Genomic DNA, 57,671 nt, shown 5'->3' on the forward strand with positions numbered 1-57,671 from the left:
CAATCCTCTTTTTGGGGGGTGGGGGGGGGGCGGTTTTTTTTTTTTCCCCCCCCCCCCCCCCCCCCGCGTGTTTTTTTGTGGGGGGGCCCCCCGGGGGGGGCCCCCCCGGGCGCAGGGAGATACGCCCTATTTCTTGATCACGGCGTTGGCCTTGGCAGCCGCTTCCTTCAAGCCTGCCTCGGGGTCGCCGCCGAGATAGATCTTCTGCATCGCATCCGATGTGATCTGGGCGACTTCTTCCCAGCCCGGGATGACCGGCGCAAAGCGGGCGTCAGGCAGCAGCGCGGTGAACGCTGCCAGATCGGCATTGTTGACGTAATAGTCCATCTTGGCCTCCTCCTTGTTCACCGGCAGGAAGCCTTCCCCTTGCGTGAACTTGGCGCGCTGTTCGGTTGTGAACAGGAAGTCGAGCAGCTTCCAGGCCTCATCCTTGTTCTTGGAATTCTTGAACATGATGATGGAATCGGTGACGCCGTACGTGCCGCGCGCGCCGGTCGGTCCGGCGGGGATAGCGGCCACGCCGTATTTCAGGTTCGGCGCCTCGTCCTTGATCTGGTTGGACAGGAAGGGCGCGGTGATCATCATGCCGACCTTGCCCTGCTTGAACAGGTTCTGGACGTCCTCGCGGTTGTTGGAGGTGACGCCGGGTTCCGTCAGGCCTTCGTCGATCATCGACTTGTAAAGCTTGGCGGCTTCGAGCGCGCCCGGCGTGCCGAGGCCCGACGTGCCGTCCTTGTTGAGGATCTCGGTGCCTTGCGACCACATCGCATAATAGTAATAGACGTCGGTCTCGATCTCCTTGCCCTGCAGGCCGAAGCCGAACGTGCCGGTGCCCAGTGCCTTGATCTTGCGCGCATCCTCCTGCAGCTCGGTCCAGGTTGCCGGCGGGTTGGCGATTCCGGCCTTCTCGAACAATTCCTTGTTGTAGTACATGGCGCGCGCCGAGGCCGCGATCGGCAGGCCGTAGGTCTTGCCCTCCATGATCGAGGGCGACAGGAAGGTGTCGATGAAGCGGTCCTTGAACTCCGGCTTGATATAGCCGTCGAGCGGCTCGGCGACATCCTGCTGGACGAAATCGATCAGCCAGCGGGTGCCGATGATCGACAGGTCGGCATTGGTGCCGGCCGTGATGTCGGTGGTCAGCTTCTGCAGCAGCACGTCCCACGGCACAACTTCGAACTTGACGGTGATACCCGGGTTGGCTGCCTCGAATTCCTTTTTCACCGCTTCGAAATACGGGCCGGTCTTGGCGCTGTATTCGGCGACGGTGACGCGCACCTCGCCGGCGTCTGCCTGCGCCGTCAGCGCCAGCAGGCTCATTCCGGCCATCAGGCCGACAGTCCATTTTGCAAGCTTCATTCGATCTCTCCCATTTGATTGGCGCCTGCGCTCTTGCGGCTTTCAGGCGGCCAAGGCTTTATGTGACTTTCCTACATTATCCTTCATTTCACGCCGTGCAAGCGGATTATCCTGTTGCTTAATTACATTTCTTAAAATAGCGTTTTCCGACTATGTAGATCCCAAGGAGGCGCGCAGCGTGGTTTCAAAGGCCGAATTCGCAGGCAAGACCGTGCTGGTGACCGGCGCCGGCGGCGGCCTAGGCTCCGCCATCGTGGCGCTGCTGGCCGAACGTGGCGCGCGCGTCGTCGGCTGCGACCAGTCGCAAGACCAGCTCGGCAGTCCGCATCTGGCGTCGCGCCACGTCTTCGACCTTCTCGACCGGATCTCCACCGATGCCGCGATCACGGCGATCCTCGAGAAAGACGGCGTGCCCGACATCTTGATCAACAATGCCGGCTGGACGCGCGCCGAGACTCTTGCAGCGCTGACCCCCGACAAGATCACGCATGAGCTCGACCTCAATCTGACCGGGGTGATGCTGTTCGCCGATCCGCTGATCAAGGCGATGGCCGCGCACGGTTCGGGCAGCGTCGTCTTCATCTCTTCCGTCAACGCCATCGCCCATTTCGGCAACCCGGCCTATGCCGCGGCCAAGGCCGGCATCAATGCCTATGCCAAATCGGTCGCTGTGGAACTCGGCCGCAACGGGCTGCGCGCCAATGTCGTCTGCCCCGGCTCGATCCGCACCGCCGCATGGGACCATCGGCTGGCCAAGAACCCGGATGTTCTCGGCAAGCTCAAGCGGCTCTATCCGCTCGGCCGCATCGTCGACGCCACGGAAGTGGCCGAAGCGGTGGCCTTCCTTGTTTCGGATCGCGCATCGGGGATAACCGGCGCGGTGGTGCCGGTCGACGCCGGACTGACCGCCGGCTTCCTGCCCTTCATCGACGACATATTGGGAGCCTGACCATGACCGATGTCGAGTTCCGCGACCTGTCGAAATCCTTCGGACGCCATAAGATCCTCGAAAACATCAGCCTCGACATCAAGAGCGGCGAGTTCGTCGTGCTGGTCGGCCCTTCCGGCTGCGGCAAGTCGACCTTGCTGCGCATGCTGGCCGGGCTGGAGCCGATCACCTCAGGCGACCTCTTGATCGGCGGCGTGCGCGCCAACGATTTGCCGCCACAGCAGCGTAACATCGCGATGGTCTTCCAGTCCTACGCGCTGTTTCCGCACCTGAAAGCGGCCGACAACATCGGCTTTGGCCCAAAGATCCGCGGCGAAAGCCGCACGGCAATCGACGCCAAGGTGAAAAAGGCCTCTGGCGTCCTCAACCTGTTCTCCTATCTCGACCGCTATCCCCGGGAACTGTCGGGCGGCCAGCGCCAGCGCGTCGCAATGGGCCGCGCCATCGTGCGCGAACCCTCGGTGTTCCTGTTCGACGAGCCGCTCAGCAATCTCGACGCGCAACTGCGCGTGCAGATGCGCACCGAGATCAAGGCGCTGCACCAGCGGCTGAAATCGACCATCGTCTATGTCACCCACGACCAGATCGAGGCCATGACCATGGCCGACCGCATCGTGGTGATGGACCACGGCAAGATCCAGCAGGTCGGCGCACCGCTGGAACTCTACGACCGTCCCGCCAACAAATTCGTCGCCTCATTCATCGGCTCGCCGTCGATGAGTTTTGTCTCCGGCGCCCTGAAGACGACGCCCGAGAAAAGCTGGTTCGAATCGGCCGGCGGAGGGCGACTGGCGCTCGGCAGCAAGACGGTGCCGGCTGGCAGCACGGTCGAGGCCGGCATACGGCCCGAACACTTCGTCATCGGCGAGGCTGTCGACGCGATGGCGATCAAGGTCGATGTCGTCGAGCCGACCGGCTCGGAAACCCATGTCTATGGCGCCATCGGTGCCGACACGGTGCGCGCCGTATTCCGCGACCGGGTTCAGGTCAAGCCCGGCGAAATGCTGCCGGTCTCCGTCGCGCCGGGCAACATTCATCTGTTCGACACGGCAACAGGCCTGCCGCTATGAAGGCAGCGCTATGAAGACGAAACCTCTGAAATGAAAACGCCGGCCGACATCATCACGCGGCTGCAACTGATGTCGCAGGACGGCACCAAATCGGACCGCCGCCTGGCCGGCCTCGTGCTGACCGATCTCGACTTCGCCTCCAAGGCGGCAATCTCCGAGATTGCCGCGCGCGTCGGCGTCAGCGAGCCGACAGTCACCCGCTTCTGCCGCAATCTCGGCTGCGAGGGTCTGCGCGACTTCAAATTCTACCTGGCGCAGGCGATCGCCATTGGCGGCCAGTATTTATCGCCCGAACCGCTGAACCGGGACGCGCGCGAGCAGCGCATTGCGTCGGCCATCACCGAAGCGGCAATCGCCGCCATCCAGCGCGCCAGCGAAAACCTCGACATGAAGACGCTGGTGGGCGTGGCCGCGCGCATCGTCAGTTCGGGCAATGTGCTGTGCATCGGCTCCGGCGGCATTTCCTCGATGATGGCGACCGAGATGCAGAACCGGCTGTTTAGGCTGGGCGTGCCGGTGCTGGCGCAGGTCGACGGGCAGTTGCAGCGCATGTATGCCGCGGTCGCCACATCGGAGACGACGTTGATCGCGTTCTCGGTGTCCGGCTATGCGCGATCGGTCATCGACGCCGTGCAGGTCGCCCAGCAATATGGCGCCACCACCATCGCCGTAACCCCGCCGGAATCAGCGCTCGCCAAGGCCGCCGATACCGTCATCCAGTTCCAGTCGCTGGAGGACGGCAACATCTACAAGCCGACCTCGTCGCGCTATGCTCTGCTGTCGATCGTCGACATGATCGTCACCTCCGTGGCCGAGACGCGCGGACCCAGGGTTCTCGAAAACCTGCGCCGCATCAAGCAGAGCGTGAACACGCTGAAGGTCGACGATCCGAAGCTGCCGCTGGGGGACTGAGGATTATTCGGCGGCCAGTGCCTCGATGCTCTTCACCAGCGTCGATGGTTCGCCAACCACACGCACCGTCTTCAGCCGCGCCGTGCCGCCTGCAATGACCGACACGACCGATGCCGGAACGCCCAGCGCCTTGGCCACCAGCCGTTCCAGCGCCGCATTGGCCGCGCCATTCTCCGGCACGGCGCGCACGCGCGCCTTCAAATGGCTGCGCCCGTCGGCCGATACCTCGGCGCCTTCGAGCCTGTCCACCGAAGACTTCGGCGTCAGCCGGATAAACAGGTCGATGCCGTCAGCGCGCAAGCGGAATGGCGCGTTCATGCCATCGTCGGGTTCACAGGACCAGCGGCGCTATCGTGGTGAGAATGAGCTGCCTGAGGAAGAACAGGAGCAGAAGCAGGATGATCGGCGAGATGTCGACGCCGCCAAGGTCGGGCATGAACCGACGGATTGGACGCAGCGCCGGCTCGGTCAGCCGGTAGAGCATGTTGCCGATGCTGCCGACGAACTGATTGCGCGAGTTGACGACGTTGAACGCATAGAGCCAGGAAAAGATCGCCGAGGCGATGATGACCCACCAGTACAGGTCCAGCGCCATGACGATTGTTTGAATGAGGGCTAGCATGCCGGTCTCCGATTGTTGCCGACATGTAGCCATTGAGCGCGAAACCGGCAAGGGCCGGTCGCCTACAAGCATCGGGCACAAGGGATTTCGGCAAAACCCCGCCTTGACAGGAAACCGCAGCCTTCGATAAATGCGCCATCCGCTGGACGGGGCTGTAGCTCAGCTGGGAGAGCGCGTCGTTCGCAATGACGAGGTCAGGAGTTCGATCCTCCTCAGCTCCACCAGCGGAATTTTCCTGCCTGTCGACACATCTAAGTTCCGAGACGTCTCGTCAAAGCCCCGCCTTCGCTGCGAGATAGGGCGCCAGGGCAAGCGAGTAGCTGGCGGTCAGATGATGACTGTCCCGCCAGACGATGATGTTGCCGACAACTGCCGCGCATAGTTGCGGCCCGCAAATGGCATCGAGCATATCGATGGCGCGCACATTTTTCTGTCCTTCCGCGGCCAGCGCCAACACGTTGCTCCGCTCAATATCGCTCAGTTTGGTGACGCATTTCGTTGGGGTCGAACTCAGGCATTCGCCCGGGTCGAATTTCATATAGGGCGTGTTGCGGATGGCAACGATTTGCGAGCCGGCGTCCGTCAGCCCGCCCCAGAGACTTCGCAGCCCCTCGATCATCACGTCTTGCTGAACCGCTCCGTAATTGGACTGGCTGGTGAAGATCAGATCCGGTTTCAGCTTTAGGATCTCGGCCAGCACCTTTTCGTGCCACTGCGCGCATAAGACGTTGGGTTTGCCATCCGCCGTGATGGCCACGCGGGTGAATGGGCAGGCGGATTTTGTAAAGGTAACCAGTTTGAAGTTGCGGTCCTTTGCGATCTTGTCCAGTGCCGGCACCCACTGGGCTGCATGAGAATCTCCCACCAGAACCATTGTTTTCGCACCCGTGGGATCGCCTAGAGAGCATCGTTTGGGCTCCGAGCTTTCCTCCTGGTGGCACTTCCTTGCATACACGACCGGCACGTCCCGCCTCAGCCGGGCCAGCGGCGGCAGAAGGTTCACACCGTCCGGGACCACGGCGCCGGAGAGAAGAGCGGCGGGCCCAGGGTAGGAAGGCGTGCCGATCAGCGCGGTGTCGATGCGTTCGGTCTTCAGAAAGAGCAGCAGGCTGCCGGATGCGGCCACGCATGTGAGAACCGCCGCGGTGCCGTATCCCAGCGGCTTCCACCAGGCGCCGCCCCGGGCTTGCCGGTAGCGCTGCTCAACATATCGATAGGACAGATCCGATAGAAGCAGGGTCGCCGCAATCAGGCCGAAACCGCCGGCAAGGGTCAGCGAATGACCCTGCGCCTGGAAGATGGTGATCAGCGGCCAATGCCATAGATAGACCGAGTAGGAGCGATCGCCGACGAAACGAAGTGGCAAGGAATCGAGCCCACGAAACCGGCCGACATCAACCTCGCCAGCCAGGATGACAAGCACGGTGGCCAAGGTCGGCAACAACGCACTGACGCCGGGAAATGGAGTTGCAGCGGAAAACAGCAAGGCGGACGCAACGATGCCCAGGATGCCGGCGATCGCCAGCCACTGTCTAGTGAGTGCCGCCAGTCGAAACTGGTGTTCGGTCAGCACCAGCAGACCACCCAGCGCCAATTCCCACAGGCGGGTATGGCTGACGAAATAGGCCTGGGCCGGATCCGTCGCCGTCAAAACGACAGAGGCAACAAGTGATGCCGCGAAAATGACCGACAACGCCCCGATCAAGCAGGCCCTCAGCGGAAGGTCACGGCGGCGCGCCAGCCAGATCACGCCGATCATCACCAACGGCCAGGCGATGTAGAACTGCTCTTCGATGGAAAGCGACCAGTAGTGTTGCACCGGGCTCGGCAAGGTGTCGGCCTCGAGATAGCTGACCGCAATCGAGGCCAGCCGCCAGTTCTCGACATAAAGAGCGCTCGCCACGATCTGGTTGCCTATTTCCTCCCAGCGCGCCTTTGAGATGAAAAGCAGCGTGCCCAGCAATGCGACCAGCAGCACCAGGGTTGCTGCCGGCAACAACCGTCGCACCCGTCGCGAGTAGAATTCGATCAGTGAAATCCGGCCGCCGCGCAGCGCCATCTGCGCCAGCAGGCCCGTGATCAGATAGCCAGAGATGACGAAAAAGACGTCGACGCCGACATATCCGCCAGGCAGCACATCCGGCCATATGTGATAGACCACGACAAGCGCGACCGCCAAGCCGCGCAGCCCCTGTATTTCGGGTCGAAACCGACGGTTCTGATCGATTGTCACCGGATATCCCCAACAGTCTCAGCCGGCCTGGATCAACCGGCGAGTCCCCGCCACGATCTTCATAAGGGCAGAGTGCCGTGAAGCAAGAGCCGATCGCAGCAGCTCATTCTCTTTCCGCCTTCAGCCCGCTCACCAGCGTGTCGACGAAACCCAGCAGCTCACTTTCGAGATCGGTGGACGCCAGGCCAATGAAACGGTCTTCGAGCGAGATGGCGACGATCCCATGCACGGCGGAGAACAGCGTGCGCGCGCGGGCCAAAAGCTCCGGCGTTGCCGCCGCCGGGAGCAGCTGGGCCAGCGGCTCAACCAGATGCTGGACCAGCACCGCATGTTCGGCCAGATGCCATTCGGGCACCGCCACGCCTGGCGCCATACGGTGCTCGAACAGCGCCTTCCACGCCATGCGGTTGTCGCGGGCGAAGCCGAGATAGGCCTTGGCCAGCGCCTTCAGCCTTGCCCTAGGCTCGGCGACGCCGGTCGCCTCCTGATCCAACGCCGCCCCAAGTCTTGCCAGCGTGATCGAATTGACGTGCAGGATGAGCTCGTCGAGGTCTGCGAAGGCGGTGTAGAGCGCACCGAGCGCGCAGCCGGCATCGGCCGTGATGTCGCGCGCACGCAGACCGGCGAGCCCCGAGGACTGGATGCGCGCTTGCGCGGCCTCAATCAGCCTGCCTTTGAGGTCCTCGCGTTTGGCGTCCCGTTTTGCGGCCATTAACCTTCTCTTATGCGCAATCATGAACACCGTTCATTTTCTCCTTGAACGCCGTTCACAATGTGCTACTTTGCCTCGTGAACAACGTTCATAGAGGAGAAACGGAAATGTTGAAACAGTTTTTTGCTCTCGTTCGCGGCCGAAGCTACGAAGCCGCCGAGGCGGTCGTCGACCGCAACGCGCTGATAATCCTGCGCCAGCAGATCCGCGATTGCGCCGACGCTATCGCGGCCGCCCGCCGCGCGGTTGCAATTGCCATCGCCCAGAACGAACAGGAAGTCGCGCAGTTCAAGAAGCTTGTCCTCCGCATCGACGATTTGGAGAAGCGCACGACCGCCGCGATCGAGCAGGGACAGAATGAACTGGCCCGCGAAGCCGCCGAAACCATCGCCATGCTGGAAGCCGAACGCGACGCCTCCGCCGAGGCGCAGAAAAGCTTCGGCACCGAGATCGAGCGTCTCAAGCGGATTATCCGCGTCTCCGAAATGCGCCTGCGCGAATTGCAGCGCGGCCAGCGCATCGTTGCCGCGGTCGACTCGACCCAGCGCCTGCGAGAAAGCGCGCCCGGCTCCAGCCTGTCGGCGCTCAGGGACGCCGAGGAGACGCTGCTGCGCCTGCGCACCAGGCAAAAGCAGATCGACGCCACCGCGGCCGCCATGGCCGAGATGGAACAGTCGGGCGATCCTGCCGCGGTCTCAGAGAAGCTTGCGGCCGCCGGCTGCGGCGGGCCGCTGAGAAGCAGCGCCGACGCCGTGCTCGAACGGCTCACGAAGACCATGACCAAGCCGGCCTGATCGTACCCGGCCTGATTGTTATCCAGTCTGATTGTATCCGGCCTGATTGTATCCAGCCTGAAACAGACCCACGCCCAACCAACCTAACCTTGAAACGAAAGGACCATATCGATGACCCCGAACACCTATTCCCCCAAGGACTCAAGCGCCTGGAAGACCTTCACCATGGCCAGTTTCGCCGTTGCCACCACAATGATGGCCGGCGGCATCTACTTCATGGAGGCGAGCTTCGCCGCCAAGGGGTTTTACGCCATGGCCGCCATCATGCTCGTGCACACCTCGATCACCATCACCAAGACGCTGCGCGACTCGGAAGAGGCAAGCCGCTTCATCAACCGGCTGGAAGACGCCAAGACCGAGAAGTTGCTGATGGAAGTCAGCCGCAGTAACGAAGTGTAACCGGGTTCCCGCTAAACAAGGCTCAACGCGCAAGACCGCTGATCAATCCAGCCAGGATTTTAATCGGTCTTGCCCAATGGAAGTCGCCGCTATGGAAATCGCCCCGATCAACCGACCGACAGCTCATCTGATGACGTCCAGGCGCTTTGCGCCCTTGTTCTGGACGCAGTTCCTGTCCGCCTTCAACGATAATTTCCTCAAGAACACGCTGGTGTTCCTTATTCTGTTCACGCTGGCGGCGGACCAGGCGGCATCACTGGTCACCTTGGCGGGCGCCGTCTTCATGGCCCCCTTCCTGCTCCTGTCGGCGCTCGGCGGCGAGCTCGCCGACCGCTTCGACAAGGCTCTCATAGCCAAGCGTCTGAAATTCGCCGAGATCGCGGCGGCGGGTGTCTCCGTCGTCGGCATCGCCCTGTCGTCCATTCCCGTGCTGATGACGGCGCTGTTGATGTTCGGCGTTGTCTCGGCGCTGTTCGGACCGATCAAATACGGCATCCTGCCCGATCACCTCGAACGCAAGGAACTGCCCAAGGCCAACGCCTGGATCGAGTCAGCTACGTTTGCCGCGATTCTCGGCGGCACCATAGCCGGCGGCGTCGTTTCCGCCGATGGCATCGGTGTCGCGGTGTTCGGACCGATCATGATGGCGCTCGCCGTCGGTTGCTGGCTCGTCAGCCGCTACATCCCGTCGACCGGTTCGGCGGCGCCCGACCTTGTCATCGACAAGAACATCTTCCGCTCGACCTGGCGCCAGGTCGCCGAATTGCGCACCGACACGCGCATCTGGCGCGCCGGCCTGATGACGTCGTGGTTCTGGCTGATCGGCGCCATCGTGCTCTCGCTCCTGCCGGTGCTGATCAAGGATTCGCTCGGCGGCAACGAAATGGCCGTCACCGTCTACCTCGCCGTGTTCGCCGTCTCGATCGCCATCGGTTCGGCCATCGCCGCCTGGATGTCGCAGGGCCGCATCGTGCTGTTGCCGGCACCGGTCGGCACGGCGCTGCTCGCCCTGTTCGGCCTGCATCTCGCCTGGACCATCTCCGGCATGACGCCGTCGCCCCAGGCGGAAACCCTTCGCGCGTTCTTCGCCGGCCCAAACACGGTCCGCGTCGCCATCGACCTCGCCGGCATGGCCATTGCAGCCGCTTTCCTGGTGGTGCCGACCTTCGCCGCCGTGCAGGCCTGGTCGCCCGAAGCGCGGCGCGCCCGGGTTGTCGCCGCCGTCAGTATCGTCAATGCCGGCTTCATGACTGGCGGCGGCATCATCATGGCCCTGATCCAGACAAAGGTCTCGACCGGCGGCATCCTGTTCGGCCTCGCCGCGGCCAATGCGATTGCCGCCTGGCTGATGCTGAAATATTTGCCGACGAACCCCTTCCGTGACTTCGTCTCCATCCTGTTCCGCGCTTTCCTGCGCCTCGAAGTCGAGGGCATGGAAAACCTGAAAGCCGCCGGCAAGGCGCCGATCCTGGCGCTCAACCATGTCAGCTTCCTCGACGGTCCGCTCGCCTTGACGCTGACCGATGAGGAGCCGGTCTTCGCCATCGACTACACCATTGCCCAGGCCTGGTGGATGAAGCCGTTCATGAAACTTGCCCGCGCTTTGCCGCTCAACCCGGCCAAGCCGATGTCGACCCGCACGCTGATCAAGATCGTGCAGGGCGGTGACCCGCTGGTGATCTTCCCGGAGGGACGCATCACCGTGACCGGCGGCCTGATGAAGGTCTATGACGGCGCCGCCATGGTTGCCGACAAGACCGGCTCGATGGTTGTGCCGGTGCGCATCGACGGGCTGGAGAAGACCTACTTCTCGCGGCTGAGCTCGCAGCATGTGCGCCGCCGCCTGTTCCCGAAGGTCAAGGTGACCATTCTGGAACCGGTCAAGCTCGAGGTGCCGCAAGAGCTGAAGGGCCGCAAGCGCCGCGCCGCAGCGGGTTCCGCGCTCTACCAGGTGATGTCGGATCTCGTTTTCCGCACCCAGGACATCGACAAGACCGTACTGGAAAAGATCATCGAGACGGCGAACGAACGCGGCATGAAACAGCTCGCAGTTCAGGATCCGGTCACCGGTTCTCTCAGCTACAGCAAGCTGCTCACGGCTGCCGCCGTGCTTGGTGAGAAGTTCCAGAACCTTTATGCCGACCAGCAGACGCTGGGCATCATGCTGCCCAACGCCAACGGCTCTTGCGCGACGCTGCTCGGCGTCATGTCCGCCGGCAAGGTTCCGGCGATGATGAACTTCACCGCAGGTGCTGCCAATATTCTGTCCGCCTGCAAGGCCGCCGAAGTCCGCACCGTGCTGACGTCCCGCGCGTTCGTCGAACAGGCAAAGCTCGGCGCCGTGGTCGAGGAACTCGGTCGCTCGGTCGACATCGTGTGGCTCGACGATCTCAGAAAGACCATCAGTCTCAAGGATAAGCTGCTCGGCTTGCTGCGCAAGTCGACGCCGCGCGCGAAACGCAAGCCCGGCGATGCGGCGGTGATCTTGTTCACCTCGGGTTCGGAAGGCACGCCGAAGGGCGTCGTTCTGAGCCACCGCAACATCCTGGCCAACGCCGCCCAGGCGGCGTCGCGTATCGACTTCCATTCGGGCGACAAGGTGTTCAACGTGCTGCCGATCTTCCACTCCTTCGGCATGACCGCGGGCACGGTGCTGCCGTTGATCTCCGGCGTGCCGGTCTATTTCTACCCCTCGCCGCTGCACTACCGCCTCGTGCCGGAACTGATCTACGGCTCGAACGCGACGATCATCTTCGGCACCGACACCTTCCTCTCCGGCTATGCGCGCACCGCTCACCCCTACGACTTCCGCTCGATACGCTATTGCTTTGCCGGCGCGGAACCGGTCAAGACAGCGACGCGCATGACCTATATGGAGAAGTTCGGCCTACGCATCCTCGAGGGCTACGGCGTCACCGAGACGGCGCCGGTGATCTCCATCAACACGCCGATGTACAATCGCTCCGGAACCGTCGGCAAGATCATGCCCGGCATGGAATACCGCCTCGATCCGGTCCCCGGCGTCGACGAAGGCGGCCGGCTGTTCGTGCGCGGCCCCAATGTCATGGCCGGTTATCTCCGGGCCGAGAAGCCCGGCGTGCTCGAACCGCTGGAGGACGGCTGGCATGATACGGGCGACGTCGTCGCTATCGACGAAGGCGGCTTCATCACCATTCGCGGCCGCGCCAAGCGCTTCGCCAAGATCGGCGGCGAGATGATCTCGCTGGCCGCTGTCGAAGCGCTGGCCGGCGAATTGTGGAAGGGCTCGCTGTCGGCGGTCGCCACGGTGCCCGACGCGCGCAAGGGCGAAAAGCTGATCCTCATCACCGAGGCACCCGGCGCCACACGAGCGGAATTCCTCGCCTACGCCAAGGCCAACGGCGCCATGGACCTGATGGTCCCGGCCGAAGTGCGGGTGGTCTCAAAGGTACCGGTCCTTGGCTCCGGCAAGCTCGACTTCGCCGCCGTGACAAAAATGGTGCGCGACGAAGAAGCCTTGAAGACCAAGGCCGCCTGACCCGGCTACGGCAACGGGCCGACGCAAGAGCCGGCCCGTTCAGTAGATCAACCCTTCGCATGCCGCTGCGAGATCAGCATCGCCATGCGCTGGACTGCCCGCAGCTCCATTTCCACGCCTGGCGACGATGCCAGCGCCGGCATGTTGAGCGCCACCACGGTCAACGGCTCGAGCGTCGCCAGCAGCACATGGGTCGCCTCATATTTCTCGAACAGCCATGCCAGCTGCTCGCGTATATCCTGGTCGACTGGCGCCCCCGGCTGCGCATCGGCGAGCGAGCGCACGGGCTCCTGCTCCAGTGCACGGGCCAGCACCTTCAGGTCGAAATCGCCGAGGTCCCCTGCCGGCAGGATCAGCGCGCCGTCGACAAGGATATGGCTCTGCAGGCCGCGCAGGAAGCGCGCCGAATCGGTGAGGTCGCCCTCGGCCATATGCTTCAGCAACGAGTCGCGGCGCTTCTCGGCGGTGAGGCTGACGCTGTCATTGTAGATGACTGCCAGCAGCGTCGCCGAAAGCACGATCACCACGCCCTGCACGCTGCCGCGCCAGCCGAGATCGTCGATGCCGCCCAGCGCCAGCCCGGCGAAAACCGAGCTCAGCGTAATCACGGTAAAGGCGCCGATCGTGTCGCGATGGCCGAGGCTGGCGCGCCCGAGGCCGATCGTAAGCCAGCACAGGAACAGGATGGCGATGCCGCCAAGCCGAACCGGCACTTCGAACAGGCCGGGCCGGTAGTCGGTGACCATGAACGGAATGATCAACAGCAGCGACAGCGCCATGCGCTCGACCGTGCGGTTTTCGGCCGCCGACAGGCTGTCGCGATCGCGCGTCATCACCAGCCAGCCGATGGCGAGAAAACCTCCGAACTGGAAGGCAAGTAGTACCGCCATCCGCCATGGCTCGGCAAAGCGTTCCGAGATCGGCGCCAGCAGTAGCAACAGCAGCGCGCCGCCGGCGGCAAAGAACTTTAGCGCAAACGGCGCATGCCGGCGCAACAGCCCCTCGGTCAGCAGCAGTGCGGCCAGCGGCAGCAGGCCCGCCGCCGCGATGGTGACGAAGCGGAAGAGTGCGAGGCCGGTAGTCCAGTCGAGGATTCGGCAGGCGAGCAGCACCGCCAGCACCCGCAAACCGAACAGAAAACGCCGCGACAGCGGATCGCCGGTGTCGCGCCCGCCGACGACCGATATCACGATCAGCAGCCCGAACAGCGCCGCCAGCGAGGTGATGGTGTCGGCCACGAGCGTGCCATCGAGGTTCATCGGTCAGCGCCCATCAGCTCACACCCAGGCATCATCACGGATGAAGCCATCAGCGTGTCCATGGTCTCAGCACATTCCATTGGCGGCTGCTATCCGCCCAGTGTACCACCGGCAAAACCAGCCGCTGCAGCGTGGCCGCCGCACCTGCTACCGCAAGGGCGGCAAGCGAGCCGCGCGGAACCGCGTCGGCGAGATAGGTGCGCGCCGACTGAAAGCTCATCTGTCCGATCTGCAGCACATCATCGCCGCGCGTGTAGTCGAGCTCTTTGTGGCAGAACTCGTTAAAGGTCTCGACGCGGTGCTTGGCCGCCTCGTCGAAGGTCTTCTTCAGATCGTCCGAGCCGCCCGTATAGGCGTTGGTGATGACGAAGCGCTCTTCGTCGAAACCAGCTTCGGGGCCGACACCGAAGACATGGCGATGGCGCGCCATGATCTGCCGCGCCAGAAGCACATGGGTAAGCGAGCGGCGCGCGCCGGCATGCGGTCCTGGGAACACATTGCTGAACGCCTCCGCGACCATGCCGACGACAGCGGGTACCTGGGTGACATTGGAAATCCAGATCGGCCGCAGTTGATTGCGCAAAAACATCAGGAAGCAGGTTAGGCCGTAGAGGATCCAGCTCAGCCCGCGGCTGCGCTCGTCGGGATCGATCATGACCAGACCGAGGTGCAAGACTTCATAGGGCTTGCCGGCGAGCGATATCTCCATCAGCGCCAGCGAGTTGAAGGCGATCGGCTGCCGGTCGCTGCGCCGGTAGACAATGGTGATGATGGAATGTTCCAGCCGGCTGCGGTCGCCGGAAAACACGCCATAGGTCAGGCTGCCGAACTTCAGTGTCTTGGACGCTACCAGCCGCAGATCGCTGCTCAGCTGCTCCAGTTCGGCAGCCTTCATCCAGCGCCCGGGCCGCTCCACGACGCGCGTCTCGTAGTCGGCGGATACGCGCATGCGCACATCCATGAACCGACCCGGCAGCAGCTGCAGAACCGCCTTGAGCACTATTTTTCCCCGTGGCAAGAACGCCGACCGTATAGTGGCCGCCGTCCACCTAAGACGCGGTAAACCCGAGACGGCAGTTCTTGGTTGTACTCAACAAAGTAAAAGAACAGCTGCCAGCCAGTGCGGGCTCAGCTTTCCGCAGCAACCAGATGGCCGCCGCCGACATCGTTCAGCGCCAGCTTCAGCGGCGCCTCGCCGATCCTGCGGGTGGCGCTCGGTATCTCCTGGTCGAGGCGGGCGAAGCGGGTTCTGCGCTTCGCCGGATCGGGCACCGGCACGGCGTCGATCAGCCGCCTGGTGTAGGGATGGCGCGGGTTGGAAAACACCTGGTCGCGCGTGCCCATCTCGACGATCTGGCCGAGATACATGACGGCAACGCGGTCGGAAATATTCTCGACCACCGCCATGTCGTGCGAGATGAAGAGATAGGCGACGCCGAATTCGCGCTGCAATTCCTTCAGGAGATCGAGCACGCGCGCCTGCACCGAAACGTCGAGGGCCGAGACGCTTTCGTCGGCGATGATCAGTTTTGGTCGGAGCGCCAGCGCCCGTGCAATGCAGACGCGCTGGCGCTGGCCGCCGGAGAATTCATGCGGATAGAGCTCCATCTGGGCGGCCGACAGGCCGACGCGCTCGAACAGCGCCGCCACCCGTTCCCGGCGCTCGTCCTGCGAGGCGATGCCATGGATCACCAGCGGCTCGGCGACGAGGTCGCCGACGCGCATGCGCGGATCGAGCGAGGCGAAGGGATCCTGGAAAATCATCTGGACGTCACGGCGCACCGCCTTGCGTTCGTCGCGGCCAAGAACGGAGAGATTGCGCCCGCCAATGACGATGTCGCCGCTATACGGCGCCAGTCCGGCCAGCGCCTTGGCGGTGGTCGACTTGCCGCAGCCGGATTCGCCGACCAGAGCGAGCGTTTCGTTGGGCGCGATCGAGAAGCTGACGCCCTCGACGGCGTGGACGCGGCGGGTGACCTGGCCAAAGATGCCGCCACGCAGATCGAAGCGGACATGCAGGTCGTTGACCTCGGCGACATTGGCCGGTTTCAAGACGTCAATCGCATTCCTGGATTTCTGTCGACCGACACCACTGCCGATGCGCGGCACGGCAGCCAGCAGTTCGCGCGTATAGTCGGCCTGCGGCCGGGCAAAAATATCCGATGTCGTGCCTTCTTCGACCATGCGGCCGTCGCGCATGACGATGACCCGGTCGGCCATTTCGGCAACCACGCCCATATCGTGGGTGATCAGGATGACGCTGGTGCCATGCTGGCGCTGCAGGTCGCGCAACAGCTCCAGCACTTCGCCTTGCACGGTGACGTCGAGCGCCGTCGTCGGCTCATCGGCGATCAGCACGTCGGGCTCGAGCGCCAGCGCCATGGCGATCATCACCCGCTGGCGCATGCCGCCGGAGAGTTCGTGCGGAAACTGCTTTAGCCGGCTTTCCGCCTCCGAAATGCGCACCGCCTTCAACGCCTCGATCGCGCGCTGGCGGGCCTCGGCCCGCGACAGGCTGGTATGCGCCTCGATGGATTCCGTCAGCTGCCGGCCGATCGACAGAACCGGGTTGAGCGAGGTCATCGGCTCCTGGAAGATCATGGCGATGCGGTCGCCGCGAATGCGCCGCATCTGGCGTTCGTCGAGGGTTGCTAGGTCGGTGTCGCCCCGATTCCCATCCCGAAGACGGATCATGCCTGACGATATGCGCGCCGCCGGCTGCGGCAAAAGCTGCATGATCGCCAGCGCGGTCATCGACTTGCCGGAGCCGGATTCGCCGGCAATGCAGAGCGTCTCGCCGCGCGCCAGCGTCAGCGACAGGTTGGAGACGACATCGCGCTCGCCGTCCTCGCCGCGCACGCTGACGGAGAGGTTGGCGATGGAGAGGATGGGGTTGTCGGCGAGGGTCATTGTGGGTGGAGCCCTGCGACGGATTGGTTCCGTCGCACCATTCGCACAAACCTTGGCGCTGACCCCCACCCGGACCTCCGGTCCGACCTCCCCACAAGGGGGAGGTAGGGTGGCAGCGCTTTACCCTCCCCCTTGTGGGGAGGGTCGCTGCGAAGCAGCGGGGTGGGGGTGCAGCGCCGACCTGACATCATTCAAACACGCAACGCGGAAAATAGAACGACACCACCCAATTCGGCATGTCGACGATCTCGCTGATGCGCAGATCACCACACACCGAGGCCAGCATATAGGCCTCGACCGGATCAATCTGGTAACGCCCAGCGAGCAGATCGACCATCTGCGCCACCGCCTCCTTCGCGCCCGCCATCAGATCCGGCCCAATCCCCGTCGTCACCTCGTAACCCTTGGCGTCGAGATGGCGCGTCACCGGGCCCGGCGTGGTGAAGCGCGGCGTCTTCAGCCTGGCGTCCTTGACAAGGTCGAGCTTGAGCACGACGTCCATCGGGCTCTCGATCGCCGTGCCGCAGACCTCGCCATCGCCTTGTGCGGCGTGCGTATCGCCGACCGAGAACAGCGCGCCGGCCACCTCAACCGGCAGATAGAGCGTCGTGCCGGCAGCGAGATCGCGGATGTCGAGATTGCCGCCGACCCGCCGTGGCGGCACCACCGAGTGAAGCCCCATCTCAGCCGGCGCATTGCCGATGGTGCCGGCGAACGGCTTCAGTGGCACGCGCGCGTTTTTCCCGAACAGCGCCGGTTCGAGCGCGGCTGCATCGTATTTCCAGATGTTCAGCGCCGGTTCCGTGAAGTCGTCGGCGAGCAGGCCGAAACCGGGAATGTTCGCCGTCCAACCGAAGCCGGACGGTTTGAACATCTCGATCGTCACCTTGAGCGCGTCACCCGGCTCGGCGCCCTCGACGAAGATCGGCCCGGTCACCGGGTTGACCCCGGCGAAGTCGAGCTTGACGATTTCGGCGACCGTGCTGTCGGCGTTCAGCTGGCCGCCGGCGGCATCGAGGCACTGGAACTCGATGGTCGCGCCGGGCGCCACCCGCTCGGCCGGGACAAAGGAATTGTCCCAGCCGAAATGGTGATGGCGCCCATGGATGGTGTAGTCGCAGCTATTGCACATCTTTTACGTACACATTGTCATAGTTGATCGGGATATGGACCGGGTCGACATAGAGGTTGTCGGCGCCGCCCATTCGGGCGGATTTCATGGTGAAGCGCTGTTCGTTGAAGACCGGCGCCCAGGGCGCGTCTTCCATCACCTTGTCGTAGATGGCGCTCCACATCTTGTCGCGTTCGCCGGCCTTTGCCGGGTCGACCACAGAATCCGCCTCGGCCGCCTTGGCGTCGAGGTCCTTATTGCAGTACCACGACCAGTTCCAGCCGCCCGGCACCGCGCCGGCGCAGCCGAGGATCGGGCCGTAGAAATTCGACGGATCGGGGAAGTCGGCGATCCAGGCCATGCCGCCCGACCAGATCATCGGCGCGCCGGCCTTGTCACCGCCGGCGGCGATGACATTGGCCTGCGCCAGCGACTGGATGCTGGCCTTGATGCCGATGGCCGCCAGGTCCTGCTGGATCGCCTGGGCAATGCGCGGGTTGGGATCGGTGTTCATGGCGAACAGCTGCGTGTCGAAACCATCGGGATGACCGGCCTCGGCCAGCAGCGCCTTGGCCTTGGCTACGTCATAGGGATAACCTTTGTATTCCTTGTCGTAGCCCGGCATCGACGGCGGCAGCGGCTGGTTGGCCGGCACGGCGCGGCCGTTGATGATCTGGATGATGCGCGCCTTGTTGAGCGCCATGTTGACGGCCTGACGCACCTTCACATTGTCGAACGGCGCCATGGTAGTGTTCATGGTGACGTAGCCGGTGTGCAGCTGACCGCCTTCGACGACGCGCGCCTTCTGCTCGGGATCGGCCATCACCTCCTGGAATTTTGCCGGCGGAATGCCGTCGCCGGGCACATCGATCTCGCCCTTCTGCAAGCGCAGCAGCGCCACGATCGGTTCCTGGCCGATCTCGAAGGTGATCTTGTCGAGATGCGGCAGGCCCTTGTGCCAGTAATCCGCATTGCGCTCGAAGACGATGCGTTGGCCGAGTGTCCACTCGGCGAGCTTGAAGGCGCCGGTGCCCACCGGATGCTTGCCGAAATCGGCGCCATATTTCTCGACCTCTTCCTTCGGCACGACATGGGCGAAATTGATGGCCATGACATGCAGGAAGGTGGCGTCGGGCCGGGTCAGCTCGAACTTCACCGTGTAGGGATCGACGACGGTGACGCCGGAAAGGCCTTCGGCCTTGCCGGCGGCGACATCGTCATAGCCCTTGATCGAGCCGAAGAAGCCAGCGCCGGGGCTCTGCGTCTTCGGATTGGTGACGCGGTCAAGCGAATATTTCACGTCGTCGGCCGTCATCTCGCGGCCATTGTGGAATTTCACGCCATGGCGCAGCTTGAAGGTGAAGGTCTGGCCGTCGGGCGAAATCTCGTAGCTTTCGGCGAGGTCGGGCTTCAAATTGGTGGTGCCCGGCTCGTAATCCATCAGCCCATCGAACAGGCTCTTGATCATCGACCAGTTCTGCCAGTCATAGCCGATCGCCGGATCGAGGGTCGCAACATCGTCCTTGTAGGTGATGGTGATGGCGCCGCCTTGCTTGGCGTTGGGATCGACCGTGTCTTCGGCGCGGACGCTTGTCATGCCGAGCATGAGGGCCAAGGCGGATGCCGCGACTGTGGATGCGAGAAACTTTTTCATTGTTGTGTTCCCTTTCTCTGTTTCATTTTCATCTGAGCTTGATGCGGGGATCGATGAACGGCGCGATGATGTCGGCGAGCAGATTGCCGAGCACGATGGCGAAGGCCGACACCAGCGTGACGCCCATGATGATCGGAATGTCGACGCGCTGGATCGCCTGCCACGCCAGCTGACCGATGCCGGGCCAGCCGAACACGCTTTCGACGACGACGATGCCGCCCATGAAGATGCCGATGTCGATGCCGATCATGGCGATGACCGGCAGGATGGCATTCGGCAGTGCGTGGCGGAATATGATGGCGCTGCGCGCCAGGCCCTTGGCCCGCGCCGTGCGGACATAATCCTGGCGCAGGACGTCTATCATCGACGAGCGCATCATGCGCGCATACCAGCCGGCGCCGAGTACGCCCATGGTCAACGACGGCAGCACCAGATGGCGCCATGTGCCGTAGCCGCCGATCGGAAACCAGCTGAGACGCACGGCAAAGACGTAGAGCAGCAACAGGCCGACGACGAATTGCGGCGCCGAGACGCCAACGAAGGAGGCCACCATCAGGGTCTGGTCGGTGGCGGTGCCGCGCTTGACGGCGGCGATCAGCCCCATGGAGAGCCCGATCAGCAACTCGCACAATATGGCGCCCACCATCAAAAGCAGGCTGGCCGGCAGCCGCGAGACGATGAGCTCGGTAACCTCCGAGCGCTGGATGTAGGAGCGGCCGAGATCGCCGCTGAGTAGCTTCGTCAGATAGTGCCAATACTGGACGACGAAAGGCTGGTCCAGGCCGAGCTGCTGGCGGATGTTTTCCACCGTCTGCGGCGTAGCACTGCGGCCGGCGATCTGCCGCACCGGGTCGGCCGGCAAGAGGTAGAGCAGCGCAAAAGTGATCAGCGAGACGCCAAGCAGGATGAGCAGCGACTGGATCAGCCGGCGGCCGAGATAGGCGATCATGACCGGCCCCCCATTATTCCCGGCCCCTTTGCGTCGGATCGAGGATGTCGCGCAGCGCGTCGCCGATCAGATTGAAGGCCAGCGCCAACGCCAGGATTGCGGCGCCGGGGAAGAACACCAGCCAGGGCGCGGCCTGGAAATAGGTCTGGTTCTCGAAAATGATGTTGCCCCACGACGCGGTCGGCGGCTGCACACCGATGCCGAGGAAGGAAAGCGTCGCCTCGAGCAGAACCGTGGTCGAGATGCCGAGCGTGCCCCAGACGATGATGGTCGGCAGCAGATGCGGCAGGATGTGGCGAAATAGGATGCGCGGCGCACTCGCCCCGATGCTGCGCTCGGCATCGATGAACTCGCGCTCGGCCAGCGATGAGGTCTCGGTGTAGATGACACGCGCCGTCTGCACCCAGTTGACCAGCGCGATGACCATGGCGACGATCCACAGACTCGGCTGAAACACTGCCGCCAGGCAGATGGCGAGCAGCAGCGCCGGGAACGCCATCATCAGATCGGTGAAGCGCATCAGCGCACTGCCGATCCAGCCGCGGAAATAGCCTGCGGTGACGCCCACCAAAGTGCCGATCAAAAGCGCCACGCCATTGGCGACGATGCCGATGATGAGCGAGGTGCGGGCGCCGTAGAGGATGCGGGTCAAGAGGTCACGTCCGAGCAGGTCGGTGCCGAGCCAGTACTGGGCGCTGGGCGGCAGCGGCGAGCCCTCGATGGTCAGGCCGTCGAACATCTGCTCGTTGGGGTCATAGCCGGTCAGCCGGGGCGCCAGCACAGCGCCGGCAAGGACAATGGCGACGATGACCAGGCCGAGCAGCGCGAGGCGGCGTTTCACCAGCCGGCGCCAGACACCGGCGCGCGGTTTTGCCGGCATGCGCACCGGGAGATCAGGCGCGATGGGACTGGTCATCGCCGCCTTCTTCCCCCGTCGCTTCCTCGCTTGTCATTGCCACGATCCGACGCGCGGCATCCTCGACGCTGATCTGCCAGCTCATCGCCAGCGAACGCAGCTGCGTATAGGCGCGCTCGTCGTCGCTGCCTTTCGACAAGGCCGTCACCGCGCGCACGATGGTCTGGCGCTCGGCGACGCGCTGGCGCAGCGACGCTATCTCGCCGGCTAAATGTTTTCGGGCCTCGAAACTCTGTCTCGCGATCAACAGAGCGCTGTAGACGCCGGCATTGCCGACCGGCTTCAGCAGCTGCGCATCGGCCTTGTGCGACAGCGCCCATTCGATACGCCCCGGCGCCTCGGAACCGATCAGCGCCACCAGCGGCATCGGCGCCTCGCCCGGCTTCCACGGGAATTGCTCGTCGAAACCGAGATCGGCATCGAAGAAGACGAAATCGGCGGCGAGAGCTTCCGGCGGCAATTCCGGCCAGCAGTCGATCGTAGCCAGGCCGATGGCCGACAATTGCCTGGTGATGGCCTGCACCGTCGGATGCGGGCGATGCAGGATGAAAGCCCGCGCGCCGCCGAGATTGGGGATGCGCGTCCGGGTCATGACACCACTCTCAGACGCGGACGGCCGAACGTCTTGGCGGGGTCGTAGCGCGACAGATATGGATCCGGCGCGACCTCATCCTCCTGGCTGACGACCTCGAAGAAGCCATCGGCGATCCGGCCGATGATCACCGGCAGCGTCGCGTGCTGGGAGTGGGCGTCGATGGCGATCGGCCCGAGCCGGGTGGAGAAGCGCCGCTCGGCGAAGGCTTTGGAAAATTCCGCCGGGCCGGCATCAGTGTCGCGCGACAGCACGTCGGCCATCACCTGCACCGAGGCATAGGCGGAGGCCTCGAAGGACGAAGCGAAGGCAGCCGGCTGGGGCGCGAAATAGGGCCCGACCGACAGATGCCCTTTCCCTGTATCGCCGATCGCCGGCAACTCGCCTTCCGTGAGGTTGCAGGAGATGACGGGGCAGTTTTCCGGCCTGAATGCCGCATCCTCATCGCCCAGCTCGCGGTAAGCCGCCAGGAAGGCGTAGGATGAGGTGCCGATCAGATTGTTGAGGATGAAGCTCGGCCTCGTCGCCCGGATTTCCGCGATCAGCCGCGACACGTCGGTCTCGCCGATGCGCAGATAGCGCTCGCCCAGCACTTTGCCGCCGGCATCCGCGATCAGGTCGCGCGCCACGCGGTTCATCTCCCAGCCCCAAATGTAGTTCGAGCCGAGCAGGAAGCCGTTGGCGCCGAAACGCGGCACGACATGCGCCATCAGCGGAACCAGATGCTGGTTGGGGCAGGCGTGCATGTAGACGACATGCTCGTTGGCCTCGAACCCTTCATAGGGGCAGGCATACCAGAGCATGCCGGCGGCCTTCTCCAGCACCGGGATGGTTTCCTTGCGGCTCCACGAGGTGACGCAACCGACGACATGGCGCGCGCTGCTGGTCCTGAAAATGTCCTCGCACAAAGTCGCGTAGCGATCGGCATTACTTTGCGGATCGCGCTCTACCGGAACCAGTTCGATGCCATAGCTCCGATCGGCATTGATGTCGGCGATGGCGCGCATGGCGCCCATCCGGCACGCATCGGAGACCAGCTGGTAGCTGCCCGAGCGGGAATACAGGATGCCGATCTCGATACGCCGTTTCAAACCGATCCTCAGAAATGACAATGCCCCGCAGCCAGCGCCGGAGGGCGAGGCATACGAGGCATGTTTGCCGCCCGGCGACCAAGGCCGGTATTTTGCGCTAGCGTATTCGGTCCGGCGGGTCAGTCAAGCGGGAAAGTACGTGGTCATGGGATCGGCCTTGTCCGGCTGCTTCTAGTTCCGCAGCGTGAACATCAAAGGCGCCACGACAGCCGTACCGGCCTTCTCAGGCGGTGGCGCGGGCACCGTCGCACCCTGCAGAATGCCGAGCGCGGCGCGATCGAGATCGGCGTCCCCCGAAGATCGTGTCAGCCGGACGGAGGTCACCTTGCCCGAAGCGCTGACGACGAAGGTCACATTTGCGGTACCCACGGCGCGCCGCGACCTTGCCGCGCTCGGGTAGCGCTTGTGCCGATTGATCCATCCGATCAGCTGGGAGTTCCATTTGCTTGCACTGACTGATGATCCTCTCGATTGCGAAGCCTTCGGCGCCGACGCCTTCGCCGCTGCCTTTTGATCGACACTGGCGGTCACGACCGCTTTCGCCGGCGCGGCCTTTTCCTTCTTCTCTTTCGGTTTCGGCTTGGGTTTTTCGGCAGCCTTCTTCGCCTTCTCGATCGGCTTGGCCTCCACCGGCTTGGTCTCCGCCGGCTTGGTCTGGGGCAGCGGAATGACCACATCCGGCGCTATGGTCGGGACGATGTCGGGCACCACCTCATCCAGCGGCGGCGATTGATCGGGCTGCTCGGCCGCTGCCGTCTCGATCGGAGCGGTCTTATCGAGTTGAGCCGCTTCCCTCTTCTCGGTGACCAGCTCCGGCTTACCGGGCTCGGGCTCCACGACGGGCTTCAGTTCGGCAACCGCCTCCTCGATCTGGTTCGGCGGCTCGGGCGTCACCACGTCGGCCGCTGAGTCCACCCGCACCGCCGGCGCCACCATCATCGGCGACAGCTCGATAGCCACAGCCGGCGGCGGGCCGCCATCGGCCATGTTGGCCAGGCTGAAGCTCTGGACGGCATAGACGAACGCGACATGCGCGCCGACAATGACAATGGCCGCAGCCGCCCACAAGCCAATTTCGCGCACGCCGGCGCGCGGCGGGTCGGCCGCGGGGGCGGCGGCCAGTTGCGTCACGGGGCGGCGCCCGGGTGCGCCGCGGATGCGTCCGCCGGCACCGTCTCCAGCCCCACCAGCGCGATCTTCAGATAACCGGCGCCGCGCAGCAGGTTCATCACCTCCATCAGCTCGCCATAACCGACCGCCTTGTCGGCACGCAGGAAGATGCGGGTCTGCTTGTCGCCCTTGGTTCTGCCGTCGAGCACCGCGGCGAAAGCCTGGCGCGGCACGCTGTCATTGCCGATCGCCAGCGTCAGATCGTCCTTCAGCGTCAGGAACAGCGGCGTTTCCGGCCGGGGTGCTGGCGTCGCCGTCGAACCCGGCAGATCGACATTGACGTCGACTGTCGCCAAGGGGGCAGCGACCATGAAGATGATCAGCAGCACCAGGATGACGTCGATGAACGGGGTGACATTGATCTCGTGGTTTTCTTCGAGATCGCCATCGATAGCCTCGCGAATTCTAGCCGCCATGGCCCATCACTCCGCCGCCAGCGCGGGCGCCTGCGGCACCGTGCGGAAATCGAGATCGCGGCTGACCAGCCGTTCGACCCCGGCCGAGGCATCGGCAAGAAGCTGCCGGTAGCCGGCTATCGACCGCGCAAAGACGTTGTAGATGACCACCGCGGGAATGGCCGCGACCAGGCCCATCGCCGTGGCGAGCAGCGCCTCGGCGATGCCGGGCGCGACGACCGCGAGGTTGGTGGTCTGCGCCTGCGAGATGCCGATGAAGGCGTTCATGATGCCCCAGACGGTGCCGAACAAGCCCACGAAGGGCGCCGTCGAGCCGATCGTCGCCAGCACGCCGGTGCCGCGCGACACGCGCCGCGCCGCCGCCGCCTCGATGCGCGACAGGCGCGACGTCACTCGTTCCTTCAGCCCGTCGCCGGTAACATGGCCGAGCGCACCGGCCGAAAGGGCAGTCTCTTCCTCGGCCGCCCGCACCAAAAGCGCACCGGGGCCGCCACTGTTGCCAAGCGCGCGCCCGGCCTGGCGCAGCGTGGCGGCATTGCCGATGGCGCGCGCAGCGCGACGGGCGCCGAGCTTGCCGAAGAGAATCTCCAGCGATTTGGCCAGCCACACCGTCCAGGTGACGAGCGAGGCGAAGGCCAACCCGATCATCACCGCCTTGACGATGATGTCGGCGGCCATGAACATGCCCCAGGGCGACAGATCGTGCGGCAGCGTCAGCGATATTGCCGAAGGCTCGGCCTGCGCGGATGCACCGGGCTGGGTTGCCGGCTGTGGCGCGGTCGGCGCCGCCTGCCCGGCAGTTGGCGAAGCCGGCGCGACAGGCGCAGCCGGTGCGGGCCGTTCGACTGCGACCGGGGAAGGCTGGGCCGCCGACCGGGCAGCTGCAGCGGGTTCCGTCGTCACCCTGGGCTGCGTGTTTGGCTGCTCTTGCGCAGCAGCGCTGCCGGCCGACAGCATGACCGCGGCCAGCGCCGCCAACAAACCATTTCTGGACACGCTTCTTCCTCGCTTCGTCATTGCACGTACGATCGGCTGGTCGGTGACGGAATGTCGACCCCGGAAATCCAGCCACTGGTTCTGGCCTCTCTCAAACGCGGCACAGCCGCTGGAAACAATTCAGGCGGCCGAGTGCCCTGCTTGACTATAAAACATGAGTTTACTAGTCAACAAACAAGATGGCTTTTTTGGCCAACGATTATCGGCGCGATGTCTCAGCGGCACATCGTCCTGGCGTCGGTCTACCTGGTGTCGTCGCACTGAGGGATGGACGGCCGTAGGGTTGCTGGGCCACGATACCGGGCAGCAATTGAGGCAGGCTGCGATGATCAAGGCGATACCGTTCGATTTCCCCTATGACGGCCGGCTGGTGCCGGCAAACACCGCGTTGCTGGTCATCGACCTGCAGGAGGATTTCCTCTCGCCGACCGGCTATTTCGCCAGGAAGGGTTATGACCCCGCGCCGCTGCGCGCCATCCTGCCGACAGTCAACCGACTGATATCAGCGGCACGCGCGGCCGGCCTCACCATCATTCACACCAGGCAGGGATATCGCGGCGACATGGCCGACATGACGCCGTACGAGAGATGGCGCCGCAAGCGGGCGGGTCTCGAAGGCACCGACGTGCTGCTGCGCTCCGGCCCCGGCTTTCAGATCGTCGCCGACATCGACGTCGCGCCGCACGACATCATCGTCGACAAGACCTGCAACAGCGCCTTCACCTACACCGACCTGGAACTTGTGCTGCGCGCACGCGGCATCACCCATCTGATCTTTTCCGGCTGCACGACCGATGTCTGCGTGCACACGACGCTGCGCGAGGCCTGCGACCGCAATTTCCAGTGCCTGACCATCGCCGATGCCTGCGCCAGCGGCGACCAATACGCGCATGACGCGGCGCTGCATATGGTGACGGTGGAGGACGGGGTATTTGGTACGCTGACGGAATCTGACGCGGTGTTGGAGGCGCTGGCAGTGCTGAGTGGTGATTAGACGCTGGCGGGACAGCACCCCTCTGCCCTGCCGGGCATCCCCCGCAAGGAGGGCGATCAGACATCACGTCGGCTTTCGCCAATTACCAACGTTGAGAGCCGGCGCTCAAGCTGCCAATCTTCCCCTTTGAGGGGGAGATGTCCGGCAGGACAGAGGGGGGTGCTGTCCCCGCCGGCGTTCCCGATCGCGATCTCGCTACCCAGCTGCGTGAATATCCGACCCGCCCCGCGAGGCAAACGCGCCGGGCTGCGGCACCTCCGCCTCACGGCGTGCCAGCGAATTACGCAAGAGCGCGATCGTCTCGCGGCCGACGCCGGCGATCTCGCGCGGCCTGTCGACGCCAACGATCATGAACTCGCTGATGCCCAGCGCCGCATAGGACAGCAGCGACAGGGCGATCTGCGCCGGTGGTCCGGAAAGTTCGACCGCCTTGTGTCCGACGGTAGAGGCGCCACCCTCCGAGCGGACCCGGACCGGAAGCGCAAAACGCAGCTTGCCGGCGCGGCCATGCTCGGCGGCGGCGCTGCGCGCCCGTTCCATCAGCTGGCGGATCTCGTCGGGCGAACCAGGCGCCAGCTCGAAGACGTCGGCATGGCGGCCGGCGACCTTCAGCGCCGTGCCGGACTGGCCACCCATGCGGATGGTGATATCGACGCCATGCGGCCCCTTGCGCGGCACATAGCCACCCTTGATGCTGTAGAACGCACCTTCATGGTCGAAGGGCCGGTCGTTCGACCACAGCCGCTTCAGCAGCACCAGATATTCGTCGATGCGCTGCCAGACCACGGTGTGGCCGACCGGACGCGTCTCGGCATCGTCGTCATCCAGCGGCTCGCTCAGCATCCTCAGCGCCAGCCGGCCGCCGCTCCTGGCGTCGAGCGCCGCCAGTTGCCGCGCCGCAACCGCAGGCGCGATCACGCCGGCCCAGTGCGTCAGCACCACTTCCAGCGACGAGGTGCGGTCCAGCGCCTGGGCGGCGATGTCCATATTGGTCAACAGCCCGGCCGGGTCGTCGACGACGATGTTCTGGAAGCCGGAATCCTCGATCAGCGACAGCTTTGTCGCCGTCTCGACGAAATCATAGAAGAACGGAACGGCCGAACCGGCGTCGGCGGCATGCGTTTTACCGGGAACATGCGTGAACTCGATCGGCATTGCCATCTCCTCCATCACGTTGGATGTATGTCGCCCAAAAGTGGCCCCGGTTTTTGAGACGACGACATGCGTAAAAACAAGCGGTCAGCGCCAAAGCGCATCCGCATTCGGTTCATCAACTCCGGTCACTCACTGAAAGCGATAGGTCGCCACCCTTCGGCCTGAACGGGTCAGGGAATCAAGCCGAGCACGACTGCCCCGGTGAACACGAACGCAAGGGCAAAGACGAGATAGGCGAAGGCGCCGGCATAGGCCGGGCGGAAAGCCTGGCTATTGGCCAGCCTCTGGCTGGTGCGGTCCGTCTCGGCGTTCTGGATATAGGACATATCGACCTCCGTCTTGCGGATTAATCTATAAAATCAGTAGACTTTGTCGAGTGCTATTTTTTGGCGATATGTAGAACGATTTTCTCAGTATGCCTTATTATTTGGTTTTGGATTGCTGGGGGACCCCTGCTGGCGACAAGCGAGCGACAAGCTTGGCCGACGTCTGCATAGGCGATAGCATCGCCATTCCGGCATAAATGCGGATCATTTCGATCGGGAACGGGAACAGAACATGGGTACAAGACTAGCCGGCAAGATTGCAATCATCTCGGGCGGCGCGACCGGAATGGGCGGAGCGGCCTCGGAATTGTTCGCCGCCGAAGGCGCCAAGGTGGCGATCATCGACCGCAATGGCGAGGCGGCGGCAGCCACTGCGGCGGCGATACGCGCGCGGGGACATATCGCCGAACACTGGGTGGCCGACGTCTCGGACGAGGCGCAGGTCGAGGCCGCAGTGAAGGCGGCGACTGCCAGGCTCGGCCCGGCCACGGTGTTGTTCAACCATGCCGGCACCATCGTGATAAAGCCGTTCCTGGAGACGACAGTGCAGGAATGGGACTGGCTGCATGCGGTCAATGTCCGCTCGATGTTCCTGATGACGCGCGCCGTGTTGCCGGGCATGATCGCTGCCGGTGGCGGTTCGATCGTCTGCACCTCGTCGATCTCGGCTGTGGCGGCCACACCCATGGAGGTGCTCTACGACACCACCAAGGGCGCCTGCCACATGTTCGCGCGCGCCATCGCAGTCGAATTCCGCGACCGCAACATACGCTGCAACGCCGTCTGTCCCGGCTTCATCCGCACGCCGCACGGCCTGCGCGAGGTCGCCGATCTCGGCAAGCTCGGCGTCGACGTGTCGGACGCCGCATTGGCCGCACAGCAGGGCCGCATCGGTGAGCCGGAGGAAGTGGCCAAGGCAGCGCTGTACCTCGCCAGCGATGAGTCCAGCTTCGTTAACGGGACGCATCTGTTTGTCGATAATGGTTTTACGGCGATGTGAGTATCCCAGGCTTGGCCTACTCGCTTACCGCTCTTCTCGTCGAAACGGCTTCAGCAGCGCCGACGGCGCAACCGCGTTGCGTGACATCACGGCCATCGCGACGATGGTGAAAATGAACGGCAGCATCAAGAACGTCTCATAGGGAATATGCCCGAGGCCGCTCGCCTGCATGCGCAATTGTAGCGCATCGACGAAGGCGAACAGCAGCGCCGCGCCCGCAGAGCGCCACGGGTCCCAGCGGCCGAACACGACCAGCGCGATCGCCACCCAGCCACGGCCCGACACGACACCAAAGGTGAAGGCGTTGAACTGTGCCATGGTGAGGAAGGCGCCCGCAAGCCCCATCAGCGCACCGCCGAGGATGACCGCCTGGAAGCGCGTGGCGATGACGCTGACCCCAGCGGAATCAGCGGCGCGCGGGTTCTCGCCGACCATCCGCACCGACAGCCCCCAAGGCGTGCGGTCGAGCACGAAAGCAGCGAGCGGGATGGCAATGATTGCCAAGTAGACCAGCGCAAACTGGTTGAAAACCGCTGACCCCAGAACCGGAATATCCGACAGCAGCGGGATCGGCACCGTCTGAAAACCCTTGATGCTGGGCGGCACCGATTGCTGGCCGAAGGTCAGACGGTAGAGGAAATAGGCAAGGCCGGACGAGAACAAAGTAACGCCGATGCCGCAGACATGCTGGCTGAGGCCGAGCGCCACCGTGAACAGCGCATGCAGCGCGCTCATCGCCATGCCGGTCAACACCGCGGCCAGCACGCCGAGCCACAGGCTGCCGCTGAGGCTGGCGGCGGTGAAGCCGGTCATCGCGCAGAGCAGCATGATGCCTTCGATACCGAGATTGAGCACGCCGGCCCGCTCGGAGAACATCTCGCCCAGCGTGGCAAATGCCAGCGGCGTGGCGATGCGGATAATGGCGGCGAGGAAGCCGACCTGAAAGATCTGTTCGAACACCGCGCTCATAAGGCGGCACCGACGCGGCGGATGCGATAGGCCGTGAACAGCAGCGCCACCAGCATGGCGAGCAGCGCCGTGCCCTGGATGACATCGCTGAGGAACGCCGGCACGCCGGTGGCGCGCGACATCGCTTCGGCGCCGGTCATCACGGCGGCCAGGAAGATCGCCGCCGGTACGACGCCGAGCGGATTGAGCCTGGCCAGCATGGCAACGACGATGCCGGAATAGCCATAGCCCGGCGAAATGTCGCTCATCACCTGGAAATGCACGCCGCCGACCTCGCCGACGCCGGCAAGCCCGGCCAGCGCGCCCGACAGCAGCGCCGTCGAGATCAGCACCCGCTCGACATGTATGCCGCCATAGCGGGCGGCTTCCGGGCTTTCGCCGGTGACCCTGATCCGGAAGCCGAGCGTGGTCCGCACGATCAGGAACCAGATCAACGGTGCCGCGATCAACGCGGCGATGACACCCAGATGCAGCCTTGTGCCTTCGAGCAGCACCGGGAAATTCGCCGAATCCTCGATCGGCGGCGAGATCGGATAGCCGCTGAACGAGTCCTTCCACGGCCCCTCGATCAGCGCCATCAGCGCATAGTAGATGACCGAGTTGAGCAGCAGCGAGCTGACGACGTCATCCACCTTGAATTTGACCCTGAGCGTCGCGGGCACCAGCGCTACCGCGGCACCGGCAGCAGCGCCCGCCAGCGCCATCGACAGGATCGCCAGCGCGCCCGGCATTGGGATGGCGCCGACGAAGCAGCTGGCCACGGCGCCGGCCAGCAATTGGCCCTCGGCGCCGATGTTCCAGAATTTGGCCCGGAAGGCGACGGCCACAGCCAGCCCGGTGAAGATCATCGGGGCGGCGCGCACCAGCGTTTCGGTGATGGCATAGCTGTCGCCGAACGAGGCCGACAGCATCACGCCATAGGCCTCAAGCACGCCGGCGCCGGCCAGCGCGATGAGGCCGCTGCACAGGACCAGCGCTGCGCCGATGGCCAGCAGCGGCAAAGCGAGATTGAACCAGGCGGGGGTGGAACTGCGGGCTTCGAGGCGGAACATCAGCTATGCCCCTTCGCCGCCCAGACGGTCGCGCCGCCCTTCATCCGCCTGCCGGCACCTTCTCCCCGTATAGACACGGGGAGAAGGGATCTGGGCCCTATGCAACTCCCCTCTTGCAGCTGTGGCGATTGGCGAAACCATGGGTGAGAGCCCCTCTCCCCGTCTCTATACGGGGAGAGGATGCCGGCAGGCAGGTGAGGGGCAGCGCTGACGCTTAAAGTCAGCCAAAAGCGGGCAGTATTATTTGAGGTTTCTGCGAGGAACCGAGTGAGAAAGTCCATCTAGGCTCTGCCCTCCGCCCCGGTCATCAGCAGCCCAAGCCGCGCGATGTTCGCATCGGCGCTGTCCAGCGTGCCGGCGATGCGGCCCTCATACATCACCGCGATGCGGTCGCAGAGCACCAGCAGCTCTTCGAGATCCTCGCCGATGACGATGATCCCGCAGCCCTTCGCGCGCATGTCGAGGAATTTTTCGTGGATGAAGCGGGCGGCGCCGATGTCGAGGCCGCGCGTCGGCTGCGAGACGATCAGCACCTTCGGGTCGAAAGCCAGTTCGCGCGCCAGCAGCGCCTTCTGCAGATTGCCGCCCGACAGCGCGCCGGCGCGGGTCATCGGCCCGGGGCACCTGATGTCATAGGCCTTGATCTGTTCTTCGGCGAAGGCGCGGATCGCATCTGGCTTGAGCAGGCCCCGGCTGCTGAAAGCCGCAGTACCAATGCGCGGCAACACCATGGAATCGGCGAGCGGCAGATTGGTGACCAGCCCGGTCGTCATACGGTCTTCCGGGATGCGGCCAAGGCCGAGCGCCTGCACCTCGCGCGGCGAGAACCGCGTAGCAGGTTTGCCGGCTATCGTCATCGCGCCGGCGTCGGGCGCGCGCGTGCCGGAAATCACCTCGGCCAGCGCCCGCTGGCCATTGCCGGAGACCCCGGCAATGCCGAGGATTTCGCCCGCGCGAACGGCAAGCGATACGTCGCGCAGCGGCGTCCCCGAATGCCGTGAGGTGGAAATACCGTCGAGCGTCAGCACCGCCGCGCCTGGGGTCGAAGGTCCTCTTGCCGGCGGCACGATCTCATGGCCGCACATCAGCTGCGCCATTTCTGCCGATGTCGTGTTCGCCGGATCGTCGACACGGCCGGCGACGCGGCCGTGCCGCAATACGGTGCAGCGATGGGTGAGCGCCCGCACCTCGTTCAATTTATGCGAGATGAAGATGATGCCGAGCCCCTGCGCCGCCATCGAGCGCAGCGCCGAAAACAGCCCGTCGACCTCGCCCGGCGCCAACACCGCCGTCGGCTCGTCGAGGATTAACAGCCTGGCGCCGCGAAACAGCGCCTTGACGATTTCGAGCCGCTGCTGCTCGCCGACCGACAGCGCGGAGACAGGCAGGTTGGGGTCCAGCGTCAGCCCATGCTGACGGCTGATGTCGGACAACCGGGCAAGTCCGCCGGCGCGGTCGATGCGGCCGGATTTGCCGGGAATGCCAATCAGAAGGTTTTCCAGGACCGTCAGCCTTGGCGCCAAATGAAAATGCTGGTGCACCATGCCGATGCCGGCGGCCAGCGCATCGGCCGAACTGGTGATCCGCACGGTCTTGCCCTGGATAAGAATTTCGCCGGCATCCGGCGCATAGGCGCCGAACAGCACATTCATCAGCGTCGTCTTGCCGGCGCCGTTTTCGCCCAGCAGGCCGAGGATCTCACCTGGGGCGACGCTTAGATCGACAGCCTCATTCGCCTTGACGGCGCCGAAGCTCTTGGTGATGCCGCGCATTTCGATGAGAGGGGCGGACAAGGATGCTCCTGCGGAGATACCCCTCCCCCTCGAGGGGAGGGTGCCTAGCGAAGCGAGGCGGGTGGGGTCACCTCAACTGCCTCAACCCATGACTTAGCAGGATGGAGCACTTCGCGGAGGACCCCACCCGGCCCTGCGGGCCACCCTCCCCTCAAGGGGGAGGGGTACGCCGAGCTAATCCGAAACCGGCGTGTTCTCATCCACATCCACCCGGAAATTGCCTTCCAGGATCTCGGCCTTCTTCTTCTCGACCAGATCCTTCACATCCGCCGGCAGCGTCTTGTCGAATTTATGGTAGGGCGCCAGGAACGACCCGCCCTTGGCCATGCGCGAGAAATCGCCATAGTCCTGCGCGGTGAAGACACCGGCCTTGACCAGCTTGATCGCCTGCTCGACCGTCGGATACATGTCCCAGACCGGCCCGGTTATGACCGTGTCGGGGCCGAGGCTCGACTGGTCGGACATGTTGGAGATGGCGAGGATCTTCTTGTCCACCGCCGCCTCGATGACGCCGAAGCGCTCCGCATAGATGACATCGACGCCGGCATCGATCTGGGCGACCGCCGCTTCCTTGGCCTTGGGCGGATCGAAGAACGAGCCAATGAAGGCGACCTTCTTCTTGATGTTGGGATTGACCTCCTTGGCGCCGGCAAAGAAGGCGTTGACCAGCCGGTTCACTTCCGGAATGCCCATGGCCGCCACCGCGCCGATCGTGCCCGACTTCGACATCTTGCCGGCGATCATGCCGGACAGATAGGCCGGCTCGTGGATCCAGTTGTCGAAGACGCCGAAATTGGGCTCGGCCGGGCCGGCGCCCGAGCCGAACAGCCATGCCGTCTTCGGGAACTGCTTTGCCGTGCGGCGCGATTCACGCTCGGCGGCGAAGGCGTCGCCCAGCACCAGCTGGTACCCGCCTTGCGCATATTCGCGCATGACGCGGCTGAAATCGGCGGTCTGCACCTTTTCCGACCATTTGTATTCGATGCCGAGTTCCTTCTCGGCCTTCTGCAGGGCGACGTGGATCTGGTTGTCCCACGGCTCCTCGATCGGCGTGGCGAAGATCGCCGCCACCTTCAGCTTCTTGTCCTTGGCGAGGGCTGCACCCGGCAGCATGGCTGCGGCCAGGCCAAGTGCGCCGAGTTCCAGCACGTCGCGCCGCGACAGGCCGGTCGATTGCGATTTGTTTTTCCGGTTTTCCATCTAGTGCCCCTCTGTTTGACAGCCGTGTCGAGCCGACTGTTCCGAAATCAGACGCGGAACTATGGAACGGGTGCGGACTTTTGTCCACATGGTCAAATTTGGCGGGACTGCTGCCGGGCTCACGCCTTTTAGCGCAGCGCTTCCTCGCCGCCGGCTACGGTGATGACGCCGACGATGATCAGCCCGGTCAGCAACAGCCGAACGCCGGCGCTGACGCCGAACGTGTTGAGCATGGTCAGAAGCAGCACCAGGAACAGCGCCGCGCCCCAGACACCGGGAACATTGGCCTTGCCACCGGCGACCGAGGTGCCGCCGATGACGACGACGGCGATCGAGGCCAGCAGGTACTCGTTGCCGATATCGACATTGGCGCCGCGGAAATAGCCGGCGAGCAGCGCCCCATCCATGCCGCCGAGCGCGCCCGACAGCGTGTAAGTCAGGAAGCGGGTGCGGCCGACATTGACGCCGGCAAGCCACGCGGCGCGGATGTTCTGGCCGATCGCCAGCACCGAGCGGCCATAGATCATGCGCTGCAAGGCGATGGCCGCACCGATGCTGAACAACACGGTAAGGATCGCCAGCACTGGAATGCCCAGGATTTGCCAGTTCGCAAAATCGGCAAAGCCGGGCGGCGGCTTGATCTGCAGGCCACGCCCATAGCTGATGTCGATCGACTGGATGATGAAGCTGGCCGACAGAGTGGCGATGATCGGCGGGATCCTCAGCGCCCAGATCAGGAGATAGTTGACGGCACCGATGGCGGCGCCGCAGGCGAGCGCGGCGAGCAGCCCGACCACGATCATGGAATCGCTGCCGCCCATGACCTTCATGGCGACGGCACTGGCGAGCCCGATATTGGCCGGCAGCGACAGGTCGACATTGCCTGGCCCGAGCGTGATGACGAACATTTGGCCGACTCCGACGATGACGGTGAACACCGCCAGCGACAGTGCCGCCGTGACCATGCCACCGCCGCCATAGCCGCCGGTGAAAGCGATGGTCGCCAGCCAGACGAACATCGCGCCGATGAACGACCATATCCAGGGTTTGGCGGCCAGCGATTTAACCAGCGTCATCGCTACCTCTCCCTGCGGCTGATCAGGACGCGGGCTGCCAGCACGATGATCAGGATGGCGCCGTTGGCGGCGACCTGCCAATCCGGCGGAATGTGCATGAAGGTGAGCAGAGGCGATGCCGCCAGCGCCAGTGTCAGCGCGCCGAGCACGGCGCCGATCGGCGACACCCGGCCGCCGACGAACTCGCCGCCGCCGAGAATGACGCCGGCGATCGCCAGCAGCGTGTAGCCATTGCCGATATTGGCGTCGGCCGAGGTGGTGATGCCGATCAGCGCCATGCCGGACAGAACGCCGAATAGGCCGGTCAGCGCAAACAGCACGATCTTGGTTCGAAGCAGCGACCAGCCAGCGCGCCTGAGCGCCGCCGGATTGCCGCCGGATCCCCGCAGGATGACGCCATAGGAGGTGCGCATCAGCCCAAAATGCACCACCGCTGCGATCGCCAGCGCGGCGATGATAGGGAACGGAATGAAGGGCGGCTTGAAGGCCATCAGCGACAAGAGCCAGTCCGGCGCCTTGCCACCGGGCTTGGGCAGCACCAGAATGGCAAGCCCCTGCCAGACGAAGCTCATGCCCAGCGTTACCACGATCGACGGCAGATTGCGCAGATGGATCAATGCGCCCACCAGTGCATAGACCCCGATGGCGCCGAGCAGGATGACCACGCCGAGCAGCGGCGCGTCCTTCAGCCAGGTCGCGGTGACGCAGCCGACAAAGCCGACAAAAGTGCCGATCGACAGATCGAGCTCATTGCCGGCGATGACGAACATCTGGGCGATCGTCGCCAGCGCGATCGGGATAGCCAGGTTCAACATCAGGCTGAAGCCGAAATAGCTGATGGCGCGTGGGTTGAGCCAGGCGATGGCGATAACCACCAGCGCCAGCGACAGCGCCGGCAACAGGCTGCGCAACAGGCGCGCGCGGGCGGCACTGCTGCGCGGCGAGGTCGTCGGGCCGGGAGCGATTGCCGTCATCTCAGGCCGCGTCGCCGAATGAGGACTGGATGATCTTTTCCTCGGTCAGCTCGTCGCGCGTGAGATTGGCGACGATGCGGCCGTTCTTGAAGACATGGATGTGGTCGCAATTGTCGAGCTCTTCCGTCTCGGTGGTGTACCAGAGGAAGGTCCGGCCCTTGGCCGCCTCCTCGCGCACGAGATCGTAGACCTCGAGCTTGGTGCCGATGTCCACGCCGCGCATCGGATCGTCCATCAGCACGATCTGCGCATCGGAACCCAGTGCGCGGGCAAACAGCGCCTTCTGCTGGTTGCCGCCGGACAGCGAGAAGATGTTGTTGGTCATATCAGGCGTGCGGATGCCAATCTTCTGCTTCCAGAACTCGGCAAGCTCGGCCTCGCGCTGCGGCGAGATCAGCAGCCCTTTGCGCAGCTGCGCCAGCGAGCGGATGCCGATGTTTTCGGCAATAGACCATTGCGGGAAAATGCCGTCCGATTGGCGGTCTCCGGCCACCAGCGCCACCGGGGCGGTCACCTCGATATCAAGCCTTCTACGCGTCGCGGCGGCAAAGATCGCCAGCAACAGGTCGGTCTGGCCATGGCCGGCAAGCCCGGCAAGCCCGATGATCTCGCCGGCGCGGGCGACAAGCTCCTTGCCGTCCTGCTGCCGCTCGGGCCGCGCCCGCACCCTGACCAGGCCACCCGCCGGCCTGGCGGCGATCTCCGCCGCGATCTTCTCGCGCGCTTCCGCGCCACCCATGGTGGCCACCAGCCGGTCGCGGTCGAACGCTTTTGCAACGTCCGTGGCGACCACCTTGCCGTCGCGCATCACCACGATGCGGTCAGCATTCTGCAGCACCTCGCCCAGCACATGCGAGATCAGGATGCAGCTGCCCCCGGTGGCGACGAAACGGCGCACGAAGGCAAGCAGCTGGCCCGCAGTATGCGCGTCCAGCGAAGAGGTCGGCTCGTCGAGAATGACCAGGTCGAGCGGATCGCGCGTCACCGTGAAGGCGCGCGCCACCTCGACCATCTGCCGCCGGCCGATGGAGAGATCGCCGGCAATGTCGTCCGCCGAGATGCCGTGATCCGGAAAGATTTCGTCCAGCTTGGCGGCAATGAGAGCAGCCGCCTTGCGTCGCCAGCCGAAGCCGGTGAGCGCCGGATGGTTGATGCGCGTATTCTCCGCGATACTGAGGTTAGGGCAGAGCGACAGTTCCTGGAACACGCAGCGTATGCCGAGTTTCAGCGCGCGCGCCACCGAGTAGTCGGTTTCGGCATTGCCACGCACCGCGATCTCACCGCCATCGGGCTGCAGCGTACCGGCCACCATATGCATCAGCGTCGATTTGCCGGCTCCGTTGTGGCCGACCAGCCCGACGCATTCGCCTGATACAACATGGAAGTCGACGCCGTTAAGCGCCCGAACGGCGCCGAAATGTTTTTCGGCGCCGTTAAGCCTGATGATGTCCAAATGGGCGGCGCCGAAATGTTTTTCGGCGCCGCCCAGTCTGATGATGTCCGTATTGGCCTCAGGCATGCTCAACGATATCCGGTCGGTCATGCCGCTGGCAATGAATGCAATGCATCACTTGATATTGGCTTTGATCGCCGCGATTGCGTCTTCCTGACTGTATTCGTGGGTGGCGACGCCGCCCTCCTTGATTTTCGGCAGCTCGGTCTCGAAATTGTCCTGGGTAAAGGCGAGATACGGCACCAAAAGGTCATGCGGAATGTCGGTGCGGCCGTCGAGCACCTGCTGCGCCACCCAGAAGGCCAGCGACGACACGCCGGGCGCGATCGAGGCCGACCAGGTCTGGTAGCCATCCTTGTCCTTCTGCTCCTTCCACCATTTAAGCTCGTCCTGGCGGTTGCCCATGATGATGGTCGGACGCGGCTTGCCTGCGGCGGCAAAGGCTTGTGCCGCGCCATAACCGTCACCGCCCTGGTCGACGATGCCGACGATGTCGGGCAACGAAGGCAGGATCGTCGCGACCGCCTTCTGCGCCGTCGTCTGGTCCCAGTCGCCGGTCACCGAACCGACGATCTTGAACTCGGGATGGGCGGCGACGCCTTCGAGGATGCCGGCATGGATGGCATCGTCGATCGAGGTGCCGGCAAGACCGCGGATTTCCAGGAGATTGCCGCCCTTGGGCTGGAATTTGGCCATCTGCTCGACTTCCTGCTTGCCCATGTCCTTGAAGTCGACGACGACGCGGTAGGCGCAAGGTTCGGTGACCGTCCCGTCGAAGGAGACGACGACGATGCCGGCATCGCAGGCCTGCTTGATGGCGCCGTTCAGCGCATCCGGCGATGCGGCATTGATGACGATGGCGTCATAACCCTGCAGGATCAGGTTCTGCACCTGGGCAGCCTGGGTCGGCACTTCCTTGTCGGCGGTGGTGAAGATGTCGGCGGCGCCGACGATCTTATCCTCCACCGCCTTCTTGGTGACGATGCCGTAGCTGTCGAGCATCGCCTGGCGCCACGAATTGCCGGCGTAATTGTTGGAGAAGGCGATCTTCTTGCCGCTGGTGTCGGCAAGCGCCGTGCCCGAGGCGAGCATCGCCGCCAGAGCGCTCAGGACGAGCAGTGTCTTCATGTCATAATCCTCCCATGGATTGTCGGCCCCGCCGACTGTTGCAGATGGTTTTGGCGTTGTCTGCCTGTTTTTTATCTATTGTCAGACAAATTCAGATACGCCCGCTTGTCAACTGCGATCGATCACGCTTGGACGATCAACTTCAGGTGCGGCGGTTGAAAAGCCTTCGCGTGCTGGTCTAGGGAAGGGTCCAGGAGACCATGCATGGCAGCGATGCCGCCGACCCTTCCCCCCAGTGCACCCAAAAGAATGGGCGCCCCCGGAATTCCGGCGCGCTGGACCTCAAGCGCCAAGAGCGGCGTAGGTGCCGCGCTTTCAACGGCGAGTCGCGTCTGGTTCACGCTCAGCCATGGCATCGTCAATGAAGTCTACTATCCCGGCCTCGACAGCGCCTGCACGCGCGACATGGGACTGCTGGTCACCGGCCTCGGCGGCTGGTTTTCCGAGGAGAAGCGTGACGCCACGCATGCCATCGAGCCGTTCGAGGAAGGCGTGCCCGCCTACCGGCTGGTCAACGCGACGGCGCGTTACCGGATCGAAAAGCGCATCCTGGCGGATCCGGCGCGCCCGGCCCTGCTGCAGGAAATCAGCTTCACGGCACTCGAGGGCGTGGCCACGGACTACCGCGTCTACGCCCTGCTGGCGCCGCATCTGGTCAATGCCGGCATGGGCAACACCGCCTGGATCGGCGAGCACAAGGGCAAGCCGATGCTGTTTGCGTCCGGGCACGGCGCCTGCTTGGCGCTTGCCTCCTCGCTGCCCTGGGGCGACTGCTCGGCCGGCTATGCAGGCTTTTCCGACGGCTGGCAGCAACTCAGCCGCGCCGGCCGGCTCGATCCGACCTGCCAAAGCGCGGAGGACGGCAATGTCGCGCTGACCGGCGAGATCGGCTTTTCTTTAGCCAACAGCGAAGCCTTGCTTGCGCTTGGGTTTGGGGCGACGCCGGATGAAGCGGCCGAAAACGCCGCCGCCAGCCTGAAACGCGGTTTTGAGCCGGCGGCAAAGGCCTATGTCGCGAAATGGCGGAAATGGCAGGCAGGCCTGACGCCGCTCGACCACCATGATGCATCCGGCCTCAACACCTACCGCGTCAGCACAGCGGTGCTGGCGACGCACCTGTCGCTGGCGAGGCCCGGCGCGGCCGTTGCCAGCCTGTCGATCCCGTGGGGAGCGAGCAAGGGCGACGACGACCTTGGCGGCTATCATCTGGTCTGGCCGCGCGACCTCGTCGAAACTGCGGGCGGCTTCCTCGCCGCCGGCGATCCGGCGCAGGCGCTTGAGATCCTCGCCTATCTCCGTTCCATCCAGCAGCCGGACGGCCACTGGCCACAAAATGTGTGGCTCGACGGCTCGCTCTATTGGCCGGGCATCCAGATGGACGAATGCGCCTTCCCACTGCTGCTTGCCGATGCGCTGCACCGCGCCGGCCACCTGCCGCGCGCCAAGCTCGCCGCCTTCATGCCGATGGTCGAGAAAGCAGCGTCCTATGTCGTGCGCAATGGTCCCGTCACCGGGCAGGACCGCTGGGAAGAGGATGCCGGCTACAGCCCATTCACGCTCGCCGTCGAAATATCGGCACTGCTTGGCGCCGCCGATCTGTTCGACGTTGACGGCAAACCGGAGCCGGCTAACTATTTGCGCGAGGTCGCGGATTGCTGGAACGACCAGATCGAGCGCTGGACCTATGTCAGCGGCACACCGGCGTGCCACGAGGCTGGCGTCGACGGCTACTACATCCGCATCGCGCCGGCCGACGGTTCAGGCGCCGCATCGCCGAAGGACGGCTTCGTACCGATCAAGAACCGTCCGCCGGGCGATACCGACAAGCCGGCCGAAGCGATTGTCAGCCCGGACGCGCTGGCGCTAGTCCGCTTCGGCCTCAGGGCCGCGGACGATCCGCGCATCGTCGGCACGGTCAAGATCATCGACGCGCAACTGCGCTGCGACCTGCCGCAAGGGCCTCTATGGTACCGCTACACCAGCGACGGTTATGGCGAACACGCCGACGGCGCCCCCTTCGACGGCAACGGCCAGGGCCGACCCTGGCCGTTGCTGGCCGGCGAACGCGCCCACTACGAGCTGGCCGCCGGTAACAAGGACAAGGCGGCAAGCCTGCTCAGGACATTCGAGGCTTCGGCTGGTGTGGGCGGTCTGCTGCCGGAACAGGTCTGGGACGGCGCCGACATACCGGAGCGCGAATTGTGGCTGGGCAGGCCGTCGGGCAGCGCCATGCCGCTGGTCTGGGCGCATTCGGAACACATCAAGCTGTTGCGCTCGCTCCGCGACGGCGCCGTCTTCGACATGCCGCCGCAAGGCGTCAAGCGCTATGTCAGGGACAAGACCGGCTCGCCGCTGAGGATATGGCGCTTCAACAACAGGCTGCGCACCCTGGAAGCCGGCAAGACGCTGCGGGTTGAACTGCTGCAGCCGGCACTGATCCGCTGGAGCGGCGACCAGTGGCAGACCAGCCATGAAATCAACACGTCCGTGAATGTCTTTGGCGTCCATCTGGCGGATCTGCCGGTGGCCGATATTCCGCGAGGTAATACGATCGTCTTCACTTTTTTCTGGCCCGACGGCGACCGTTGGGAGAATGTCGACTTCACCGTCGGCATTGAGAACTAACTCGCCCACAATTTTCTTTCCTCAAGCGACTAGGACAAGACCATGCAGATCGGAATGATGGGACTGGGCAGGATGGGCGCCAACATGGTGCGCCGCCTGATGCGCGACGGCCATGAATGCGTCGTCTACGACATCAACCCGGCAAGCGTTGCCGCCCTGGTTGCCGATGGCGCCATCGGCGCCGCCTCCATGGAAGAGTTCGTCGGCAAGCTGTCCAAGCCGCGTAGCGCCTGGCTGATGCTGCCGGCGGCGATCACCGGCAGGATCGCCGACCAGATGGCAGCATTGATGGAGCCCGGCGATATCATCATCGACGGCGGCAATTCCTATTATCACGACGCTGTCGACCAGGCGGCCGAGCTCGCGGCCAAGGGCCTGCACTATGTCGATGTCGGCACCAGCGGCGGCGTCTGGGGCTTGGAGCGCGGCTATTGCCTGATGATCGGTGGCCCCGACACGGCGGTCAAACACCTCGACCCGATCTTCGCCACGCTGGCGCCCGGCGCCGATGTCGGCGCCACGCCCGACAAGGCGGGTGGAACCGCACCCTTTGGCTACCTGCATTGCGGACCGAGCGGCGCCGGCCATTTCGTCAAGATGATCCATAACGGCATCGAGTATGGCGTCATGGCCGCCTATGCCGAAGGCATGAACATTTTGAAATCGGCAAATGCCGGCAAAAGACAGCGCACGGCGGACGCCGAGACCAGCCCTTTGGAAAACCCGCAATACTATCAGTTCGACATCGACCTGCCGCAAGTGGCCGAGGTCTGGCGCCATGGCAGTGTGATCGGCTCGTGGCTGCTCGACCTCACCGCCGGCGCACTGAAGAGCGACCCGGCATTGGCCCAGTTCGGCGGCCGCGTCTCCGATTCCGGCGAAGGACGCTGGACGCTGAAGGCGGCGATCGACACCGGCGTGCCGGCGCCGGTTCTGTCCTCGGCTTTGTTCGACCGCTTCTCCTCGCAGGGCGAATCCGAATTCGCCGACAAGCTGCTGTCGGCCATGCGCTATGCCTTTGGCGGCCATGTCGAAAAGCCGAAGGCCGGCAAGTGAAGGCCGCAGGGGAGACGCGCAAGATGAGCCCGGAACGGTCCGACACGCTGGTGCTCTTCGGAGCAACCGGCGACCTTGCCCACAAGAAGATATTTCCGGCCCTCTACCAGATGGTAGCCAAGGGGACGCTGACCGAGCCGGTGATCGGCGTCGCCTTCGATGCCTGGGACATCAACCAATTGCAGGCGCGGGCCCGCGACGGCATCGTCAACGCTCTCGGCAAGATCGACGAAAAGATCTTCGCCAAATTCGCCAGTCTGCTGCGCTATGTCAGCGGCGACTACCGCGACGGCGCGACCTTCGAGAAGCTGAAGACGGCGCTCGGCTCGGCGCAGCGGCCTCTGCACTATATGGCGGTGCCGCCGACCATGTTCGAGACCGTCGTCCAGGGGCTGGAGCAATCCGGTACCGCGCATGGCGCGCGGCTGATGGTGGAAAAGCCGTTCGGCCACGATCTCCAATCGGCGCGCTGGCTGAATCGCGTGCTGCATCTGGTGTTCGAAGAGCAGTCGATCTTCCGCATCGACCACTATCTCGGCAAGGAGGCGATCCAGAACCTGCTCTATTTCCGCTTTGCCAATTCCTTTCTCGAGCCGATCTGGAACCGCAACTTCGTCGAAAGCGTACAGATCACCATGGCCGAGGACTTCGGCGTTGAAGGCCGTGGCAAATTCTATGACGATGTCGGCGCTATCCGCGACGTGATCGAGAACCATCTGCTCAACATCCTTTTGCTGCTCGCCATGGAACCGCCGGTCGGCCGCTCGGCCGACGATCTGATCGACGAGAAGGTGCAGGTGCTGCGCGCCATCCGCACGCTGACCAAGGACGACGTCGTGCGCGGCCAGTTCACCGGCTACCTCGCTGAACCCGGCGTGAAGCCGAACTCGCCGGTCGAAACCTTTGCCGCGGTGCGCTTCATGGTCGACACCTGGCGCTGGCAGGACGTGCCCTTCTTCATCCGCACCGGCAAGAACATGCCGGTGCATGTGACCGAAGTGATCGTGCGGCTGAAGCGGCCGCCGCTCGACGTCTTCGATCCGATCAAGCCCAGCGACGCCAATTACGTGCGCTTCCGCATCGACCCGCAGGTGGCGATCTCGATCGGCGCGCAGCGCAAGGCGCCCGGCGACGACATGGTCGGCGAGCAGGTCGAGCTCACCGCGCTGGACGATTCGAAGGGCGACATGCCGCCCTATGAGCGGCTGATCGGCGATGCCATGAACGGCAATGGCCAATTGTTCACCCGCCAGGATGCCAGCGAGCTTGCCTGGCGCATCGTCGGCCCGGTGCTGGGCGACACCACGCCGCCGCATATGTATGAGCCGAAGACCTGGGGGCCTGCCGACGCCATGGCCAGCTTCGGGCCGCCCAACGGCTGGATCAATCCGAGTTGAGCAATTCCAGGAAAAGTGCGAGCGGTCTTTCCGTCCGAAATTGGGTAAAAACAAAGAGTTGGAGCATTCCCCCGTTTCCCTGAAACGCGGGAATGCGCCAAGTGAGCGGAGGAAACGACATGGCCAAGGCAGCCAGGCCCGCGAAGGCCAAGGCCGAACCGATCGTGCTGACGATCGATGTCGGCGGCTCGCATGTGAAAATCCTCACCAGCGCAGGCGGCGAGATGCGCCGCGCCGATTCCGGACCGGACCTGACGCCGCAGCAGATGGTCGCCACGGTGAAGACGCTGGCCGAAGGGCTGGCCTATGACCTGATCTCGATGGGCTATCCCGGCCCGGTCAGGCACAACAGGCCTTCGCTCGATCCCGCCAATCTCGGCAAGGGCTGGGACGGCTACGATTTTGCTGCCGCCTTCGGCAAGCCGGTCAAGGTCGTCAACGACGCGCTGCTGCAGGCGATCGGCAGCTACGATGGCGGGCGCATGCTGTTCCTCGGCCTCGGCACCGGCCTGGGCGCGGCGATGATCCTCAACAATGTCGGCCAGCCGATGGAACTGGCGCATCTGCCGTACCGCAAGGGCGGCAGTTTCGAAGATTATGTCGGCGAGCGCGGCCTGGAGAAATACGGCAAGAAAAAATGGCGCAAATACGTTTTCGACGTCGTGGGGCGGCTGCGTGCGGCGCTGCAGCCGGATTATGTCGTCATCGGCGGCGGCAATGTCGACAGACTGGATGAATTGCCCGCCACATCCAGGCGCGGCGACAATACGCGCGCTTTCGAGGGCGGTTTTCGACTATGGCGCGACAAGGCGCTGATCGTCTGATAGTATTAAAATTCAGTATAGTTGTTCAAAATGACGTGTGGCGCGATACGAAGTCATTGCGTTACGCAGATTTGGCGATTAGATCGGTGGCACCGGATGGAATCATCTGGCGCAACCGCACATATGCGGCAAGACAAATGACTAGAGCGGATTTCCGGCTCCGCTGGGACCACTCTGGGAGTTTCCGCCACCCCCCTAGCGACGGAGAGATAAATTGGCCGACGACAGCAACGACTCTGACAAGGACATCGACCTGCTCGAGCTTACCGCCCATATCGTGTCCGCTTACGTCGAGAAGAACCGCTTGCCCGTTGCCGGCCTGAGCGATCTCATCGCCAGCGTTGCGGCGTCGATCGGCGGGCTCAGCCAGCCGCCGGCCCCAGTGGCGGCGCCGCAGATCCCGGCCGTCAATCCCAAGCGGTCGGTGACGCCGGATTACATCATCTGCCTCGAGGACGGCAAAAAATTCAAATCGCTGAAGCGCCATCTCGGCGTCCATTTCAACCTGACGCCGGAAGCCTATCGTACCAAATGGGCCCTGCCGGCCGACTATCCGATGGTTGCCCCCAACTACGCGGCGTCGCGCTCCGAGCTGGCCAAGTCGATCGGCCTCGGCCGCAAGGCCGCAGTTGCCGCGCCGGCGAAAGCCAAGGGCCGGAAGGCCAAAGTTCCGGCCTGAGTGGGATCAGCGCCTCGGCCCTGAGCCAATCGTTTGGACGACTGGAACAGAAGCCTGCCGGCGAATGAGCCTTGGCAGGCTTCGTGCTTTTATGGCTTGTACCTCTGAGTGTCAGGACTTTGGGGGAGCAGCCATGAACTACGCCAGAATGGTGATCGAGAAAGAGGCGCCGGAGGAATACGGCTACGATCGCATTCGGTTCAATCTCTCCGAAAGCTCGATCGCCGATCAGAAACTCTCCGACGTCGGCCTGTCGCTGCCGGATCTCACGCTGTTCTACGGCGAGCATCGCGGCGACAAGGAGTTGCGGGCGCTGATCGCGGCGCAGGATTCCGGCATTTCGCCTGACGATGTTCTTGTGACCGCCGGTGCGGCGGGCGCGCTCTTCATCATTTCGACCTCGCTTCTGTCGGAGCGCGACCACCTTGTCGTCGTCCGGCCGAACTACGCCACCAACATCGAGACCCCCAAGGCGATCGGCTGCGCCATCTCCTATGTCGATCTCGATTTCGACGCAGGCTTTGCCATCGATTTCGGCCGCGTCGCCGCCAGCATGCAACCGAACACCAAGCTGATCAGCGTCACCTGCCCGCACAACCCGACCGGCACGATGATGGGCCGGGCCGATCTCGACGCGCTGATTGCGCTGGCCGAAGCGAGCGGCTGCCATCTGCTGGTCGACGAGACCTATCGCGACCTCTCCTATGGACAGCGCCTGCCGGCGGCGGCTTCTCTCAGCCCCAAAGCGATCAGCGTCTCGTCGCTGTCGAAAGCCTTCGGCATTCCCGGCATCCGCATTGGCTGGCTGATCACCAGCGATGCCGAACTGCAGGAGCGCTTCCTCGCCGCCAAGGAGCAGATCGGCATTTGCGGCAGCGTCATCGACGAAGGCATTGCGCGCGGCATGCTGGGGCGCCGCGACGCTTTCTTGGGCGCGCTGCTGCCCGAGATGGCGAAACGCCGCGACATCGTGCAAGCCTGGATCGACCGCGAGCCGCTGGTCGACTGGGTGCGGCCACAAGGCGGCGTCGTCGGATTTCCAAGGCTCGTTGTCAGTCCAGACTTCGACCTCGACCGTTTCTACGTCAATCTCTTGGAAAACCACGGCACCTATGTCGGTCCCGGCCACTGGTTTGATATGCCCAAGCGCTTCTTCCGCGTCGGTTTCGGCTGGCCGAAAGAGGCGGAATTACAGGGCGGCCTCGACGCCATTTCCGCCGCGCTGAGGCAGTAACGTCCGCGTGCAATCGGGCGAGCGGCTTGAAAACCGCTTGATCCGGGCCCGATTTTCACGCATACGCGCCCCGAACTTTGATAAGTTTCATTGGCCGGAACAGCGCCCATTTCCGGGAAGTGCCCCGCCGGCCAATGCAAGCAACGGGGCCTGTATCCATGACATCCCATTCCCATACACCGCCTGACCGGCGTTACGCCGCCTTCCGCCATCGCTCCTTCCTGAGCTATTGGGCGGCGCGTTTCCTGACCACCTTCGCCACCATGATCGTGTCCGTCGCCGTCGGCTGGCAGATCTATGATCTGACGCGCGATCCCTTCGATCTCGGCATTGTCGGCATCGTCCAGTTCCTGCCGTCGCTGCTGCTGGTGCTGGTCACCGGCGTTGTCGCCGACCGTTTCGGCCGCCGCCTGATCATGGCGCTGGCGACGGTAGTCGAGGCAGGTTGTGCGCTTGTCCTGTTGTACTTCACGCTGCGCGGTCTCGTCAGCCCGCTGCCGATCTTCATCGTGCTGGCTATGTTCGGCCTGGCGCGCGCTTTTTATGGGCCGGCCTCGTCGTCGCTGTTCGCCAACCTTGTTCCGCCGGAAGATTTCGGCAATGCGATCGCCTGGAACTCGTCCGCCTGGCAAACGGCGACCATTGTCGGCCCGGTCGCCGGCGGCCTGCTCTATGGCGTCTCGGCCGAAGCCGCTTACGCCGTTGCCTCCGTGCTGATGCTGGTGGCCGGTCTGCTGATCTTCACCATTCCGAAACCGGCCCAGCAGAGCGCCACCGACAAGCCGACGATGGAGACGCTGTTTGCCGGCTTCCGATACATCTGGAGCGAGAAGATCGTCCTGGGCGCCATCTCGCTCGACCTCTTCGCCGTGCTTCTGTCCGGTGCCTCGGCGCTGCTGCCGGTCTATGCCCGCGATATTCTGGAACTCGGCCCGTGGGGCCTCGGCCTGCTGCGCTCGGCGCCCGGCATCGGCGCCATCTGTGTCGCGGTCTGGCTTGCCGGGCACCCGCTGCGCGACAGTGCCGGCAAGATCATGCTCGGCTTCGTCGCCGGGTTCGGCGCCTTCACCGTGCTGTTCGGCGTCTCGACCATCACCTGGCTGTCGATCCTGGCCCTTGCCGGCCTCGGCGCCACCGACATGTTCAGCGTCTATATCAGGGAGACGCTGATCCAGCTGTGGACACCCGACGAGGTGCGCGGCCGCGTCAACGCCGTCAACCAGGTCTTCGTCGGCGCCTCCAACGAAGTCGGCGAGTTCCGCGCCGGCACCATGGCGGCGCTGATCGGCACCGTGCCGGCGGTGGTGATCGGCGGCGTCGGTGCGATTGCCGTCGCCGGACTGTGGGCGGTGCTGTTTCCGCAACTGCGAAGGGTGCGGCATCTCAACAGCCGCAACTGATCGAGTAAGCCGCAGGATCCGGCGCTCGGTCCAAATCAGCTTGCGCCGATGACGGCTGAGATGGGCCGGAAGCGGATGGGCCGGTTCTGGGCGAACTAGCCAGAAGGCGGGGCAGCCACAGGGTGGACATTTCAGTCCATATGGAAAATGATTATGTTGCCATGCACAATACTGCAGTGCTCTGGTCTCGACGAGAAACCTTAAATATAGAAGAGAACCACCCGACCTCCGGGTCCAGCTAGCGGGGACGCAAATGGACACTTCAGGGAATCGGCAATCGCATCGCGACGCAAGCGGGCGACCCAGCCGATCGGTCGGCTGGCTGGCCCGCTCCGCCGTCCCAGTGGCATTCCTGCTCGGCATGGCTTTCAGCAGCAACGCGTTTGCGCAGGACCAGCAACTGCCGGTGGTGACGGCGGCCAAGCCGGTGGTGCGTGAAATCGTCGAAGACGACGAGTTCGTCGGGCGCTTCGAAGCCGTCGACGAGGTCGCCATCCGTTCGCGCGTCAGCGGCTATCTGGACAAGATCAGCTTCCAGGACGGCGCACTGGTCAACAAGGGCGACCTGCTCTTCACCATCGACCAGCGTCCGTACCAGGCGGCCTACGATGCCGCCAAGTCGCAAGTAGACGTCGCCAAGTCCCTGCTCGAATTCTCCAAGATGCAGCTGGATCGCGCCGATGAACTCGCCAAGACCGGCAATATCTCGGCCGCGACGGTCGACGACCGTCGGCGGGAATACCTTTCGGCGCAGGCGCAGATGCAAGGCGCGACGGCTGCGCTGACGACGGCCAACCTGAACCTGGAGTTCACCGAGATCAAGGCGCCCTTGTCCGGCCGCATCGACCGCCGGCTGGTGTCGGTCGGCAACCTCGTGCAGCCGGATTCCACCTTGCTGACGACTATCGTCACACGCGATCCGATCGACTTCTATTTCGACGTCGATGAGCGCCTGTATTTCAGCTACGCCCGCGACGCGAAGGAGCGCGGCGGCAGCATGCAGGAAGGCGCCGGCGGGCTCGAGGTGGTGGTTCGCGTCGCCGACCGCGCGGAGGCGGTATTCAAGGGCAAGCTCGATTTTGCCGAGAACCGGATCGACAACGCGACCGGCACCATGCGGGTGCGTGCAAGGTTTGCCAACGCCGACGGCGTTCTCCAGCCAGGCATGTTCGGGCGCATCAACGTGCCGGGGTCGCTGCCGCATAGCGGCGTCCTGGTGCCCGACGAGGCGGTCGGCGCCGATCAGGATCGCCGCATCGTGTACCTGGTGGATGAGGCCGGGATGGTGTCGGCGAAGCCCGTGCGCACCGGCCCGCTTCTCGACGGCTACCGGGTGATCCGCGCGGGCCTGACCGGCGACGAGACGATCATCGTCAACGGGCTGATGCACGCCAGGCCCGGCACCAAGGTGAAAGTCGAGATGGTGACGTTGCCGCCCAAGGTCGAGACCGCCGGGTTGCAGCAATGAGGTTCGCCCATTTCTTCGTCGACCGTCCGATCTTCGCATCGGTGGTTTCGATCGTCCTCCTGATCCTCGGCGGGATTGCTTATACCCAGCTGCCGATCGCGCAATATCCCGAGATCGCGCCGCCGACCATCGTCGTTCGCGCCCAGTACCCGGGCGCCGACGCCGAGACGGTCGCAGCGACGGTGGCAACGCCGATCGAGCAGGAGATCAACGGCGTCGAGGGCATGCTTTACATGTCGTCCTATTCGTCCGGCGACGGGGCGATGGCGCTGACCATCACCTTCAAGCTAGGCACCGATCTCGACCAGGCGCAGGTGCTGGTACAGAACCGCGTGTCGGTCGCCGAGCCGCGCCTGCCCGAAGAAGTCCGCCGCCTCGGCATCACCACCATCAAGAGCTCGCCCGACCTGATGATGGTCGTGCACATGCTGTCGCCCGACAATACCTACGACCAGCTCTACGTCTCGAACTACGCCCGCTCGCGGGTGCGCGACATACTGCTCAGGTTGGACGGCGTCGGCGACCTCATCATCTTTGGCGAACGCGAATATTCGCTGCGCATCTGGCTCGATCCGGAAAAACTGTCCGCCCTGGGGATGACCTCGGGCGATGTGGTGCAGGCGCTGCGCGACCAGAACGTCCAGGTGTCGGGCGGCTCCATCGGCGCGCCGCCGACCAATACCGGCACGGCGTTCCAGTACACGGTCACCACGCAAGGCCGCTTCAACGACGCACGCGACTTCCGATACGTGATCGTCAAATCGGCCGAAGACGGCCGCCTGATCCAGCTGCAGGACGTGGCGCGCATCGAGCTCGGCGCCAAGGATTACGTCACCAACTCCTATCTCAACGGCAAACCGGCGGTGGCGCTCGCCATCTTCCAGCGGCCAGGCACCAATGCGCTCGCCGCAGCCGCGGAGATCCAGGACAAGATGAAGGAGCTTTCCCAGGACTTCCCGAAGGGGTTGAGCTACGACATCGTCTACAATCCGACCGAGTTCGTCGCCGAGTCGATCCAGGAGGTCTACAAGACGATCCTCGAGGCGATGGTGCTGGTCATCATCGTCATCATCGTCTTCCTGCAATCGTGGCGGATGGCGATCGTGCCGATCGTGGCGATCCCCGTGTCGCTGATCGGCACGCTGGCGGTGCTTTACGCCGCCGGCTTCTCCCTCAACATGCTGACGCTGTTCGGCCTCGTGCTGGCCATCGGCATCGTCGTCGACGATGCGATCGTCGTGGTCGAGAACGTCGAGCGCAATATCGCCAGCGGGCTGGCGCCCAATCCGGCGTCGCATCTGACCATGGACGAAGTCGGAACGGCGGTCATCGCGATCTCGCTGGTGCTGATAGCGGTGTTCGTGCCGACAGCCTTCATTCCCGGCATTTCCGGGCAGTTCTACCTGCAGTTTGCGATCACCATCGCGGTGTCGACGGCGATCTCGGCATTCAATTCGCTGACGCTCTCGCCGGCCTTGGCCGCGCTGCTGTTCAAGCCGCACCACACTGCTGCGGCGCCGCCGCGCTTTTTCCTGGCGCGGTTCGGACGGGCGCTCGCCGACGGCTTCAATCGGGGCTTCGACAAGGTCGCCCATTGGTATTCGAGCATCGTGCGCGTGCTGGTCGGCTCGCGAATAGCGATCGCCGCCACGCTGGCCGTTTTCCCGGCCCTCATCTACGCCACGGTCTATATGGTTCAGACGGTGCCGCGCGGTTTCATTCCGTCGCTCGACCAGGGCTATGCGATCGTCGTCGTCCAGTTGCCGGACGGCGCCTCGCTATCGCGGACCGATGCCGTCATCCAGCAGGCGTCGCAGATCATCCAGAAAACACCGGGCGTCGACTACGCGGTCGCCTTCGCCGGCTTCTCCGGCGCGACCTTCACCAACGCCAGCAACGCGGGCGTGATCTTCGCCAGGTTCAAGCCGTTTGACGAGCGACTGGAAGCCGGCCAGTCGGCGACCCAGGTCATCGGCAATCTGTTCGGCAGCCTGCAAAGCATCAAGGAAGCCTTCATAATCGCACTGCCGCCGCCGCCGATCCGCGGCGTCGGCAATGCCGGCGGCTTCAAGCTGCAGATCCAGGAGCGCAACAGCGCCGACATGCGGCAGATATTGGCGCTTGCCTATGAAATTGCCGGCAAGGCCAACAAGACGGCGGGGCTGACCGGCGTGTTCACCACTTTCTCCGCGTCCAGCCCGCAATTCTTCCTGGCGATCGATCGCGACAAGGCGCGCATCCTGAACGTGCCGATCCCCAACATCTTCGAGACGCTGTCGATCAATCTGGGCACCGCCTACGTCAACGACTTCAACGCTTTCGGGCGCGTCTACCAGGTGCGCGCGCAGGCCGACCAGGCGTTCCGCCTCGATCGCGCCGACATCTTGAAACTGAAGGTGCGCTCGGCGACCGGCGCGCTGGTTCCGCTGGGCACGTTGATCGAGATCCGCGACGTCACCGGCCCGGCGCTGGTCCAGCGCTACAACATGTACGTCTCGGTGCCGCTGCAGGGCAACGCCGCGCCCGGCGTTTCCACCGGCGATGCGCTTGCCAAGATGGAAGCGATCACGGCACAGACGTTGCCGGCCGGTACCTCCTACGAATGGACCGAACTCGCCTATCAGGAGCGTAACACCGGCAATGCCGCTGTCTATATCTTCGGACTGTCGGTGCTGTTCGTGTTCCTGGCGCTGGCGGCGCAATATGAAAGCTGGGTGCTGCCGTTCGCCATCGTGCTGGTGGTGCCGCTCGGCGTGCTCGCGGCGTTGCTCGGCGTGTCGTTCCGAGGGCTGGACAACAACATCCTCGTGCAGATCGGCCTCATCGTGCTGATCGGGCTTGCCGCCAAGAACGCGATCCTGATCGTCGAGTTCGCGCGGCAGGCCCAGGAACGCGGCCTGTCGGCCGCCGAGGCTGCCGTCGAAGCCTGCCGGCTCAGGCTGCGGCCGATCCTGATGACCGCCTTCTCGTTCATCCTCGGCGTCGTGCCGCTGATGATCGCGACGGGCCCGGGCGCGGAAATGCGCCAGTCGCTCGGCACCGCGGTGTTCTCCGGCATGCTGGGCGTCACTTTCGTCGGCCTGTTCCTGACGCCGGTGTTCTACGTCACGCTCAGGTCGCTGTTCTCACGGCGCAAGCCGCATGCCGAGGCCGAGTCTTCGGCACCGGCAGAGGTGCCGTCCGAGACGGCCGCCGAGTAGTGTTACACGGGCAGTTCGTGGCGCTGCCGACTATTTCGTTTTGGTGTTGAATTCACGGTTTGCAGCATAGTCGATAGTGAAGGTGCCCGCAGGAGCGCGAACGCCCTGCTTCACGTTGGATATGGTGACTGTCGAGGTAAGGCCCCTCTCGTCAGTCAGGGTCCATCTGCGTAGATCGAGCGATTCCCTGTCAAACACCATAGTGATATTCGAATTGCCGAAGGCCGACTTGTCGGCCAGCCTGATGATCACCTGGGCGCCATCGTCCCTGATACTTTTGAGGCGATTGCCGGAAAAGTCGACCTGATTGTCGAGGAGCAGCTTGAGCGGCGTCTTCGAGAGAGCATAAAGCCGCGATGTCTTGAGCTTCTTGTTATAGACCACCAAGGATTTTCCATCTGCAATTACGCTGACCCCTGATTGGCCTGCATAGTTGAACCGGATCTTGCCCGGCCGCTGGAGGAAAAATTTCCCTTTGGTCCTTTCCGCTCTTGGGCCCGACTGGACAAAGTCCCCGGACATGGACTTTACCGATGAGAAGTGATCGGCAATCGTCTTCGCTTCTACAGGTGCGGCCAAGGCCGCGGTCGAAAGTTCGGCGTTTATCGCGACAGCGCTGACAACGGCTAACCAGAAAGCCAGCAGTCTTTTGCTGTTATATGCCATTCAGTTATCCTACCCCGAGCAGGCGCGTGATCGAAAGAGATCACGCGCCTTTGAGATCAGTAGCCGTCCGGGCACTGAGCAACGTAAACTCGACCGTTCCGACCGCGATATCTGCACTGGCCGGCTTCGCTGGCGTGCCCGATGACCGCCCCGGCCAGCGCTCCGACCGCCCCGCCAACAACCGCCCCTTTTACCGGGTCGCCGGCCACTGCTGCGCCTACAGCTGCGCCACCCAAACCACCGACGGCAGCGCCTTGTTCGGTGCGGGAGCATGCCGCGAGCGGAATGAGTAGGCTCAAAATGAGCAGCGTCTTCTTCATTGGTTCTCTCCTGGGGCCGTTATTAGCCGAAGCTTAAATGCGCCACGGAGTTTTTCGATCCATCGGAGTGTTTGGGGCGCAATCCAAATCTGCGGGAACGGGCTAAGGTCCCGGATCCATCGTACACGCCTCCCAGAGGTAAGTCGTCTTTGGCAAGCTCGGCCGTTCAGAGTAGTTGGATTTTGCTCTATCCCTCAGTAGGCTTGCCGAAGATCAGGCTCAAAAATTCGCTCAGCCAGCGCTTGAGGTGCATATCCCAGATCAGCCGGCCGCCGAGATGGTCGCGGCCGGGCTGCGCGCCGGGCAATTCGAAACGGTGCGCGCCGCGCACCACCCAGCGCTGCATCATCAACCGGGTCAGTTCGCCATGGAACTGGATGCCCCAGGCATTGTCGCCATAGCGAAAAGCCTGGTTGGGGTAGGTTTCCGCCGTCGCCAGCAGCGTCGCATCCCTGGGCAGCGAAAAGCCTTCGCGGTGAAACTGGTAGACCATGTCGGGCCAAGGCAGCAGTTTCTTGCCGGCCTCGGTCGGCTTCAGCGGATACCAGCCGATCTCGACCAGCCCCTCGCCATGCCCCTCGACCTTGCCGCCGAGATGATTGGCCAGCATCTGCGCGCCAAGGCAGATGCCGAGGAAGGGCCGGTTCTCCTTTAGCGGAACATTGAGCCAGTTGGTCTCGCGGCGGACGAACTCATCTTCGTCATTGGCGCTCATCGGCCCGCCGAACACCACGGCGCCGGCGTGTCCCTCCAGCGTCTCCGGCAGGCTGTCGCCGAGAGGCGGCCGGCGGATGTCGAGGTCGAAACCTTCCTCGAGCAGCATGTGGCCAACCCGGCCGGGGCTCGAAGTCTCCTGATGCAGCACGATCAGGATTTTTGGTTTCGAGCTCGGTCTGGGCGGCATGGAAAGGCGGAATCCTATTCGTCGCTCGACGTTCCGCTGGCGCCGGGCGCGGCGGCCGCCGCCTTGCGGCGCGCCTCGACGCGGTCGTGGCGCTCGACGCCGATCAGTTCGGCGACGCGCCAGACGGTGTTGTCCTCCAACTCGTGCAGTTCGCCATCGGCATAGACGATTTCCCACATCAGGCCGATGAAAGCCTTGCGCGCCTCGGCGTCGAGATGGCGCTTCAAGACGCTGGTGAAGGCATAGAGGTCGATCGCCTCATTGTCGGCGCGCTCGCCGGCGGCAGCCAGTGCATCGAGTTCGTCGCCGCTGATCGAATAGCTCTGCGCCAGCACCTGCTTGAACCGCTCCCACTCGACATCCTGGCGCACGCCGTCGGCATTCATCACATGATAGAGCAAAGCCGACGCCGCAACGCGCGGATCGTCCGCATTGGCGCGAGCCCCAGCCCCGGAGGGCAGGTCTTTCAGAAAGGCCAGGACGCGTTCGAACATGGTGCTCACTTCACATTATTGGAGCATGATCTTTTCCAAAAACCGGTATCCACTTTTTGGGATCATGCTTCAGGGATCAAAACAGGCGGAAGCGGCGCGGTGACTTCTCCGCTTCGTCATCGGGGTCGACGCCGGGGTCGTCGGGCAGCCGCGCCAGTTCCTCGGCAGGTTCGACGGGTTCGGCGTCGTTTGGTATTGCGGCGAAAGCGGCGGCGGTGACCGGCGTGACCTGGTCATCGCCCACAGCGGGCTTCGGCTCGGTCGGCGCCTCGCTGATCGTCTTGGCAACGGCGGGATGATCGATCACTTCGGCTTCCTTTGCCGGCTTGGCGGGTGCCGCAAGCACCGGCACATCGGCTTCGTCTTCATGGCTGTCGATGAGCTGACCCAGCCGCTCCATCGGTGCGCGCCAGGCGAAAGCGTCGAGCTTGCCGCTGACCGGCGATACCGGCGCCCAGCGTTCGGAGACGACGCCGTCGGCGACCCAGGCCGGATCGCGCGGCGCCCTGACCGCCTTGGACAGCAATTGCCTGATCTTGCCCTGGTCGCCGGTCTCTGCCTCCTCGATATCGGCCAGCAGCAGGTAAGCGCCTTCCCGGCGATCCATGCGGATCGCCGCTTCCGCCTCCCGGCGGGCGGTGGAAAAATCCTGCGCATCGAGCGCGGCGCGCGCCACCGTCATCGACGATTCGGCATTGTTGCGCTTCAGCTCCTGCAGCTTCTTCGCCCGGTTGAGACGATCGACCACGGCATCTCCCGGCCTTGCATGGGTGTAGAGCTCGGCGATCTCGGGATGCGGCTCCGCCTTCCAGGCTGCCTCAAGGATCTTCGAGCCTTTGCGCACATCGTTCTGTTTGAACAGAAGATTGGCGGCTGCAACCGCGGCCGGTGCGAAATCGGGCGCGAGCTTGTTGGCCTCGAGTGCCGCTGTCTTGGCTGCATTGGGGTCGCTGTCGGTCAGCGCCTGCGCCTTGGCGGTCAACAGCACGGCGCGGCGGCGATTGGCGGCGTCGCGTTCGATCTGCCTGGTCGACTTCTGCGCCTCCACCAGCTTCAGCGCGCCGTCCCAGTCGCCGCGCCCGGTCAGATCCTCCAGCGTCGATTCGGCGGCCCAAGCCAGTTGCGGCGCGACGGAAGCGGCGCGCCCGGCATAGTGACGCGCCGCGTTGCGGTCGCCGAGCCGCTCGGCTTCGAGATAGAGCCCGCGCAGGCCAAGCAGCCGCATTTCGGGATCGTCGAGCATCGCCTCGAATTTTTCGCGCGCGCCCTCATGGTCGCCTTCGAGCAGCGAGGCTTGCGCTTCGAGCAGCTGGATCAGCGGCTCCTGGTCGGAGCGGATCAGTTTGGCGGCTTCCTTGGACTTCTTGCGGGCCAGCGCGCCATCGCCGGCGCCGGCTGCGATCATGCCGGTCGACAGCGCCTGATAGCCACGGTCGCGGCGGCGGACGCGGAAATAGCGCGAGATCGTGTATGGGCTGTTCCACAGCGACTTGATCAGCCACCAGACGATCATCACCGCTGCGACGACGGCAACGATCGCCACCGCAGCCACCATCAGGCTGACCTGGTATTGGTAACCGTTGAAGGTGACGACCATCTCGCCGGGACGATCGGCCAGCCAGGCAAAGCCAAGACCGAGCGCGAAGACGGCGCCGAGAAAGATGAGAATGCGGATCATCGTGTCGTCCTCATGCCTTCATCGCACCTGCAATCAGCGCGTCGACCTGCGTCTCGACGTCGATGCGCGCCTTCAGTTTGCCGGCAAAGTCGGCGCCGGCGGCCTTGACCGCATCCGGCAGCGTTGCGTATTCGCTGAGCGCCTTGGCGTAGTCGCCCTGATTGACCGCCACTTCGATGCGCGCCACGGTTTCCGGCGCGCCGGCGCCTTCGACGGCGCCGATCGGCCGAACCTTGACCAGCGATTCGGCGCTCGACAAAAGGTTCTGGAAGAAGCCGGCATTTTCATCGACCGGCGTCGCCGCCGCGACCATCGCATTGGCCGCGGCGTCGGCCTCGCCGGCGATCTCGGTGCGGGTTGGGACGCCCTTTTCAGCGTAGGGGCGCAGCGCCGCAATCTGCGGTGCATCGGGCGAGATCGCTGCGAAGGTCTCCAACTCGGCGGCGAACGGCGCGCCGCGGTCAAGCGCCGCCTTCAAGGCCGAAGCGGCGATGGCCATCGCGATCTTTGGCTGCGAGGCCTGCGCATCGACCTTGCCGGCGAGTTGCGTCACCGACTGCTCCAGCGCGGCGATCTTGCCTTCCTGCGCCTTGGCTGCCTCGCCGGCCGATTTCACCAGCGCGTCGAGGCCCGCCAGTCTTTCATTGAGCGGCGCGAGATCGACGGGCGCTGCACCACCGGCCTGGCCAAGGGCGGCGACCGCGGTCTCGATCTGCTTGACCTTGTCGCCAAGCGAGGCAAGCCCGGCATTGTCGCCGGCGCCGCCCCTTTCGACCGCCGATTTCAGCGATGCGACATCGGCCTTGACCTGATCCAGCGCCGAAGACAGCCCGTCGACCTTGGCCGTTGCGGCGCCATTGCCGCTGGCTTCCCTGAGGTCGGCGATTTCGCGCTTCAGCGAAGCGATCTCGCCATTGACGCCGTCGAGCGAGACCGTGCCCGCCCCTGAGCCCGGAGCGCCAAGCACGCCGGCAA

50 protein-coding genes and 1 tRNA gene (1 of these 51 running past the window's edge) are annotated in these 57,671 nt (G+C 64.1%); 18 read left to right on the forward strand and 33 right to left on the reverse strand.

The features are described 5' to 3' along the window. Positions 1-126: 126 nt before the first annotated feature. Complete coding sequence (locus NKJ75_RS29410) at positions 127-1,359, reverse strand: ABC transporter substrate-binding protein (RefSeq protein WP_352500517.1); 1,233 nt, start codon at positions 1,357-1,359, stop codon at positions 127-129. A 178-nt stretch (positions 1,360-1,537) separates the two neighbouring features. Here NKJ75_RS29410 and NKJ75_RS29415 point away from each other — a divergent pair, with 178 nt between their 5' ends. From NKJ75_RS29415 to NKJ75_RS29425, 3 genes are read left to right on the forward strand one after another with little or no spacing between them, the layout of a single operon-like run. After that, positions 1,538-2,308, forward strand: a complete 771-nt coding sequence (locus NKJ75_RS29415; RefSeq protein ID WP_023693222.1) for an SDR family oxidoreductase — start codon at positions 1,538-1,540, stop codon at positions 2,306-2,308. Between the two features lie 2 nt (positions 2,309-2,310). Then, entirely contained in the window at positions 2,311-3,378 is a 1,068-nt protein-coding gene (locus tag NKJ75_RS29420; protein WP_023693223.1) for an ABC transporter ATP-binding protein, read from the forward strand. Between the two features lie 30 nt (positions 3,379-3,408). Continuing rightward, positions 3,409-4,290: a MurR/RpiR family transcriptional regulator gene (locus NKJ75_RS29425; RefSeq protein WP_352500518.1), complete on the forward strand. Its 882-nt coding sequence runs from the start codon at positions 3,409-3,411 to the stop codon at positions 4,288-4,290. A 3-nt stretch (positions 4,291-4,293) separates the two neighbouring features. On the opposite strand, the gene NKJ75_RS29430 is transcribed toward NKJ75_RS29425, so the two are convergent. Then, positions 4,294-4,608, reverse strand: a complete 315-nt coding sequence (locus NKJ75_RS29430; RefSeq protein ID WP_023693224.1) for a DUF167 family protein — start codon at positions 4,606-4,608, stop codon at positions 4,294-4,296. Positions 4,609-4,621: 13 nt separating this feature from the next. Next, on the reverse strand, positions 4,622-4,912 hold the full coding sequence (locus NKJ75_RS29435) for a YggT family protein (RefSeq protein ID WP_023668602.1): 291 nt from the start codon (positions 4,910-4,912) through the stop codon (positions 4,622-4,624). 148 nt (positions 4,913-5,060) lie between these two features. Here NKJ75_RS29435 and NKJ75_RS29440 point away from each other — a divergent pair. Beyond that, positions 5,061-5,136, forward strand: a tRNA-Ala gene (locus NKJ75_RS29440). 47 nt (positions 5,137-5,183) lie between these two features. On the opposite strand, the gene NKJ75_RS29445 is transcribed toward NKJ75_RS29440, so the two are convergent. Both NKJ75_RS29445 and NKJ75_RS29450 read right to left on the reverse strand, forming a co-directional pair. Further along, positions 5,184-7,145, reverse strand: coding sequence for an acyltransferase family protein (locus tag NKJ75_RS29445; protein ID WP_352500519.1), 1,962 nt, complete (start codon positions 7,143-7,145; stop codon positions 5,184-5,186). 103 nt (positions 7,146-7,248) lie between these two features. Beyond that, positions 7,249-7,857: a TetR/AcrR family transcriptional regulator gene (locus tag NKJ75_RS29450; protein ID WP_352500520.1), complete on the reverse strand. Its 609-nt coding sequence runs from the start codon at positions 7,855-7,857 to the stop codon at positions 7,249-7,251. Positions 7,858-7,964: 107 nt separating this feature from the next. Between NKJ75_RS29450 and NKJ75_RS29455 the strand changes: the two genes are divergently transcribed. The 3 genes from NKJ75_RS29455 to NKJ75_RS29465 all read left to right on the forward strand — a co-directional run bounded on the left by NKJ75_RS29455 (position 7,965) and on the right by NKJ75_RS29465 (position 12,567). Beyond that, positions 7,965-8,651 (forward strand): PspA/IM30 family protein, encoded by a 687-nt coding sequence (locus NKJ75_RS29455; RefSeq protein WP_352500521.1) that lies wholly within the window; start codon positions 7,965-7,967, stop codon positions 8,649-8,651. Between the two features lie 111 nt (positions 8,652-8,762). After that, entirely contained in the window at positions 8,763-9,050 is a 288-nt protein-coding gene (locus NKJ75_RS29460; protein WP_023726092.1) for a YiaA/YiaB family inner membrane protein, read from the forward strand. Between the two features lie 91 nt (positions 9,051-9,141). Next, positions 9,142-12,567: an acyl-[ACP]--phospholipid O-acyltransferase gene (locus NKJ75_RS29465; RefSeq protein ID WP_352500522.1), complete on the forward strand. Its 3,426-nt coding sequence runs from the start codon at positions 9,142-9,144 to the stop codon at positions 12,565-12,567. 47 nt (positions 12,568-12,614) lie between these two features. Here the strand turns inward: NKJ75_RS29465 and NKJ75_RS29470 are convergent, their stop codons facing one another. The 12 genes from NKJ75_RS29470 to exbB form a co-directional block, all read right to left on the reverse strand. Then, positions 12,615-13,826, reverse strand: coding sequence for a hypothetical protein (locus NKJ75_RS29470; protein WP_023834661.1), 1,212 nt, complete (start codon positions 13,824-13,826; stop codon positions 12,615-12,617). A gap of 49 nt (positions 13,827-13,875) precedes the next feature. Next, positions 13,876-14,826, reverse strand: a complete 951-nt coding sequence (locus NKJ75_RS29475) for a hypothetical protein (RefSeq protein ID WP_031202896.1) — start codon at positions 14,824-14,826, stop codon at positions 13,876-13,878. A 128-nt stretch (positions 14,827-14,954) separates the two neighbouring features. Further along, complete coding sequence (locus NKJ75_RS29480) at positions 14,955-16,736, reverse strand: ABC transporter ATP-binding protein (RefSeq protein ID WP_023834662.1); 1,782 nt, start codon at positions 16,734-16,736, stop codon at positions 14,955-14,957. A 187-nt stretch (positions 16,737-16,923) separates the two neighbouring features. Next, on the reverse strand, positions 16,924-17,868 hold the full coding sequence (locus NKJ75_RS29485) for an acetamidase/formamidase family protein (protein WP_023668593.1): 945 nt from the start codon (positions 17,866-17,868) through the stop codon (positions 16,924-16,926). Further along, positions 17,858-19,453 (reverse strand): ABC transporter substrate-binding protein, encoded by a 1,596-nt coding sequence (locus NKJ75_RS29490; RefSeq protein ID WP_444849001.1) that lies wholly within the window; start codon positions 19,451-19,453, stop codon positions 17,858-17,860. The genes NKJ75_RS29485 and NKJ75_RS29490 overlap by 11 nt, the downstream gene beginning before the upstream one ends. Positions 19,454-19,529: 76 nt before the next feature. Next, positions 19,530-20,450: an ABC transporter permease gene (locus tag NKJ75_RS29495; protein WP_023698726.1), complete on the reverse strand. Its 921-nt coding sequence runs from the start codon at positions 20,448-20,450 to the stop codon at positions 19,530-19,532. A 13-nt stretch (positions 20,451-20,463) separates the two neighbouring features. Continuing rightward, positions 20,464-21,366, reverse strand: a complete 903-nt coding sequence (locus NKJ75_RS29500) for an ABC transporter permease (RefSeq protein ID WP_023668590.1) — start codon at positions 21,364-21,366, stop codon at positions 20,464-20,466. Then, positions 21,344-21,958 carry an ANTAR domain-containing response regulator gene (locus NKJ75_RS29505; protein ID WP_352500523.1) on the reverse strand — a complete coding sequence of 205 codons (615 nt, stop codon included), beginning with the start codon at positions 21,956-21,958 and terminating at the stop codon, positions 21,344-21,346. Before NKJ75_RS29505 ends, NKJ75_RS29500 begins: the two co-directional genes overlap by 23 nt. Further along, on the reverse strand, positions 21,955-23,049 hold the full coding sequence (locus NKJ75_RS29510) for a transporter substrate-binding protein (RefSeq protein ID WP_352500524.1): 1,095 nt from the start codon (positions 23,047-23,049) through the stop codon (positions 21,955-21,957). Before NKJ75_RS29510 ends, NKJ75_RS29505 begins: the two co-directional genes overlap by 4 nt. A 171-nt stretch (positions 23,050-23,220) precedes the next feature. After that, positions 23,221-24,180: an energy transducer TonB gene (locus NKJ75_RS29515; RefSeq protein ID WP_352500525.1), complete on the reverse strand. Its 960-nt coding sequence runs from the start codon at positions 24,178-24,180 to the stop codon at positions 23,221-23,223. Further along, positions 24,177-24,635 carry a TonB system transport protein ExbD gene (gene exbD, locus NKJ75_RS29520; RefSeq protein ID WP_023726082.1) on the reverse strand — a complete coding sequence of 153 codons (459 nt, stop codon included), beginning with the start codon at positions 24,633-24,635 and terminating at the stop codon, positions 24,177-24,179. Before exbD ends, NKJ75_RS29515 begins: the two co-directional genes overlap by 4 nt. Before the next feature lie 6 nt (positions 24,636-24,641). Beyond that, complete coding sequence (gene exbB / locus NKJ75_RS29525) at positions 24,642-25,631, reverse strand: tonB-system energizer ExbB (protein WP_352500526.1); 990 nt, start codon at positions 25,629-25,631, stop codon at positions 24,642-24,644. A gap of 325 nt (positions 25,632-25,956) precedes the next feature. Here exbB and NKJ75_RS29530 point away from each other — a divergent pair, with 325 nt between their 5' ends. Beyond that, positions 25,957-26,625, forward strand: coding sequence for a cysteine hydrolase family protein (locus tag NKJ75_RS29530; RefSeq protein WP_023686098.1), 669 nt, complete (start codon positions 25,957-25,959; stop codon positions 26,623-26,625). Between the two features lie 195 nt (positions 26,626-26,820). Here the strand turns inward: NKJ75_RS29530 and NKJ75_RS29535 are convergent, their stop codons facing one another. Then, entirely contained in the window at positions 26,821-27,780 is a 960-nt protein-coding gene (locus NKJ75_RS29535; protein ID WP_023732922.1) for an LLM class flavin-dependent oxidoreductase, read from the reverse strand. 170 nt (positions 27,781-27,950) lie between these two features. Further along, positions 27,951-28,106, reverse strand: coding sequence for a hypothetical protein (locus tag NKJ75_RS29540; RefSeq protein ID WP_023670454.1), 156 nt, complete (start codon positions 28,104-28,106; stop codon positions 27,951-27,953). 232 nt (positions 28,107-28,338) lie between these two features. Here NKJ75_RS29540 and NKJ75_RS29545 point away from each other — a divergent pair, with 232 nt between their 5' ends. Continuing rightward, positions 28,339-29,106 (forward strand): SDR family NAD(P)-dependent oxidoreductase, encoded by a 768-nt coding sequence (locus NKJ75_RS29545; protein ID WP_023686096.1) that lies wholly within the window; start codon positions 28,339-28,341, stop codon positions 29,104-29,106. Between the two features lie 24 nt (positions 29,107-29,130). Here the strand turns inward: NKJ75_RS29545 and NKJ75_RS29550 are convergent, their stop codons facing one another. The 8 genes from NKJ75_RS29550 to NKJ75_RS29585 form a co-directional block, all read right to left on the reverse strand. Then, positions 29,131-30,075 carry an ABC transporter permease gene (locus NKJ75_RS29550; protein ID WP_023683938.1) on the reverse strand — a complete coding sequence of 315 codons (945 nt, stop codon included), beginning with the start codon at positions 30,073-30,075 and terminating at the stop codon, positions 29,131-29,133. Continuing rightward, positions 30,072-31,127, reverse strand: coding sequence for an ABC transporter permease (locus NKJ75_RS29555; RefSeq protein ID WP_023683937.1), 1,056 nt, complete (start codon positions 31,125-31,127; stop codon positions 30,072-30,074). The genes NKJ75_RS29550 and NKJ75_RS29555 overlap by 4 nt, the downstream gene beginning before the upstream one ends. Positions 31,128-31,408: 281 nt before the next feature. Continuing rightward, the gene (locus NKJ75_RS29560) at positions 31,409-32,920 is read right to left on the reverse strand and encodes an ABC transporter ATP-binding protein (RefSeq protein WP_023756509.1); all 1,512 of its coding nucleotides are present in this window, start codon (positions 32,918-32,920) and stop codon (positions 31,409-31,411) included. A 174-nt stretch (positions 32,921-33,094) separates the two neighbouring features. Beyond that, entirely contained in the window at positions 33,095-34,120 is a 1,026-nt protein-coding gene (locus NKJ75_RS29565) for a BMP family protein (RefSeq protein WP_023694458.1), read from the reverse strand. A gap of 128 nt (positions 34,121-34,248) precedes the next feature. Then, positions 34,249-35,196, reverse strand: a complete 948-nt coding sequence (locus NKJ75_RS29570; protein ID WP_023745384.1) for an ABC transporter permease — start codon at positions 35,194-35,196, stop codon at positions 34,249-34,251. 2 nt (positions 35,197-35,198) lie between these two features. Beyond that, complete coding sequence (locus NKJ75_RS29575; protein ID WP_352500527.1) at positions 35,199-36,170, reverse strand: ABC transporter permease; 972 nt, start codon at positions 36,168-36,170, stop codon at positions 35,199-35,201. Between the two features lies 1 nt (position 36,171). Further along, positions 36,172-37,689, reverse strand: a complete 1,518-nt coding sequence (locus tag NKJ75_RS29580) for a sugar ABC transporter ATP-binding protein (RefSeq protein ID WP_352500528.1) — start codon at positions 37,687-37,689, stop codon at positions 36,172-36,174. A 48-nt stretch (positions 37,690-37,737) separates the two neighbouring features. Continuing rightward, positions 37,738-38,751 (reverse strand): ABC transporter substrate-binding protein, encoded by a 1,014-nt coding sequence (locus NKJ75_RS29585; RefSeq protein ID WP_023670464.1) that lies wholly within the window; start codon positions 38,749-38,751, stop codon positions 37,738-37,740. A gap of 204 nt (positions 38,752-38,955) precedes the next feature. On the opposite strand from NKJ75_RS29585, the gene NKJ75_RS29590 reads away from it, so the two are divergent. The 9 genes from NKJ75_RS29590 (at position 38,956) to NKJ75_RS29630 (ending at position 52,634) form a co-directional block, all read left to right on the forward strand. Continuing rightward, complete coding sequence (locus NKJ75_RS29590; protein WP_502896555.1) at positions 38,956-41,376, forward strand: glucan 1,4-alpha-glucosidase; 2,421 nt, start codon at positions 38,956-38,958, stop codon at positions 41,374-41,376. Positions 41,377-41,418: 42 nt separating this feature from the next. Continuing rightward, positions 41,419-42,432 (forward strand): phosphogluconate dehydrogenase (NAD(+)-dependent, decarboxylating), encoded by a 1,014-nt coding sequence (gene gnd / locus NKJ75_RS29595; protein ID WP_023670467.1) that lies wholly within the window; start codon positions 41,419-41,421, stop codon positions 42,430-42,432. Positions 42,433-42,455: 23 nt separating this feature from the next. After that, the gene (zwf, locus tag NKJ75_RS29600; RefSeq protein WP_023687745.1) at positions 42,456-43,829 is read left to right on the forward strand and encodes a glucose-6-phosphate dehydrogenase; all 1,374 of its coding nucleotides are present in this window, start codon (positions 42,456-42,458) and stop codon (positions 43,827-43,829) included. A gap of 119 nt (positions 43,830-43,948) precedes the next feature. After that, a complete protein-coding gene (locus NKJ75_RS29605; RefSeq protein WP_023670469.1) occupies positions 43,949-44,653 on the forward strand; it encodes an ROK family protein in 705 nt (234 codons plus the stop codon). Between the two features lie 214 nt (positions 44,654-44,867). Next, entirely contained in the window at positions 44,868-45,332 is a 465-nt protein-coding gene (locus NKJ75_RS29610; protein WP_023670470.1) for a Ros/MucR family transcriptional regulator, read from the forward strand. A 133-nt stretch (positions 45,333-45,465) separates the two neighbouring features. Next, a complete protein-coding gene (locus tag NKJ75_RS29615; protein WP_023670471.1) occupies positions 45,466-46,566 on the forward strand; it encodes an aminotransferase class I/II-fold pyridoxal phosphate-dependent enzyme in 1,101 nt (366 codons plus the stop codon). A gap of 158 nt (positions 46,567-46,724) precedes the next feature. Then, a complete protein-coding gene (locus NKJ75_RS29620) occupies positions 46,725-47,966 on the forward strand; it encodes an MFS transporter (protein WP_023670472.1) in 1,242 nt (413 codons plus the stop codon). Between the two features lie 361 nt (positions 47,967-48,327). After that, the gene (locus NKJ75_RS29625) at positions 48,328-49,434 is read left to right on the forward strand and encodes an efflux RND transporter periplasmic adaptor subunit (RefSeq protein WP_023687741.1); all 1,107 of its coding nucleotides are present in this window, start codon (positions 48,328-48,330) and stop codon (positions 49,432-49,434) included. Beyond that, entirely contained in the window at positions 49,431-52,634 is a 3,204-nt protein-coding gene (locus NKJ75_RS29630) for an efflux RND transporter permease subunit (protein ID WP_352500529.1), read from the forward strand. Before NKJ75_RS29625 ends, NKJ75_RS29630 begins: the two co-directional genes overlap by 4 nt. Before the next feature lie 30 nt (positions 52,635-52,664). Here NKJ75_RS29630 and NKJ75_RS29635 read toward each other — a convergent pair whose 3' ends face one another. The 6 genes from NKJ75_RS29635 to NKJ75_RS29660 form a co-directional block, all read right to left on the reverse strand. Beyond that, entirely contained in the window at positions 52,665-53,300 is a 636-nt protein-coding gene (locus tag NKJ75_RS29635; protein ID WP_023745389.1) for a LolA family protein, read from the reverse strand. Between the two features lie 56 nt (positions 53,301-53,356). Further along, the gene (locus NKJ75_RS29640; RefSeq protein WP_023670477.1) at positions 53,357-53,620 is read right to left on the reverse strand and encodes a YMGG-like glycine zipper-containing protein; all 264 of its coding nucleotides are present in this window, start codon (positions 53,618-53,620) and stop codon (positions 53,357-53,359) included. A 187-nt stretch (positions 53,621-53,807) separates the two neighbouring features. Beyond that, positions 53,808-54,524: a glutamine amidotransferase gene (locus NKJ75_RS29645; RefSeq protein WP_023834670.1), complete on the reverse strand. Its 717-nt coding sequence runs from the start codon at positions 54,522-54,524 to the stop codon at positions 53,808-53,810. Positions 54,525-54,538: 14 nt separating this feature from the next. Next, entirely contained in the window at positions 54,539-55,018 is a 480-nt protein-coding gene (locus NKJ75_RS29650; protein ID WP_023698391.1) for a tellurite resistance TerB family protein, read from the reverse strand. 76 nt (positions 55,019-55,094) lie between these two features. Further along, the gene (locus tag NKJ75_RS29655) at positions 55,095-56,696 is read right to left on the reverse strand and encodes a heme biosynthesis protein HemY (RefSeq protein WP_352500530.1); all 1,602 of its coding nucleotides are present in this window, start codon (positions 56,694-56,696) and stop codon (positions 55,095-55,097) included. Between the two features lie 10 nt (positions 56,697-56,706). Continuing rightward, positions 56,707-57,671, reverse strand: the 3' portion of a protein-coding gene (locus NKJ75_RS29660) for a COG4223 family protein (protein WP_023745390.1). The gene runs 526 nt beyond the window's last position; 965 of the gene's 1,491 nt are visible here — the last part of the coding sequence; its start codon lies beyond the right edge, outside the window; it ends in the stop codon at positions 56,707-56,709.

This window comes from Mesorhizobium sp. M0058 (assembly GCF_040323095.1).
Taxonomy (GTDB): Bacteria; Pseudomonadota; Alphaproteobacteria; order Rhizobiales; family Rhizobiaceae; genus Mesorhizobium.

Coding starts and splice junctions, on each gene's coding strand:
- NKJ75_RS29410 (WP_352500517.1), bottom strand. CDS start 1,359: ATGAAGCTTGCAAAATGGACTGTCGGCCTGATGGCCGGAATGAGCCTG.
- NKJ75_RS29420 (WP_023693223.1), top strand. CDS start 2,311: ATGACCGATGTCGAGTTCCGCGACCTGTCGAAATCCTTCGGACGCCAT.
- NKJ75_RS29425 (WP_352500518.1), top strand. CDS start 3,409: ATGAAAACGCCGGCCGACATCATCACGCGGCTGCAACTGATGTCGCAG.
- NKJ75_RS29430 (WP_023693224.1), bottom strand. CDS start 4,608: ATGAACGCGCCATTCCGCTTGCGCGCTGACGGCATCGACCTGTTTATC.
- NKJ75_RS29435 (WP_023668602.1), bottom strand. CDS start 4,912: ATGCTAGCCCTCATTCAAACAATCGTCATGGCGCTGGACCTGTACTGG.
- NKJ75_RS29450 (WP_352500520.1), bottom strand. CDS start 7,857: ATGGCCGCAAAACGGGACGCCAAACGCGAGGACCTCAAAGGCAGGCTG.
- NKJ75_RS29455 (WP_352500521.1), top strand. CDS start 7,965: ATGTTGAAACAGTTTTTTGCTCTCGTTCGCGGCCGAAGCTACGAAGCC.
- NKJ75_RS29460 (WP_023726092.1), top strand. CDS start 8,763: ATGACCCCGAACACCTATTCCCCCAAGGACTCAAGCGCCTGGAAGACC.
- NKJ75_RS29465 (WP_352500522.1), top strand. CDS start 9,142: ATGGAAATCGCCCCGATCAACCGACCGACAGCTCATCTGATGACGTCC.
- NKJ75_RS29470 (WP_023834661.1), bottom strand. CDS start 13,826: ATGAACCTCGATGGCACGCTCGTGGCCGACACCATCACCTCGCTGGCG.
- NKJ75_RS29480 (WP_023834662.1), bottom strand. CDS start 16,736: ATGACCCTCGCCGACAACCCCATCCTCTCCATCGCCAACCTCTCCGTC.
- NKJ75_RS29485 (WP_023668593.1), bottom strand. CDS start 17,868: ATGTGCAATAGCTGCGACTACACCATCCATGGGCGCCATCACCATTTC.
- NKJ75_RS29490 (WP_444849001.1), bottom strand. CDS start 19,453: ATGCTCGGCATGACAAGCGTCCGCGCCGAAGACACGGTCGATCCCAAC.
- NKJ75_RS29495 (WP_023698726.1), bottom strand. CDS start 20,450: ATGATCGCCTATCTCGGCCGCCGGCTGATCCAGTCGCTGCTCATCCTG.
- NKJ75_RS29500 (WP_023668590.1), bottom strand. CDS start 21,366: ATGACCAGTCCCATCGCGCCTGATCTCCCGGTGCGCATGCCGGCAAAA.
- NKJ75_RS29505 (WP_352500523.1), bottom strand. CDS start 21,958: ATGACCCGGACGCGCATCCCCAATCTCGGCGGCGCGCGGGCTTTCATC.
- exbD (WP_023726082.1), bottom strand. CDS start 24,635: ATGGCGGCTAGAATTCGCGAGGCTATCGATGGCGATCTCGAAGAAAAC.
- NKJ75_RS29530 (WP_023686098.1), top strand. CDS start 25,957: ATGATCAAGGCGATACCGTTCGATTTCCCCTATGACGGCCGGCTGGTG.
- NKJ75_RS29535 (WP_023732922.1), bottom strand. CDS start 27,780: ATGCCGATCGAGTTCACGCATGTTCCCGGTAAAACGCATGCCGCCGAC.
- NKJ75_RS29540 (WP_023670454.1), bottom strand. CDS start 28,106: ATGTCCTATATCCAGAACGCCGAGACGGACCGCACCAGCCAGAGGCTG.
- NKJ75_RS29545 (WP_023686096.1), top strand. CDS start 28,339: ATGGGTACAAGACTAGCCGGCAAGATTGCAATCATCTCGGGCGGCGCG.
- NKJ75_RS29550 (WP_023683938.1), bottom strand. CDS start 30,075: ATGAGCGCGGTGTTCGAACAGATCTTTCAGGTCGGCTTCCTCGCCGCC.
- NKJ75_RS29555 (WP_023683937.1), bottom strand. CDS start 31,127: ATGTTCCGCCTCGAAGCCCGCAGTTCCACCCCCGCCTGGTTCAATCTC.
- NKJ75_RS29565 (WP_023694458.1), bottom strand. CDS start 34,120: ATGGAAAACCGGAAAAACAAATCGCAATCGACCGGCCTGTCGCGGCGC.
- NKJ75_RS29570 (WP_023745384.1), bottom strand. CDS start 35,196: ATGACGCTGGTTAAATCGCTGGCCGCCAAACCCTGGATATGGTCGTTC.
- NKJ75_RS29575 (WP_352500527.1), bottom strand. CDS start 36,170: ATGACGGCAATCGCTCCCGGCCCGACGACCTCGCCGCGCAGCAGTGCC.
- NKJ75_RS29580 (WP_352500528.1), bottom strand. CDS start 37,689: ATGCCTGAGGCCAATACGGACATCATCAGACTGGGCGGCGCCGAAAAA.
- NKJ75_RS29585 (WP_023670464.1), bottom strand. CDS start 38,751: ATGAAGACACTGCTCGTCCTGAGCGCTCTGGCGGCGATGCTCGCCTCG.
- NKJ75_RS29590 (WP_502896555.1), top strand. CDS start 38,956: ATGGCAGCGATGCCGCCGACCCTTCCCCCCAGTGCACCCAAAAGAATG.
- gnd (WP_023670467.1), top strand. CDS start 41,419: ATGCAGATCGGAATGATGGGACTGGGCAGGATGGGCGCCAACATGGTG.
- zwf (WP_023687745.1), top strand. CDS start 42,456: ATGAGCCCGGAACGGTCCGACACGCTGGTGCTCTTCGGAGCAACCGGC.
- NKJ75_RS29605 (WP_023670469.1), top strand. CDS start 43,949: ATGGCCAAGGCAGCCAGGCCCGCGAAGGCCAAGGCCGAACCGATCGTG.
- NKJ75_RS29615 (WP_023670471.1), top strand. CDS start 45,466: ATGAACTACGCCAGAATGGTGATCGAGAAAGAGGCGCCGGAGGAATAC.
- NKJ75_RS29620 (WP_023670472.1), top strand. CDS start 46,725: ATGACATCCCATTCCCATACACCGCCTGACCGGCGTTACGCCGCCTTC.
- NKJ75_RS29625 (WP_023687741.1), top strand. CDS start 48,328: ATGGCTTTCAGCAGCAACGCGTTTGCGCAGGACCAGCAACTGCCGGTG.
- NKJ75_RS29630 (WP_352500529.1), top strand. CDS start 49,431: ATGAGGTTCGCCCATTTCTTCGTCGACCGTCCGATCTTCGCATCGGTG.
- NKJ75_RS29635 (WP_023745389.1), bottom strand. CDS start 53,300: ATGGCATATAACAGCAAAAGACTGCTGGCTTTCTGGTTAGCCGTTGTC.
- NKJ75_RS29640 (WP_023670477.1), bottom strand. CDS start 53,620: ATGAAGAAGACGCTGCTCATTTTGAGCCTACTCATTCCGCTCGCGGCA.
- NKJ75_RS29645 (WP_023834670.1), bottom strand. CDS start 54,524: ATGCCGCCCAGACCGAGCTCGAAACCAAAAATCCTGATCGTGCTGCAT.
- NKJ75_RS29650 (WP_023698391.1), bottom strand. CDS start 55,018: ATGTTCGAACGCGTCCTGGCCTTTCTGAAAGACCTGCCCTCCGGGGCT.
- NKJ75_RS29655 (WP_352500530.1), bottom strand. CDS start 56,696: ATGATCCGCATTCTCATCTTTCTCGGCGCCGTCTTCGCGCTCGGTCTT.